At 45.8% G+C, this 57,671-nt stretch carries 58 protein-coding genes (1 of these 58 only partly in view); 33 read left to right on the top strand and 25 right to left on the bottom strand.

Annotated elements, in window-relative coordinates; genetic code table 11:
• Nucleotides 1–453 precede the first annotated feature (453 nt).
• The 4 genes from hutG to hutU form a co-directional block, all read right to left on the bottom strand.
• Nucleotides 454–1,293 (bottom strand): N-formylglutamate deformylase, encoded by an 840-nt coding sequence (gene hutG / locus ACUM5Y_RS09960; RefSeq protein WP_445976726.1) that lies wholly within the window; start codon nt 1,291–1,293, stop codon nt 454–456.
• Complete coding sequence (gene hutI, locus ACUM5Y_RS09955; protein ID WP_445976725.1) at nt 1,290–2,513, bottom strand: imidazolonepropionase; 1,224 nt, start codon at nt 2,511–2,513, stop codon at nt 1,290–1,292. Before hutI ends, hutG begins: the two co-directional genes overlap by 4 nt.
• A 4-nt stretch (nt 2,514–2,517) precedes the next feature.
• Nucleotides 2,518–4,056 (bottom strand): histidine ammonia-lyase, encoded by a 1,539-nt coding sequence (gene hutH / locus ACUM5Y_RS09950; protein ID WP_445976724.1) that lies wholly within the window; start codon nt 4,054–4,056, stop codon nt 2,518–2,520.
• Between the two features lie 62 nt (nt 4,057–4,118).
• Entirely contained in the window at nt 4,119–5,807 is a 1,689-nt protein-coding gene (gene hutU / locus ACUM5Y_RS09945; RefSeq protein ID WP_445976723.1) for a urocanate hydratase, read from the bottom strand.
• A gap of 303 nt (nt 5,808–6,110) precedes the next feature.
• On the opposite strand from hutU, the gene ACUM5Y_RS09940 reads away from it, so the two are divergent.
• Together ACUM5Y_RS09940 and ACUM5Y_RS09935 are read left to right on the top strand one after the other, a co-directional pair.
• Nucleotides 6,111–7,526, top strand: coding sequence for a formimidoylglutamate deiminase (locus tag ACUM5Y_RS09940; protein ID WP_445976722.1), 1,416 nt, complete (start codon nt 6,111–6,113; stop codon nt 7,524–7,526).
• Nucleotides 7,519–8,121, top strand: coding sequence for a HutD/Ves family protein (locus ACUM5Y_RS09935; protein WP_445976721.1), 603 nt, complete (start codon nt 7,519–7,521; stop codon nt 8,119–8,121). The genes ACUM5Y_RS09940 and ACUM5Y_RS09935 overlap by 8 nt, the downstream gene beginning before the upstream one ends.
• A 14-nt stretch (nt 8,122–8,135) precedes the next feature.
• Here the strand turns inward: ACUM5Y_RS09935 and hutC are convergent, their stop codons facing one another.
• On the bottom strand, nt 8,136–8,891 hold the full coding sequence (gene hutC / locus ACUM5Y_RS09930) for a histidine utilization transcriptional repressor HutC (RefSeq protein WP_445976720.1): 756 nt from the start codon (nt 8,889–8,891) through the stop codon (nt 8,136–8,138).
• A 167-nt stretch (nt 8,892–9,058) separates the two neighbouring features.
• Between hutC and pepQ the strand changes: the two genes are divergently transcribed.
• Both pepQ and ACUM5Y_RS09920 read left to right on the top strand, forming a co-directional pair.
• The gene (gene pepQ / locus ACUM5Y_RS09925; RefSeq protein WP_445976719.1) at nt 9,059–10,375 is read left to right on the top strand and encodes a Xaa-Pro dipeptidase; all 1,317 of its coding nucleotides are present in this window, start codon (nt 9,059–9,061) and stop codon (nt 10,373–10,375) included.
• A 188-nt stretch (nt 10,376–10,563) separates the two neighbouring features.
• Nucleotides 10,564–11,289 carry a sulfite exporter TauE/SafE family protein gene (locus ACUM5Y_RS09920; RefSeq protein WP_445976718.1) on the top strand — a complete coding sequence of 242 codons (726 nt, stop codon included), beginning with the start codon at nt 10,564–10,566 and terminating at the stop codon, nt 11,287–11,289.
• An 86-nt stretch (nt 11,290–11,375) separates the two neighbouring features.
• On the opposite strand, the gene aroQ is transcribed toward ACUM5Y_RS09920, so the two are convergent.
• Both aroQ and ACUM5Y_RS09910 read right to left on the bottom strand, forming a co-directional pair.
• Nucleotides 11,376–11,825, bottom strand: a complete 450-nt coding sequence (aroQ, locus tag ACUM5Y_RS09915) for a type II 3-dehydroquinate dehydratase (RefSeq protein ID WP_445976717.1) — start codon at nt 11,823–11,825, stop codon at nt 11,376–11,378.
• A 61-nt stretch (nt 11,826–11,886) separates the two neighbouring features.
• Nucleotides 11,887–12,831 carry an AEC family transporter gene (locus ACUM5Y_RS09910; RefSeq protein ID WP_445976716.1) on the bottom strand — a complete coding sequence of 315 codons (945 nt, stop codon included), beginning with the start codon at nt 12,829–12,831 and terminating at the stop codon, nt 11,887–11,889.
• A 225-nt stretch (nt 12,832–13,056) separates the two neighbouring features.
• Between ACUM5Y_RS09910 and ACUM5Y_RS09905 the strand changes: the two genes are divergently transcribed.
• Nucleotides 13,057–14,040: an aldo/keto reductase gene (locus ACUM5Y_RS09905; protein ID WP_445976715.1), complete on the top strand. Its 984-nt coding sequence runs from the start codon at nt 13,057–13,059 to the stop codon at nt 14,038–14,040.
• A gap of 213 nt (nt 14,041–14,253) precedes the next feature.
• Complete coding sequence (locus ACUM5Y_RS09900) at nt 14,254–15,555, top strand: methyl-accepting chemotaxis protein (RefSeq protein WP_445976714.1); 1,302 nt, start codon at nt 14,254–14,256, stop codon at nt 15,553–15,555.
• A 66-nt stretch (nt 15,556–15,621) separates the two neighbouring features.
• On the opposite strand, the gene ACUM5Y_RS09895 is transcribed toward ACUM5Y_RS09900, so the two are convergent.
• Nucleotides 15,622–16,101 carry a peroxiredoxin gene (locus tag ACUM5Y_RS09895; RefSeq protein WP_445976713.1) on the bottom strand — a complete coding sequence of 160 codons (480 nt, stop codon included), beginning with the start codon at nt 16,099–16,101 and terminating at the stop codon, nt 15,622–15,624.
• 83 nt (nt 16,102–16,184) lie between these two features.
• Entirely contained in the window at nt 16,185–18,191 is a 2,007-nt protein-coding gene (locus tag ACUM5Y_RS09890) for a methyl-accepting chemotaxis protein (protein ID WP_445976712.1), read from the bottom strand.
• Nucleotides 18,192–18,450: 259 nt separating this feature from the next.
• On the opposite strand from ACUM5Y_RS09890, the gene ACUM5Y_RS09885 reads away from it, so the two are divergent.
• From ACUM5Y_RS09885 to ACUM5Y_RS09875, 3 genes are all read left to right on the top strand, one after another.
• Nucleotides 18,451–19,860, top strand: a complete 1,410-nt coding sequence (locus ACUM5Y_RS09885) for an aminotransferase-like domain-containing protein (protein WP_445976711.1) — start codon at nt 18,451–18,453, stop codon at nt 19,858–19,860.
• 239 nt (nt 19,861–20,099) lie between these two features.
• Complete coding sequence (locus tag ACUM5Y_RS09880; protein WP_445976710.1) at nt 20,100–20,510, top strand: energy transducer TonB; 411 nt, start codon at nt 20,100–20,102, stop codon at nt 20,508–20,510.
• 18 nt (nt 20,511–20,528) lie between these two features.
• On the top strand, nt 20,529–21,044 hold the full coding sequence (locus ACUM5Y_RS09875) for a DUF501 domain-containing protein (protein WP_445976709.1): 516 nt from the start codon (nt 20,529–20,531) through the stop codon (nt 21,042–21,044).
• Nucleotides 21,045–21,091: 47 nt separating this feature from the next.
• On the opposite strand, the gene ACUM5Y_RS09870 is transcribed toward ACUM5Y_RS09875, so the two are convergent.
• Together ACUM5Y_RS09870 and glpK are read right to left on the bottom strand one after the other, a co-directional pair.
• Nucleotides 21,092–21,382, bottom strand: a complete 291-nt coding sequence (locus ACUM5Y_RS09870; RefSeq protein ID WP_445976708.1) for a hypothetical protein — start codon at nt 21,380–21,382, stop codon at nt 21,092–21,094.
• A 76-nt stretch (nt 21,383–21,458) separates the two neighbouring features.
• The gene (glpK, locus tag ACUM5Y_RS09865) at nt 21,459–22,943 is read right to left on the bottom strand and encodes a glycerol kinase GlpK (protein WP_445976707.1); all 1,485 of its coding nucleotides are present in this window, start codon (nt 22,941–22,943) and stop codon (nt 21,459–21,461) included.
• Between the two features lie 146 nt (nt 22,944–23,089).
• Here glpK and ACUM5Y_RS09860 point away from each other — a divergent pair, with 146 nt between their 5' ends.
• The 13 genes from ACUM5Y_RS09860 to ACUM5Y_RS09800 all read left to right on the top strand — a co-directional run bounded on the left by ACUM5Y_RS09860 (nt 23,090) and on the right by ACUM5Y_RS09800 (nt 35,599).
• On the top strand, nt 23,090–23,860 hold the full coding sequence (locus ACUM5Y_RS09860; RefSeq protein WP_445976706.1) for a DeoR/GlpR family transcriptional regulator: 771 nt from the start codon (nt 23,090–23,092) through the stop codon (nt 23,858–23,860).
• Between the two features lie 174 nt (nt 23,861–24,034).
• Nucleotides 24,035–25,522, top strand: a complete 1,488-nt coding sequence (glpD, locus tag ACUM5Y_RS09855) for a glycerol-3-phosphate dehydrogenase (RefSeq protein ID WP_445976705.1) — start codon at nt 24,035–24,037, stop codon at nt 25,520–25,522.
• Nucleotides 25,523–25,618: 96 nt separating this feature from the next.
• Nucleotides 25,619–26,389 (top strand): TSUP family transporter, encoded by a 771-nt coding sequence (locus ACUM5Y_RS09850; RefSeq protein ID WP_445976704.1) that lies wholly within the window; start codon nt 25,619–25,621, stop codon nt 26,387–26,389.
• Between the two features lie 141 nt (nt 26,390–26,530).
• Nucleotides 26,531–27,331 carry a DUF1338 domain-containing protein gene (locus tag ACUM5Y_RS09845; RefSeq protein WP_445976703.1) on the top strand — a complete coding sequence of 267 codons (801 nt, stop codon included), beginning with the start codon at nt 26,531–26,533 and terminating at the stop codon, nt 27,329–27,331.
• A gap of 234 nt (nt 27,332–27,565) precedes the next feature.
• A complete protein-coding gene (locus tag ACUM5Y_RS09840) occupies nt 27,566–27,985 on the top strand; it encodes a rhodanese-like domain-containing protein (protein WP_445976702.1) in 420 nt (139 codons plus the stop codon).
• Between the two features lie 17 nt (nt 27,986–28,002).
• The gene (gene grxC, locus ACUM5Y_RS09835) at nt 28,003–28,257 is read left to right on the top strand and encodes a glutaredoxin 3 (protein WP_445976701.1); all 255 of its coding nucleotides are present in this window, start codon (nt 28,003–28,005) and stop codon (nt 28,255–28,257) included.
• Nucleotides 28,258–28,317: 60 nt separating this feature from the next.
• Entirely contained in the window at nt 28,318–28,797 is a 480-nt protein-coding gene (gene secB, locus ACUM5Y_RS09830; protein ID WP_445976700.1) for a protein-export chaperone SecB, read from the top strand.
• A gap of 233 nt (nt 28,798–29,030) precedes the next feature.
• The gene (locus ACUM5Y_RS09825) at nt 29,031–30,707 is read left to right on the top strand and encodes a COG3014 family protein (RefSeq protein ID WP_445976699.1); all 1,677 of its coding nucleotides are present in this window, start codon (nt 29,031–29,033) and stop codon (nt 30,705–30,707) included.
• Nucleotides 30,708–30,769: 62 nt separating this feature from the next.
• Nucleotides 30,770–31,372: a penicillin-binding protein activator LpoB gene (locus ACUM5Y_RS09820; protein ID WP_445976884.1), complete on the top strand. Its 603-nt coding sequence runs from the start codon at nt 30,770–30,772 to the stop codon at nt 31,370–31,372.
• A 2-nt stretch (nt 31,373–31,374) separates the two neighbouring features.
• A complete protein-coding gene (locus tag ACUM5Y_RS09815; RefSeq protein WP_445976698.1) occupies nt 31,375–32,403 on the top strand; it encodes an LPP20 family lipoprotein in 1,029 nt (342 codons plus the stop codon).
• Nucleotides 32,404–32,546: 143 nt separating this feature from the next.
• Nucleotides 32,547–32,732, top strand: coding sequence for an RSP_7527 family protein (locus ACUM5Y_RS09810; protein ID WP_445976697.1), 186 nt, complete (start codon nt 32,547–32,549; stop codon nt 32,730–32,732).
• Between the two features lie 216 nt (nt 32,733–32,948).
• Nucleotides 32,949–34,715: a GGDEF domain-containing protein gene (locus ACUM5Y_RS09805; protein WP_445976696.1), complete on the top strand. Its 1,767-nt coding sequence runs from the start codon at nt 32,949–32,951 to the stop codon at nt 34,713–34,715.
• 80 nt (nt 34,716–34,795) lie between these two features.
• Complete coding sequence (locus ACUM5Y_RS09800) at nt 34,796–35,599, top strand: UDP-2,3-diacylglucosamine diphosphatase (protein ID WP_445976695.1); 804 nt, start codon at nt 34,796–34,798, stop codon at nt 35,597–35,599.
• A 6-nt stretch (nt 35,600–35,605) separates the two neighbouring features.
• Here the strand turns inward: ACUM5Y_RS09800 and ACUM5Y_RS09795 are convergent, their stop codons facing one another.
• A complete protein-coding gene (locus tag ACUM5Y_RS09795; RefSeq protein ID WP_445976694.1) occupies nt 35,606–36,268 on the bottom strand; it encodes a 3'-5' exonuclease in 663 nt (220 codons plus the stop codon).
• The gene (locus ACUM5Y_RS09790; protein WP_445976693.1) at nt 36,269–38,134 is read right to left on the bottom strand and encodes a DUF294 nucleotidyltransferase-like domain-containing protein; all 1,866 of its coding nucleotides are present in this window, start codon (nt 38,132–38,134) and stop codon (nt 36,269–36,271) included.
• A 259-nt stretch (nt 38,135–38,393) separates the two neighbouring features.
• Between ACUM5Y_RS09790 and ACUM5Y_RS09785 the strand changes: the two genes are divergently transcribed.
• The 6 genes from ACUM5Y_RS09785 to fecE all read left to right on the top strand — a co-directional run bounded on the left by ACUM5Y_RS09785 (nt 38,394) and on the right by fecE (nt 43,637).
• Complete coding sequence (locus ACUM5Y_RS09785; RefSeq protein WP_445976692.1) at nt 38,394–38,891, top strand: gluconokinase; 498 nt, start codon at nt 38,394–38,396, stop codon at nt 38,889–38,891.
• A 45-nt stretch (nt 38,892–38,936) separates the two neighbouring features.
• On the top strand, nt 38,937–39,932 hold the full coding sequence (gene gntR, locus ACUM5Y_RS09780; RefSeq protein WP_445976691.1) for a gluconate operon transcriptional repressor GntR: 996 nt from the start codon (nt 38,937–38,939) through the stop codon (nt 39,930–39,932).
• A gap of 87 nt (nt 39,933–40,019) precedes the next feature.
• Complete coding sequence (locus tag ACUM5Y_RS09775) at nt 40,020–40,913, top strand: Fe(3+) dicitrate ABC transporter substrate-binding protein (RefSeq protein WP_445976690.1); 894 nt, start codon at nt 40,020–40,022, stop codon at nt 40,911–40,913.
• Nucleotides 40,910–41,911, top strand: a complete 1,002-nt coding sequence (locus ACUM5Y_RS09770) for an iron chelate uptake ABC transporter family permease subunit (protein WP_445976689.1) — start codon at nt 40,910–40,912, stop codon at nt 41,909–41,911. Before ACUM5Y_RS09775 ends, ACUM5Y_RS09770 begins: the two co-directional genes overlap by 4 nt.
• On the top strand, nt 41,911–42,867 hold the full coding sequence (gene fecD, locus ACUM5Y_RS09765; RefSeq protein WP_445976688.1) for a Fe(3+) dicitrate ABC transporter permease subunit FecD: 957 nt from the start codon (nt 41,911–41,913) through the stop codon (nt 42,865–42,867). The genes ACUM5Y_RS09770 and fecD overlap by 1 nt, the downstream gene beginning before the upstream one ends.
• A gap of 2 nt (nt 42,868–42,869) precedes the next feature.
• Nucleotides 42,870–43,637 carry a Fe(3+) dicitrate ABC transporter ATP-binding protein FecE gene (gene fecE / locus ACUM5Y_RS09760; protein ID WP_445976687.1) on the top strand — a complete coding sequence of 256 codons (768 nt, stop codon included), beginning with the start codon at nt 42,870–42,872 and terminating at the stop codon, nt 43,635–43,637.
• A gap of 1 nt (nt 43,638) precedes the next feature.
• On the opposite strand, the gene ACUM5Y_RS09755 is transcribed toward fecE, so the two are convergent.
• A complete protein-coding gene (locus tag ACUM5Y_RS09755; RefSeq protein WP_445976686.1) occupies nt 43,639–44,199 on the bottom strand; it encodes a cysteine hydrolase family protein in 561 nt (186 codons plus the stop codon).
• Nucleotides 44,199–44,555, bottom strand: coding sequence for a hypothetical protein (locus ACUM5Y_RS09750; RefSeq protein WP_445976685.1), 357 nt, complete (start codon nt 44,553–44,555; stop codon nt 44,199–44,201). The genes ACUM5Y_RS09755 and ACUM5Y_RS09750 overlap by 1 nt, the downstream gene beginning before the upstream one ends.
• A gap of 111 nt (nt 44,556–44,666) precedes the next feature.
• Here ACUM5Y_RS09750 and ACUM5Y_RS09745 point away from each other — a divergent pair, with 111 nt between their 5' ends.
• Nucleotides 44,667–45,257, top strand: a complete 591-nt coding sequence (locus ACUM5Y_RS09745) for a LysE family translocator (protein WP_445976684.1) — start codon at nt 44,667–44,669, stop codon at nt 45,255–45,257.
• On the opposite strand, the gene ACUM5Y_RS09740 is transcribed toward ACUM5Y_RS09745, so the two are convergent.
• The 10 genes from ACUM5Y_RS09740 to ACUM5Y_RS09695 all read right to left on the bottom strand — a co-directional run bounded on the left by ACUM5Y_RS09740 (nt 45,258) and on the right by ACUM5Y_RS09695 (nt 54,622).
• Complete coding sequence (locus ACUM5Y_RS09740; protein WP_445976683.1) at nt 45,258–46,082, bottom strand: AraC family transcriptional regulator; 825 nt, start codon at nt 46,080–46,082, stop codon at nt 45,258–45,260.
• A 10-nt stretch (nt 46,083–46,092) separates the two neighbouring features.
• Entirely contained in the window at nt 46,093–46,734 is a 642-nt protein-coding gene (locus tag ACUM5Y_RS09735) for a response regulator transcription factor (protein ID WP_445976682.1), read from the bottom strand.
• A gap of 41 nt (nt 46,735–46,775) precedes the next feature.
• Nucleotides 46,776–48,122, bottom strand: coding sequence for a cache domain-containing protein (locus tag ACUM5Y_RS09730; RefSeq protein ID WP_445976681.1), 1,347 nt, complete (start codon nt 48,120–48,122; stop codon nt 46,776–46,778).
• A gap of 117 nt (nt 48,123–48,239) precedes the next feature.
• Nucleotides 48,240–49,529 (bottom strand): TRAP transporter large permease, encoded by a 1,290-nt coding sequence (locus tag ACUM5Y_RS09725; RefSeq protein ID WP_445976680.1) that lies wholly within the window; start codon nt 49,527–49,529, stop codon nt 48,240–48,242.
• Between the two features lie 33 nt (nt 49,530–49,562).
• Nucleotides 49,563–50,102: a TRAP transporter small permease subunit gene (locus ACUM5Y_RS09720; protein WP_445976679.1), complete on the bottom strand. Its 540-nt coding sequence runs from the start codon at nt 50,100–50,102 to the stop codon at nt 49,563–49,565.
• A 64-nt stretch (nt 50,103–50,166) separates the two neighbouring features.
• Nucleotides 50,167–51,252 (bottom strand): TRAP transporter substrate-binding protein, encoded by a 1,086-nt coding sequence (locus ACUM5Y_RS09715; RefSeq protein ID WP_445976678.1) that lies wholly within the window; start codon nt 51,250–51,252, stop codon nt 50,167–50,169.
• A 254-nt stretch (nt 51,253–51,506) separates the two neighbouring features.
• The gene (locus tag ACUM5Y_RS09710) at nt 51,507–52,169 is read right to left on the bottom strand and encodes a GDSL-type esterase/lipase family protein (protein WP_445976677.1); all 663 of its coding nucleotides are present in this window, start codon (nt 52,167–52,169) and stop codon (nt 51,507–51,509) included.
• A 134-nt stretch (nt 52,170–52,303) separates the two neighbouring features.
• On the bottom strand, nt 52,304–52,966 hold the full coding sequence (locus ACUM5Y_RS09705) for an anthranilate synthase component II (protein WP_445976676.1): 663 nt from the start codon (nt 52,964–52,966) through the stop codon (nt 52,304–52,306).
• A gap of 10 nt (nt 52,967–52,976) precedes the next feature.
• The gene (locus tag ACUM5Y_RS09700; protein ID WP_445976675.1) at nt 52,977–54,395 is read right to left on the bottom strand and encodes an anthranilate synthase component I family protein; all 1,419 of its coding nucleotides are present in this window, start codon (nt 54,393–54,395) and stop codon (nt 52,977–52,979) included.
• A complete protein-coding gene (locus tag ACUM5Y_RS09695) occupies nt 54,392–54,622 on the bottom strand; it encodes a Trp family transcriptional regulator (protein WP_445976674.1) in 231 nt (76 codons plus the stop codon). Before ACUM5Y_RS09695 ends, ACUM5Y_RS09700 begins: the two co-directional genes overlap by 4 nt.
• A gap of 365 nt (nt 54,623–54,987) precedes the next feature.
• Here ACUM5Y_RS09695 and ACUM5Y_RS09690 point away from each other — a divergent pair, with 365 nt between their 5' ends.
• The 4 genes from ACUM5Y_RS09690 to cysW all read left to right on the top strand — a co-directional run.
• Entirely contained in the window at nt 54,988–55,356 is a 369-nt protein-coding gene (locus tag ACUM5Y_RS09690) for a hypothetical protein (RefSeq protein ID WP_445976673.1), read from the top strand.
• A gap of 146 nt (nt 55,357–55,502) precedes the next feature.
• Nucleotides 55,503–56,516 (top strand): thiosulfate ABC transporter substrate-binding protein CysP, encoded by a 1,014-nt coding sequence (gene cysP / locus ACUM5Y_RS09685; protein ID WP_445976672.1) that lies wholly within the window; start codon nt 55,503–55,505, stop codon nt 56,514–56,516.
• A gap of 132 nt (nt 56,517–56,648) precedes the next feature.
• Nucleotides 56,649–57,509 carry a sulfate/thiosulfate ABC transporter permease CysT gene (gene cysT, locus ACUM5Y_RS09680; RefSeq protein WP_445976671.1) on the top strand — a complete coding sequence of 287 codons (861 nt, stop codon included), beginning with the start codon at nt 56,649–56,651 and terminating at the stop codon, nt 57,507–57,509.
• 9 nt (nt 57,510–57,518) lie between these two features.
• Nucleotides 57,519–57,671, top strand: partial view of a sulfate ABC transporter permease subunit CysW gene (cysW, locus tag ACUM5Y_RS09675; RefSeq protein WP_445976670.1) — the 5' end (the start) only. The gene runs 708 nt beyond the window's last position; the window shows 153 of its 861 coding nt (coding positions 1–153); the start codon lies at nt 57,519–57,521; its stop codon lies beyond the right edge, outside the window.

The following is a 57,671-nucleotide window of genomic DNA, read 5'->3' as shown; positions in this document are numbered from 1 at the left end:
TGACGCGTCGAGGCACGAGACAGGCGCAAGCAAATAGAGCATACCAAGCCGATTTGGGTGACCATGAGTTAATTCCTTGGAGTTGCGCAGGGTTTTAGATGGATGAAAGCCGTCTGTTTATCAGCTAAAGCAAAAACTAAATCAAGCCTTACGAAAGGCTTGAGTATCTTTATTTGCGCTGACGCGTCGAGGTACGAGACAGGCGCAAGCAAATAGAGCATACCAAGCCGATCAGGGTATCCATGAGTTAATCCCTTGAAGCTGCACTGAGTTTTAGATGGATGAAAGCCGTCCGAGATCTGCTAAAGCGAACCCCGCATTTTGTTCTTCATGAAAAGCTAAGAAATGGGCTTGAGTATCTTTATTTGCGCTGACGCGTCGAGGCACGAGACAGGCGCAAGCAAATAGAGCATACCAAGCCGATTTGGAGACTGAACAAGGGGAGAAAAAGGTTTAAGACGAAAATGAAAGGCTTAACAAAGCTTCTATCACATCTTTAAGCTGTTGCTTAATCGCAGACAGCTTAGCGTCATCCAGTTGATAACTCTGTTGCTGTGCTAGTTCATCCACCAAATACGTTGCTTGGGAGAGCTCTAGCTGAATAGCGTGGACATTAGCATCTGGGCGACCAAATTCACGAGTAATATACCCCCCTTTAAAGCGACCATTCACTACTTGCGAATAATTTGGATTAAGCACCTGAGTGACCACATGGGCTAGACTTTGATCACAAGATTTACCCTGATTCGTGCCCCAATTGAAATCTGGTAAAACCCCATCAAACAACATAGGAACTTGGGCTGCAATACTGTGGGCATCAAACAAAATAGCAAAGCCAAACTGCGCTTTAATACGCTCTAACTCTGCCTCAATAGTCTGATGATAAGGCTGCCAAATTTGTTCCTTACATAGCTGTTTATGGGCCTCATCTGGTTCACCAGTCGCTTTAAATACCGGGCAGTCCGCAAACAAGATATCCGGAAATAAACCGGTGGTTTTCGTCTCGTACAGAGGTTTGTCGTCATAAGGTCGATTCAAATCAATCACATAACGTGAATAATTAGCCTTAATGCAACCAACCCCTAAGCTTTCAAGAAAGTCGTACAACTCAGGGATATACCAATCCGTATCCGGTAATTTCTTTGCGGATTCGGTGAGCTCAGCGGCAACGGCAGGCGTAACAAACAGCCCAGAATGAGGCATGCTCACCAAGATAGGACTTTGTGAAGGACGAAATTCAAACGCCTGTTGAATCTTTCCCTCAAGCATTGCTTGCTCTATAAACGGACTCATGTCACCACACCTTGCTGTACTCTTTGTTTTACTAAATTACCGCCTAGCCAATAGCAAAGTTCACCCGGGCTCTCGACATCCCAACAAATGAAATCGGCGACTTTACCTAGCGCTAAACTACCATGAGTTTCGTCCATGCCCAAGGCCGTGGCCGCATGAATGGTTGCCCCAGCTAATGCTTCCTCTGGTGTCATGGAAAACAGAGTACAAGCCATGTTCATCATCAAACGCAAGGATAACGCAGGAGAAGTGCCCGGATTCGCATCAGTGGCAATGGCGATTTTCACCCCATACTCACGCAACAAATCCATTGGTGGCAGCTGGGTTTCCTTCAAGGTATAAAAAGCGCCCGGTAACAACACTGCAACCGTACCGGATTTGGCCATAGCGGCCACATCCGCTTCTTCCATAAACTCAAGATGATCCGCCGACAAAGCTTTGTAGGAAGCGGCTAAACGCGTCCCCCCCAAAGAAGACAACTGCTCAGCATGTAATTTAACAGGCAAGCCTAAAGACTGGGCGACTTTAAAATAGCGCTCCACCTGCTCGACACTAAAGGCAATGCCTTCACAGAATGCATCCACCGCATCTGCCATGCCCAAGGCCGCCACTTTTGGCAGCACCACATCACATAAATGATCAATGTAAGCGTCTTTATCGGCAAACTCAGGAGGCATAGCGTGGGCGGCTAGACAAGTACGCTTCACCGTAATGGGTAAAGTGTTTTCTAGCTCAGTCGCTACCCTAAGCATCTTTAATTCACTTTCTAACGACAGACCATAACCCGATTTGATTTCAACCGTGGTCACCCCATCCTGCATCAGACTCAATAAACGACGGCGGCTACTCGCCACCAATTCTGCTTCACTGGCTTCACGGGTAGCACGAACAGAAGCGGCGATACCACCCCCTTGTTGAGCAATCTGCTGATAACTTACACCATTTAAGCGTTGCTCAAACTCCCCCGCGCGATTACCACCAAACACCAAGTGCGTGTGGCAATCAATTAAACCCGGCGTGACCCAAGCCCCCTGCAAATCATGACTTTGTTCAGCTTGATATTCGGGTAACTGGGAAGCTTCCCCTAGCCAGGCAATACGGCCATTCTTCACACCAATAGCGGCATCATGAATGGCATGATATTGACCAGCTTCCATGGTCGCTACATGGCCACCCAACCAAATACTGTCAAACTGCACAGGGCTTTCGATCAATTCCATCGTCTTAAGCCACCAAGCTTGGCAACAAGCCTTTCGGCATGCTGTCATTGTGAGCCGCTTCTAAAAGCAACTCATTGGCTTTTTCGATGTCCGTCGCGAAGTAACGGTCTTTATCATAGAAAGGCACACGAGCACGTAAGGTTGCACGGGCTTGCTCTAGGCGCTCACTGGTTTTTAACGGTGCGCGGAAATCCAAGCCCTGTACCGCAGAAAGAATTTCTACCGCCAAAATGCCGCGAGTATTTTCCGCCATGTCTTTTAAGCGACGAGCAGCGAAAGTGGCCATGGACACATGGTCTTCTTGGTTCGCAGAAGTCGGCAAACTGTCTACAGAAGCTGGGTGAGCAAAAGTTTTGTTCTCACTTGCAAGAGCCGCCGCAGTGACCTGAGCGATCATGAAGCCAGAGTTAACACCGCCATTATCCACAAGGAAAGGCGGCAATTTACTTAAGTTGCTGTCGATCAACAACGCCATACGGCGCTCAGATAAGCTGCCAATTTCAGCAATGGCCAAGGCTAGGTTATCCGCTGCCATGGCAACCGGCTCAGCGTGGAAGTTGCCCCCTGAAATGATGTCACCTTGTTCAGCAAATACCAGCGGATTATCTGAAACAGAGTTGGCTTCTACACATAACACTTTCGCTGCGCTGCGAATTTGTTCTAAACACGCGCCCATAACTTGTGGCTGACAACGTAATGAATAAGGGTCTTGCACCTTTTCACAATCTTCGTGGGAATTGCCAAGGTCACTGGATTCACCCAACAAATGACGATAAGCCGCTGCCGCATCAATTTGTGTTTGGTGGCCACGTACCTGATGAATGCGATCATCGAAAGGACTACGGCTACCCAATGCCGCTTCGACAGACAAAGCACCACAGGTTACTGCAGAAGCAAACAAATCTTCCGCATGGAACAAGCCTTCCAAAGCAAATGCGGTAGAGGCTTGTGTACCGTTCAGCAGAGCTAAGCCTTCTTTAGGCGCCAGTGCAATCGGCTCAAGACCCGCAATCGATAGCGCTGCACCACCAGAGATGATTTCACCACGGTAACGCGCTTTACCTTCACCTAACAAGATAGTACTCATGTGCGCCAAAGGTGCTAGGTCACCGGATGCACCCACCGAACCTTTTTGTGGAATGCAAGGGTAAACCTCTTTGTTGATCAAGGTAATCAAGGCTTCGATAACTTTCAGACGAATACCAGAAAAGCCACGAGCCAAGCTGTTTACCTTAAGGGCCATAATCAGCTTCACAGTATTGTCGCTCATCAACTCACCAATACCGGCAGCGTGAGACAAGACGATGCTGCGCTGCAGCTCATCCAAATCCTCTGGGGCAATACGAGTATTGGCCAGTAGACCAAAGCCTGTATTGATGCCGTACACGGTACGGTTCTCAGCGATCACATCATCGACCACTTGGGTGCTGGCATGAATGCCAGCAAGGGCAGATTCGTCTAGGCTTAAGGCCACTTTTTGACGACTGATTTGACGCAAATCATGCAGGCTTAACTTGCCTGGCTGAATAGTTAATTCGAACATGGTATTCCTCTTTAATGTGCGTTGTAGTGCACTGTTTTATTGATCATGGCGAGTATCAAAAATTATTTGCCAGTGATCATAGGTAAATGTAAGTTTTGCTCTTTGGCACATTCAATAGCGATATCATAACCCGCATCCGCGTGACGCATAACACCTGTCGCTGGGTCATTCGTTAAGACGCGAGCAATACGCTCTGCGGCTTCATCACTACCATCACATACGATGACCATGCCAGAATGCTGAGAGAAGCCCATGCCTACACCGCCGCCATGGTGTAACGACACCCAAGTAGCGCCAGACGCAGTGTTCAACAAAGCATTTAGCAGAGGCCAATCGGATACAGCATCCGAACCATCTTGCATGCCTTCTGTTTCACGGTTAGGGCTGGAAACAGAGCCAGAATCTAGGTGGTCACGACCGATAACAATCGGCGCAGACAACTCACCACTACGAACCATCTCGTTAAAGGCTAGGCCTAGTTTTGCGCGCTGACCAAGACCTACCCAACAAATACGCGCTGGCAAACCTTGGAACTGAATACGCTCACGGGCCATATCTAACCAATGGTGTAAATGTGCGTCATCAGGGATGAGCTCTTTCACTTTAGCATCGGTTTTGTAAATATCTTGCGGGTCACCAGACAAAGCGGCCCAACGGAAAGGACCAATACCACGACAGAATAGCGGACGAATATAAGCCGGTACGAAACCTGGGAAGTCAAAGGCATTGTCGATCCCTTCTTCCATGGCCATTTGACGAATATTGTTGCCGTAGTCGAAAGTCGGGATACCCATTTTTTGGAAATCCAACATAGCTTGCACATGCACAGCCATAGACTGTTTAGCCGCTTTTACGATGGCTTTTGGCTCTGTTTGCGCTTTTTCACGGTACGTTTCCCAGCTCATACCAGCAGGCAAGTAACCATTTAAAGGATCGTGGGCAGAAGTTTGGTCTGTCACCATATCTGGGCGAATACCGCGTTTTACCATTTCAGGTAACACTTCGGCAGCATTGGCACACAATGCGATAGAAACCGCCTTGCCTTCTGCTGTGTATTTCTTAATACGCGCTAGGGCATCGTCCAAATCGGTCGCTTGCTCATCCACATAACGGGTTTTCAAACGGAAATCGATACGGCTTTGCTGACATTCAATGTTCAATGAACAGGCACCAGCAAGTGTTGCCGCAAGAGGCTGTGCGCCCCCCATACCGCCTAAACCTGCGGTCAATACCCAGCGTCCTGTCAAGTTACCATCGTAATGCTGACGGCCCGCTTCCACAAACGTCTCGTAAGTGCCTTGCACTATGCCTTGGCTACCAATATAGATCCAAGAGCCGGCGGTCATTTGACCGTACATCGCCAAACCTTTGGCATCCAATTCGTTAAAGTGCTCCCAGTTCGCCCAATGAGGCACTAGGTTAGAGTTCGCGATTAGCACTCGTGGTGCATTGGAATGAGTTTTGAAAACCCCCACAGGTTTTCCGGATTGCACCAATAAGGTTTCATCTTCTTCAAGGTTTTTAAGTGTCTCAACAATCTTGTCGTAGCATTCCCAATCACGTGCTGCACGCCCAATACCACCATAAACCACTAATTCTTCTGGATTTTCTGCTACTTCTGGGTCGAGGTTATTCATCAGCATGCGCATTGGTGCTTCAGTAAACCAAGACTTAGCAGTCAATTTATTACCAGTGGCGGCTTTCACTTCGCCGGCGCGAAAGCGTTTTTGAGCAAGAGTTTGTTGAGTCATTTTACTTACCTTTTCAAGAGGAGTTCAGGATGATCTGCACTCAATAAAATTTAAATGTATATACAACTTAACGAAAACATAATTTTAATCATTGCAAGATGCAAGTATTTTTTCTCGAAATTTCGCAGATAATCGAAAAATATCCTCTTCTATTGAAGAATTAAACGTATTAACTGCTGTCTATAGGAGGAGATTACGAGGTCAAAAATAGAATAGGCGCTGATAAAAAACTTAAACTTGTATATACATTGTAAATTCTATTACACTCAAACTTTATATCGTGGCTTATAGAAGGACATAATCGTGTCAACAACGAAAGCTTCTGCTCCCTTACAACACTACTTCGCTGAACGTGCTTTATTGCCTTCTGGTTGGGCTTCTAATGTGCGCTTAAGTGTCCAACAGGGACGCTTTACTCACGTCCAACCTGACAGCACCCTAGTTGAAAGCGACACTCTGCTTGATGGTCCAGTGCTACCCACCATAGGCAACTTACACTCCCACGCGTTTCAGCGCATCATGGCAGGTGCCGCAGAAGTCAGCTTGAATCCCAATGACAGCTTTTGGAGTTGGCGAGACCTGATGTATAAGGTGGTGCAAAAGCTTAGCCCAGAAGATGCACAGGTCATTGCGACCCAACTCTACATAGACATGCTTAAAGCGGGCTACAGCCAGGTTGCAGAATTTCATTACTTACATCATGCCCCCGGCGGACAAGCCTATTCCCAAGTGGAAGAAATGGCCTTACAACTTATGCAGGCTGCTCAAAACTCAGGCATAGGCTTAACCTTATTACCGGTACTTTATTCTTACGCTGGCTTTGGTGGACAAACCCCAAGTGCAGGGCAAGCACGCTTTATTAACAGTGCCGACGAGTATTTGGCCTTACACCAAGTCTCCAGTGAGGCCCTTAGCCAGCTCAATAAGCGCGACACAAATCACCAGCACAAACACCAAATGGGCATCTGTTTCCATTCCTTACGAGCAGTCACTCAGCCACAAATCGACACTGTACTCAGCCAATTGGACAGCGCATTGCCGATCCACATTCACATTGCTGAGCAGCAAAAAGAAGTCAATGATTGCAAGACGTGGAGCGGCCAACGGCCAGTGCAATGGCTAAACGATAACATAGGCTTAGACGACCGCTGGTGCTTGGTACACGCAACCCATTTAGACCAAAAAGAAATCACCGCCATCGCCAACAGCCAAGCGGTAGTGGGCTTATGTCCCACCACAGAAGCCAACCTTGGGGACGGAATTTTTCCGGGGGTAGACTTTAGCGCACAAAATGGCCGCTGGGGCATTGGCTCAGATAGCCATGTGAGCTTATCTCTGGTGGAAGAATTACGCACACTAGAATACAGCCAGCGCTTTCGTGACCAACAACGTAATCGTCTGCATAATGCTGGGCAAAATCATGTGGGCGATCACTTGTTTACTCAAGCCTTAGCTGGAGGCAATCAAGCCTGCGGTGTTGAACTCGGCCTTGCCCCCGGCCATCGTGCAGACTTTATGCAGCTCGATCCCGAGCACCCTTTCATGGCCGCCAGTGCACCGCAAGATCTGCTTAATCGTTGGTTATTTGCTTGCAATGAAAACCTTATAAAGGACGTCTTCGTCTGCGGACAACAGGTCATTAAAGATTTCCACCACCCATTAGAAGAGAGCAGCCGACGGGCATTTATTCAGGTGATTAAAAAGGTGATGTATGACTGATCAAGGCACTTATTTAGAAGACGACTTAGTACTGATTACAAAAGAGGCATTTACCCCCATGCCATGGAAAAATGGTTTGGGAGTCACCCAACAGATTTACCTACATGAAGATGCTGAAGGGGTGCGTTTTCGCATTAGCCAAGCGGCGGTGGTTAAGGACGGGATATTTTCAGACTTTACGGGGTTAGAACGTACCTTAGTGCTACTCTCCGATACTGGCATGACCCTAAGCCATCAGCATGATCAGCAACACTATAGCCACCAACTACAACGAGCGCTGGATACGGCGACTTTCTCAGGAGCGGATAACACCTTTGCCAAGCTTCACCAAGGGGCTATTGAAGATTTGAACATCATGGTGCGAGATAAAGACAGCCAAGCCCAAGTGAAGGCCTGTTACGGTCCCTGCGTTTTGCACCCGAGCACTTCATCCCCTGCCTTACTGCGCGCTTTTTATGCTCATCAAGACTGTGAACTGGCGACCAACAAAAAGACGCACCCCATCGCCCAAGGCAGTTTCGTGATCCTTCATGAGAGCATGGAGGTTTCCCTCATAACAGGGCAAGGTGTGGAGATAGGCATTTACGCCAAGTAACTTTCGGCAAATGCCTAGCGTCCAAAGTGTCCGAATAACTGAAAGCGGGAGCCCGGATGCAGGAGTCTAGCGGCGGTGACTATGTCTTCCCCAGACCAAGTACGGCGCTTGATTTGCAGGCAAGGTTCTTGGGAAGAAATTTGCAACCGCTGGCACTCCAATTCGCTCGGCAAGATGGCTTCCACTAGATGTTCACCCTCTGTCATCGGAGCAACACTCATTAAGTAAGCGTAGGAAGTCTGCTGAGTGAAGTCCTGTTTATCGTAATCTGGCGTGAGTTTGGCATTAACCACTCGCTCTTCAATCTGAATCGGTAACTCATTCTCAAAGTGCAACACCACGGAACGATAGATTTCGTGATTAGTCCGCACCCCTAGCATCATAGCCTCTTCCACCGACGCCTTAGCGCTCTCTAGCACCAATAGTTGCGCTCTGTGCTGATGACCACGAGCAGAAATTTCTTCCGCTATGTTATGAACTTCAAATAGCGCCGAGTGGGCTTTCTTTTCCGCAACGAAAGTTCCTAAGCCCTGATGACGAACTAACAAACCTTCCGCTGTTAATTCACGCAAAGCACGGTTCACCGTCATGCGGCTCATCCCCAGCGCGTTAACAACTTCCGCTTCAGAAGGCACACGCTGATTTGCCTGCCACTCTCCAGAAGATATCTTCAACGAAATCGCCTGCTTTAACTTGGCATAGATTGGTTGTGGGGTATCTGGCAGATCATCAAACAGATTGCTCAATAGTGTCGAAGTGGGTGCGGTCAAAAGAGGTTCCAAGTAGCCAAAAAATAGACAGATATTGTAGCCTGTATCAGCTTTTTTAAACAACACAAGCCGAGACAATAGCCATACTTTACCTGCCGCGCTAAACTGACTTTTTCCTTGCGTCGCCTACTCGACATCGTGGCGCTTTTTCTTCGAGGTATTCGTCTATGCAAACCGTCTCTACTACTCCATCACATGCTTTATATCAGGCGCATTTAAAGACATTGCAAGAAAGGTACGAGCGGGCCATGTACCACTTTGGCTTAGAAGCCATAGTATTGGCCAGTGGCGCCAAAAGTTATTACTTCCAAGACGATCACACCTTTCCCTACCACGCCTATTCAGGTGCCCAACAATGGCTACCTTTTAGCCTAGGGGCGGAAACCTACATTATTTTACGAGCAGGCAAAAAGCCGACGCTTATCTGGCCTGTGCGTGATGATTTCTGGCATGCACCAAATCCAGTGCCAGCAGGAGAATGGAGCCAAGAATGGCTGATTGTCTGTGCTCGCCAAGACGACAAGGTGTTTAGTCAACTCTCTCAAGACACTGCATGGCTAGGCCCTCAGCCCCAAGATTTCGCCAAACCTTGTGAAGGCCTAAAAGCATTTATTGATTACGACAAAGCTATAAAAACGGACTTTGAAATCGCTGCCATTAAGCAGGCTAACGAGCGCGCAGTGCTGGGCCATCTTGCTGCCAAACAAGCTTTTTTAGAAGGCGCGAGTGAATTAGACATTCACCTTGCCTATTTGCAGGCCAGCCGACAAACGGCCGACCAAGAGCCCTACCCTGGTATTGTCGGACTAGATCAGCACGCCGCAGTATTACATTACGAGCATAAAAGCCCACAAAGTAATCCTCAGTCACGCACCCTGCTGATTGACGCCGGTGCCAGTCAGCATGGTTACGCCAGTGATGTTACCCGCACCTTTACCCGCTATGCTGATGAGTTCAGCGCATTAGTGGAAAGTATGGATGCTTTAGAGCAGCAGATCGCCAACCAAGCTCAGGCTGGGGTGGACTACCCAGATCTTCATCAGCAGACCTTAATCGCCATTGCAGAGTGTTTGAAAAACCATGGTATTTGCCAATTGAGTGTGGAAGAACAGCTTGCCAAAAAAATCCCACAGGTATTCTTCCCTCATGGGGTCGGCCACCTGCTCGGCCTACAAGTACATGACGTAGGTGGCTTCCAGCAGGACCGAGCAGGTAACACACGTAAAGTTGAGCAAGCCCCCTTCCTACGACTCACCCGCAGCCTAGAAGAAAACATGGTCGTGACCATCGAACCCGGCTTGTACTTTATCCCTATGTTGCTGGAGAAAATGCAGGATGACATTAAAGACCATGGTTGTGATTTAGAAAAAATCAAACGCTTGCTGCCTTATGGCGGCATTCGCATTGAAGACAATGTGGTGGTGAAAAAAGAGCTGGCCCTTAATTTAACCCGCGAAGCCTTTTTGCAAGCCTCTGCTCACTAAAATCTAGGTGGCCTTTGCCCCCTCAAAGGCCACCTCCAAAGCCTGTATTCGTGGCCGTTATAGTCGCTATCCTAGCGCGCTTAACTGGTGAAAAATCACCCAAAAAAGCGTAGAATAATAGCCTAGCTCACACCACTTAGTCACAAGCCGAGTGGACTTCAGTCAGCGTTTGAAACAGGACACATATAATGGATACAACCCTTCTTTTTTTACTGCTCGCAGGCCTACTCTCAGGCTTTTCTAAATTTTCAATCGGTGGCATGGGATTGCTTGTTCTACCGCTTCTTATGGTGGTTTTTCCAGGCCCAGAGGTTCTGAGTATTTTAATACCCATTAACCTCCTGATCGATATACTTGCCATCATCAGCTACCGCAAAGGCATTAGCTGGTCGGTATTAGCCAAAGTCATTCCTCTGGCTCTGGTCGGTGTAGTGCTCGGCACCTACTTACTGTCTTTTATTAATGCCGAATCCTTTAATACTATTCTTGGGGTAATAATCGCGGGGATGCTTTTACTGGGGCTTTGGCTCGACACCCACGATACAAGCTTTATGCAGAACAAAACCACTGGTGGTGTTTTAGGTGCCTTCGCGGGATTCATCAGCATGGTTTCCAATGCCGCTGGCCCTCTATTCAGCCTCTACCTCATGGCGCAAAAGCTACCTAAAGAGCACTATATCTCGACCCGTGCTTGGTGCATCTTCTTTATCAATATTTTTAAACTGCCTATGTTCTATAGCCTAGGGCTGCTTACAACAGATAGCCTAAGCTACAGCGTACAAGCGCTACCCGGTTTACTGGTGGGTTGTTTAATTGGTTACTGGACAGTAAATAAACTGAAATTTAGCCAAGTGAAATGGTTGATACGCATCATGACCACCATCGCTGCGGTACGCCTGTTTAGTAGCCACTAGGCTGGTCTTTCGGTTGACTGAGTGTCATTGGGAAAGCGAATCCTCATAAAGCCAGTGCTTATCGCTTTATGAGGAATTAAGAGGTATTAACGAGTTTTGTGAATAAGACCTTGGATACCAAGCACATAGCCCTGTATGCCCATGCCCACCACAATGCCTGCTGCCACAGGCGAAATATAAGAATGATGACGAAATGCTTCACGGGTATGTACGTTTGAAATATGCACTTCGATCACAGGTACTTCCGCCCCTTTTATCGCGTCATGTAGCGCTACTGAGGTGTGAGTGTAAGCACCTGGGTTAAAGACAACACCGAGCATTTCACCCGCTTTGATACGCTGCCCAGCTTCGTGTATTGCGTCGATCAATACGCCCTCATGGTTTGACTGACGGCACTCTACTTCATGACCGTAGCGTTGCGCTTCTACAGCACACATGGCTTCTACATCGGCTAAGGTTTCGTGGCCATATTGCTCCGGCTCTCGACTCCCTAGTAGATTAAGGTTAGGGCCGTTTAGCACCATGATCTTCGACATTCAACACTCCTCAATTGCTTTGCACTGTCCCATCTGGGCGTAATGATATTGACCCGATAGTCTATACCAAAAAGCTTAACAATACGCTCAGGGTAAAAAATGACAACACTGTTGTCACCAGTAAGGCACTGGCACAGAAGCCTTTCTCTCCATACTCACCAAAAATAATTGGGTAGGAAGTGAACATAGGCATAGCCGCCAATATCACCACCGCAAGTTTTAAATCTTGGTCCATGTTCGGAGTGAATATCAACAAGCATGATGCGATGAGCGGAAACAGCATGAGTTTCACCATGGCCACCAAACCAATTTGGCTTAACTGCCCACGAATGGAGACACCCACCAAAGAGCCACCTATAACAACCAGTGCCGTAGACGCTGCCGCGCCACCTAATAAAGTAAAACTCTGCTGCATGAAGTCTGGTAACTGTAGGCCTAGCAAAGAGAAAACCAATCCGCTTACCACAGACAAGAGTAATGGGTTTGTCACTAGTCGTTTCGCCACGACTATCATGACACCAGCGCCAGAACTTTGGCCATTCGCTTGGCTTTGTCCTTTCATGGTTTCCACAAAAAATAGAAAGATAGGTAAAAACACCACATTCTCGACAATCAAAGCCATGGCAAAGGCTTGAGTTGGAGTATGTTCAAAAGACTGAATAAGAACCGGTAAGCCAATAAAGGCGCTGTTTGGCATACTCCCACCTACACCTCGCACACCAGATAAATCCCAAGGCTGACGAAAGACAAAGCGTGCCGTTAAAATAGTGATACTAAAGGCCAACAGTCCACCCACGGCATATACAAAGATATAATCTAGATCGATCAGATCACGGATGTTCATGCTGGAGAGCTTGGTAAAAATTAGCGCAGGCAAGGCCAAATACAGAATAAAGCGGCTTAAAGATGGCAAGGCTTCGGATGCTAAGAAACCATGACGTACGGCTAAAAACCCTAACAATATTAAAAAGAATATTGGGGCAGTAATGGTTAACATAGCTTCCATGGAAGAATATCCTTGCTAAAAAGCACTATACAATTGAGACGAATTTTTAACTGAAAATAGTTACTAGAAATAAGATCCTTGATAAAGAAGAATCAAGAATACGAATAACCTATTTTGTCATACTAAAAGAAACTTAAATAAGACTCAATCTTAACCAAACATTGCTAAGTGTTTAATTCATCAATATTTTTACATGGGCCTTATTAATTAAAGGAAGTGCACAAGATGCCACAAGATAATCTATCCCAGCGACCATTCATAGGTTTAGGATGCATGAATGTATCCCATGCTTACGGAGAACCATTAGCCGATACACAAGCCATAGCGCTTATTCAACGAGCAGTAGATATGGGCTATCAACATTTTGATACCGCCACTCTTTATGGTGCTGGAAATAATGAAAAAATTGTCGGCAAAGCCCTAAAGTCCAGTCGAGACTCGGTTTTCTTAGCCAGTAAATGCGGTATGGAAAACATCAATGGCAAAAGGCAGATTAATGGCCGCCCCGAAAACTTGCGGCGCCAGTGTGAGGACAGTTTAAAGCGCCTACAAACAGACCATATTGATCTTTATTATCTTCATCGTATGGACAGAGATGTTCCAATTGAAGAGAGTGTCGGCGCTCTGGGTGACTTAGTAAAAGAAGGCAAAATCGGTGCGGTGGGATTATCCGAAGTGTCCGCCACAACACTTACCAAAGCACACAGAGAATTTACCATCAGTGCACTACAGTCTGAGTATTCACTATGGACTCGAAACCCTGAGATAGCAGCACTTGATGCATGCCAGCAACTTGGGGTTATGTTTGTTGCTTTTAGTCCAATAGGGCGAGGATTTTTAAGCAACCAATTGAAAGATATAAATCAATTAGATCGCTCGGATATGCGTCACTCCATGCCTAGATTTTCCCCAGAAAATTTTGAGCAGAACCTACCTTTATTAAATACTTTGCAATCCATGTCCGCTGAACTGGCCTGCACACCGGCTCAGCTGGCTTTAGCTTGGCTAAGCTCAAAAGGTGAACATATTCGCGCCATTCCAGGCAGCCGATCTTTACAGCACATGGAAGAAAATCTGGCTGCGACAAGCATTTCCCTATCATCCCAGCAACTAGATTTACTAGACAATGATATAAATCAAAATAATGTTTACGGGGCACGGTACAATCAAGAACAGCAGCAAGATATTGATACAGAAGAATTTAATTGATACTTAAAAACACCTATTTGTTGCATTAGATAAATATAAATTTAATATATTAGCAGCGGCCCTATCATTCCTTATTTTATGAACATTTATGATAAAAACCTGCCAAATCAGTTACATAAACTTACATCATTAATCTTTGTTTACATCTATATTATCTAGATTAAAATGTAAGGATATTCCTACAACAGCTTCACCATTATTAGAAGGTTGACTATGTTCTTTAGAAAACGTCCAGAGTTAGATGCAGAAACAAAAAATGATACGTTTCTAGAAGATAGCGCTTTTATACAAGCAATGAATAAGTTTTGTGCCACCATCAGCTTCTTGCCCGATGGCACCATACTTGAAGCCAATGAACACTTTCTTAAAGCCTCCGGATATACCCTTGCTGAAATACAAGGTAAAAAACATGTCATTTTCTGCCCAGAAGAAGTGGCACAAAGCACAGAATATAAAAACTTCTGGCCGCAACTAGCCGCAGGTAAAAGCCATCAAGGCACTTTCCAACGCGAGCGCAAAGATGGTTCAGACTTATGGTTGGAAGCTACTTACTTCCCAGTGGAAAGAGATGGCAAAATCGTCAAAGTGGTTAAGATTGCGGCGGATGTTACACAAGCTAAAGAAATGTCCGATCGACAACAAGCTGTTTATTCAGCCATTGACCGCTCTTCTGCAACCATCGAGTTTTTCCCAGACGGCACAATCATTACAGCCAATGAAAATTTCCTTGATACCATGGGCTACGCCCTAAAGGATATAGTCGGACAGCATCACCGTAAGTTCTGTACGGAAGAGTTCTATCAAGAGAATCCAGATTTTTGGAAGCATCTTGAGGAAGGGCATTTTGTTGCGGGCCAATTCGAACGTATAAACAAGCACGGTCGTAGAATTTGGCTGGAAGCCAGCTATAACCCTGTTTTCCATGAAGGCAAAGTGGTCAAAATACTGAAAGTGGCCTCGGATATCAGTAAACGCATTGAAGAGAAGCATGCGATTCAAGACGCGGCAGAAGTTGCTCACTCCACCTCTCTTAAAACCGCTCAAGTATCTGAGAGCGGTGCAGAAATTTTGCGTAGAACGGTTGCGACATCAGATCAAATCGTTGCAGACGTTAGCTCATCTACACACTTGATCGAGCAGTTGCATCAGCAATCAGAAAACATTGCCAAAATTGTTACCACCATTGGCTCTATTGCAGACCAGACGAACCTTCTTGCTCTTAACGCTGCGATTGAAGCGGCCAGAGCGGGTGAGCATGGTCGTGGTTTTGCAGTCGTCGCAGACGAAGTTCGTACTCTAGCGGCGCGCACCAGTACCTCGACCGTTGAAATTGAAGATATGGTGGCTCAGAACAGCGAACTGACTCGTAAGGCGAAAGCCAGTATGGATAAAGTTAGTGAACGATCCAGTGAAAATGCCCAATTAATCAATGAGGCTTCTGGCTTGATCGATGAGATCCTACAGGGCGCTGAGCATGTGACATCAACTGTCACTAAGCTGCTACACAATAAATAACTTCTTTGTCTCACAAAAAAGGCGCTCTAATAAAATTAGAGCGCCTTTTTTTACAAGCTTAAAAGTCTACAACTGAGACAATACATATTCAGCAGAGCTGACTTTGTATTCACCGGGCTCATCTAACCATAACTGTTGCACAATGCCGTTATTAACAAGCATGGCGTATCTAAGGCTACGGATGCCCATTTTTGCGGCTGAAATATCTAATTCAAGGCCAAGAGAGCAAGTAAGTTCTGCTAATCCGTCTGCTGCCATAACTAGGTGTTCAGCATTGTGTGCCTGACCCCATGCATGAACCACAAACACATCATTGACTGTGAGACAGACAATTTCATCAACCCCTTTCTCTTTGATCGCATCATAATGCACCACATAACCTGGTAAGTGGCTGGCACTACAGGTAGGGGTAAATGCGCCTGGCACGGCAAACATAAGCACTGTTTTGCCGTTAAAAAACTCAGTGACATCAAGGGTTTCAGGACCTTCTTCACCCATGATTTGAAACTGCCCATTTGGCAACATATCACCGATTTGAATCGACATTTTTATCTCCTAGCAACTAAGTTGCGCCTATATTACAACAAAGTTAGCGCTAAGGTTGAATGCTTTTAATAGCCTATCCCTTTCTAAACAGTAAATTGTTGCAGCAATGCCTTTTGACGGTCTGCTAATGAGGAAAGCTCTGTACTCCCCGTTTCACTTTGCGCCGCACTCTGAGACACTTGCTCCGACATATCAGCGATGTCATGTATGCTGCGATTAATTTCTTGAGCCACCGCAGACTGTTGACCTGCCGCCGTTGAAATTTGGGTACTTAAGTGGCGAATCTCTTCCATGCACACTTGTAGCTCAGTTAATGACTCACCAACCGAACGAGCATCTTCCACACTGCTGTGGGCGCTTTCACAACTAGTTTGCATACTGAATACGGTTTCTTTAACCCCTTTTTGCAGCTGTGTGATGACACCCTGAATTTCTTCGGTTGAATCATGAGTACGATTTGCCAAAGTTCTCACTTCATCGGCAACTACGGCAAAGCCTCGGCCTTGCTCCCCCGCCCGTGCAGCCTCTATTGCCGCATTCAAGGCCAGCAAATTCGTCTGCTCAGCTATGCCTTGGATCACTTCTAAAATCCGACCAATGCTTTGTGAATATTCATCCAACTGATTAACGACTTGGGTAGATTGCTCAATGTTTTTCACTAAGCTTTCGACTTCAGCAATGTTGCGTTGCATTTTTTGTCGGTTATCCGTTGCTCTTTGGTCAAGATCTTGTATCTGATGGAAGGTAATTTCGGTGTTTTTTTCTACTTCTTGCACCGTCGCCACCATCTCTGTCATTGCCGAAGCAACACTGGTGGTCTGGTCATTTTGCAATGACATCTTGTGCTTAGAATCCGCTGCTAAATTGAGGTTTGATTGTGCCGCATTGGACACATCATTAGCCGCTTGATCTATGTTCTTAATGACTTCTTGTAGGTTATTCACCAACTGATTGACCCAGCGCGACAGTTCACCAAACTCATCTTTACTGGTTACTTCACTACGGCGAGTAAAGTTGCCTTTTGAAATATCGCCTAGTACTGACATGATCTCTGCCAAAGGCTTACGTATGCTTTTACTTACCCATAACGCCACTAACACAGCGATTAAAATAGAGACAACAGAGACAATCCCCATACTTGTCATAGAAAGCCTTGCAACATCTTTCGCTTGCTCTTTCGCTTGGTTGCGCATCACGGTCGTTTCAGCCAGCAATAAAGCTGTGTTATCTACGACCACTTGCATACTACTCGCTAAGCTTTGCGCCAATACTTCAGCGCTAGCAGCCAGGCTAATGTATTCATAGTATTCAGCAACAACGCCTTCCGGGGAAACAACACCATGTTCAACTTCAGCAATAAGTTCGTTTATATTGTCATCGTCTGCGTATGCTTGTTTGGATTTAATACTAGTGATGGTCGAGGCCATTTGTGAGCGGAAGGATTCCAAAGATTCCAACTCATTCTGGTCAAAATAGTCATTCACTGTGACCGCGAGGCTTTCCATTTGACTAAGCATGTAGGAGGCGGCAAATTGGATTTCAGAAGTATCCCCTCCTTCCACAAGAAACCCTAAATCCTCTACCGAGAAGTTTAACGAGTCTTTTAAGTCTAATTTTTCACTTACAATTTTGTTTTGTAATTCCAGCATTCTTTTATGATTAACAAAGGCAACTGCGCTGCTCTCAAAAAAAGCGTTTGCTTGACTGTTAATGTTCGTAAGAGAGTTCAGCATCTCCGGCTGTTCTTGCACTAGCGACATTAGGGTCTTAAAGGCATTCTCATACTCATTACGGTGATGGGTGAAATCCTCTTCCAAACTCGCTAAAGAGTCAGGGGATTTACTCAATAAGTATTGCATCATTGAGGTATTGAGAAAGGCCAACTCATCGCTTACATAATTACTTGTGCTGACAATATCTGTGACTTCTCCCGTAACGACATCAAGTCGAGACTCAAGTTTCGCAATACCTGAAAAACCAGACGCCGCAAGCACTAGCAAAAGTAGCAAAAGCACGCCAAAACCCAGAACAATTCGCTGTATAACAGACAATGACATAATCAATAAGCCTTTAGAAAAAGTTTTCTGCACGGACACCAAGCCACCACCATACAAACCCTGTATTAAAAAATAGTGTCAGTGCAGATAATATAAAAACTAAGGAGCTCTCCGAATGCCCTCAATTTTTAGCTAGCGGCCTACTTGTAAGGGCTATTTGCACGAAATTCATGCACACCCTCTTAATTTCGACCATTTGGTTAACCATGTAAGCACAAAGCATACCGATTTCATTCGAAGGGTCAATCTGGTAAATTAATCATCAACACTTTTGAGCTCGATGATGAAAAATATGGACGCACCCCTTTACGAGAAAATCGCCAACACAATTGAACAGCAAGTTCAGGAAGGCATTTTCCCCGCGGGCGCGAAAATCCCTTCAGTTCGAAAATCCAGTAAGCAAATGGAAGTCAGCGTTGCTACAGTTTTACAGGCCTACAGTTTGCTTGAGGACCGCGGAATTATTAAGGCGCGGCCTCAAAAGGGCTATTTCGTCCAAGAACACTGCCTGACAAAATCCCCTACCATTCCAGACAGCAGCAAAAAAGACACCAGTACCCACGCCCTACTCAGTCGCTTGCTACACGCTTCTCAGGATGAAGACATCATCCAGTTTGGCGCAGCGATTCCTAACAGCCAATTCCTACCAATCCGCCAGCTACAACGTTCCGTAGGGCGGTTAATGCGTTTAGAGCCAGAGATTTGTGCTGCGTATGAGTTTACACCCGGGTCATTAAGCTTGCGTCGACAAATTGCCATTCGCATGCTCGATGCCGGCTGTCAGCTACAACCTGATGATATTGTCATTACCCTTGGTTGTCAGAATGCTTTAATTCTTGCATTACAGGCGGTTGTTCAAGCGGGTGATACTATTGCCATTGAGAGCCCAACCTACCACGGCATCTTGCAAGCAGTGGAAGTGCTTAACCTGAACGTGATTGAAATACCTTGTGACAGTGTGCATGGAATAGACTTAGAGCGATTAAATGATGCTGTTCACAATCAATCTATTAAAGCCTGCATAGTGACGCCCAATAATCAGAACCCGACAGGAGCTACCCTTTCTTCAACTAATCGCAAACGCTTACTAGAATGTGCTGACCAGCATAATTTCATGATCATTGAAGATGATGTTTACGGTGAGCTTGGCTATTTTGCTAAACGTGAAAGAGCGTTAAAAGCTGATGATAAACTCGGAAAAGTTATCTATTGCAGCTCTTTTTCGAAAAGTATTGCGCCAGGATTTCGCATTGGCTGGATCATTGGTGGCAGTTTGCACGCTAAAATCAATCATCTCGCCTATGCCCAATCTCTAGCGATCCCGACTCTTACTCAAACCGCCATCGCAAACTTTTTAGAAAATGGAGCGTACGATAGGCACTTGCGCAAAACTCGGCAAACCTACCAAGAAAACTTACAACACTGCCAACAACTCATTCAGCAGCATTTCCCTGAGGGCACAGAGTTCTCTAGTCCCAAAGGCGGTTTCTTACTTTGGGTAACACTGCCTAAAGAAATAGATGCCATGCAGGTGCACGCCCAAGCCTTAGAAAACAACATTGGCATATTACCCGGCCTAGCCTTCAGCTTGAGTGCAGAGTTCAAGCATCACTTCCGACTGAATTACGCATTGAACTGGGATAACTACTCTGACGCCGCCTTGCGTTTGCTCGGCAAACTTTGTTACCAACAGCTTAAATAAGCCCTAGTATTAGGATAAATCCGTTTTATGGTCTTTATTTTGGACAATTTTGGCGTTTTATTAGTAATACAATTAAAGGCCGTGCACTATATAAGCGAAATCTATAAAAATCATGACGGCTAGGTCAATTTTCATCTGTACAGGCAGAACAAAAAGCGTACAATCGCTCATTCTTTTTTAAACCTTGTGCCGTACTGGCCGATAAATTAATTGTCTAGAATAAAAATTGGCTTGTTTCGATGGAATTTGTTGCACACCCAAATGAACTTCCTTTAAAGCTCACCGCCATTGAGGATCAACACTTTCCTCCGTGTAATAGTGAACGAACTGGATTTGCAGGCATTACCTATTTAACCTCATGTGCTTTTGACAGTGGCGCTTGTGTTGAAGTTACTCTAGAAGAGATTGATCCTAACTTCTGTGTCTGTGGTCGCGTTGCCTGGTGTAATAAAGAAGAAGGCGGTTATCTCATTGCCATCGAATTCCCTACCCAAGAAGCCTGTTATTCCGTACGCATGGTAGAGCAGCTATCCCAGATAGAGCACTATCGACGTCGAGCTAAAAATGAAGGCCGTCGTCTTAATTATAATGAAGCCGCCGCCGAGTGGATTCAAAAGTTCGCCGCACAGTTCCCCGCATTCACCCTATAAAAAGTACACAATTCCCCCATGACTCAAACAATTTCTCAAGGTGATATTGATATCATCACGTCACAGCTTGGCCGAACACCAAGTGGTATCAGCGCTATTGCACATTACTCACCTAATGGCGTTCCTCAAGTCCTAGAAATGGAAACTTGGGTCTTTAATCAGCCCTTCCCAACGTTATATTGGCTATCCAGCAAAGCCATTGATAAAGCACTGGCTAAGATTGAAAGCCAAGGTGTTGTGAAGGAGCTAGAACAGCGCATTAAAGACGATGCAGATTTAAGAGAGGCGCACCACAACTCCCATCGCGACTATATCGCGCGCCGCTGGGATGTTATGCAACCAGAGCACAAGGCAATTATTGAAGAGAAAGGCTTTAAGCCTTTGTTTGAAAAGTTAGGCATCGGCGGCATTGCTAACTGGGATCAAGTACGTTGCTTACACATGCAATATGCTCATCACCTTGCTGGCGATAATGTCATTGGTCGCATTCTAGATGAAGAGTATGGCATACGTGCCATTGCCGACGCAGAGTAACAATTGAAATAGAAAGACGGGGCAGAATTTCTAGTACACCTGTCTTTCTATTTTGTTTTTTCTAGGTAAGCGCGCAATGTTTCGGGTTTTTTAACCTTATGAAGAACCAAGCGGATTTTATTAAAAGCAGCTTGAGCCACTTCTGGTCGCTGTGCGTATGTGGTCAGTGCACCACCCGTCCAGCCCGCTAGTTTAACCATTTCATTTTTGTAGTTATTTCCATTAACTCCGTGACCGCCTAAAGCCATCAAGGCATCTTCAATTTCTAAATAGCTGGGGCGTTCGCCACCAAATTTCATAAAATCTTCTTGTTGTACTTCTGCAAACTGTTTGGACATTAATCGAGCCTTCTAAGAATCAATGGGCAAATGAAGTAAACTTCATTTAAACCCATTAAGCCTTCATGAATCAATACTAGTTACGAGTTCTTACACGCTCTACTGCGTTTTGCCAGCCTTGATATAATCGCTCGCTGGTCGCACTATCAATCTCTGGCTCGAAGGTTTTGTTGGCCTTCCAGAAGTCAGCAACTTCGTCTAGAGACTGGTAAATACCGCACTTTAGTCCCGCTAAGAAAGCCACGCCAAGAGCGGTAGTTTCCGTAATTTCAGGGCGTTCTACGCGAATATCGAGAATATCACTTAAGAACTGCACCACGAGATTGTTCACTACCATGCCGCCATCTACCCGCAACGAATGGAAAACAGCGCCGTCTTGTTGCATCGCTCCCACCAAATCTTTACTTTGATAACAAACAGAGCGTAATCCGGCACTAACAATGTCTTCCACACTGGTATCTCGCGTTAAGCCTATCATGGCACCGCGAGCATCTGGGTCCCAATAAGGCGCTCCAAGTCCAGTAAAAGCGGGCACCAAGTATACTGAGGCATCATTCTTCGCTTGCTGAGCAAGGCGTTGCGTTTCTTTGGCATCCGTAAAGAGTTTTAAACCGTCTCTTAGCCATTGAATGGCAGCCCCCGCCACAAAGATACTGCCCTCAAGCGCATAAGTGACTTCACCATTAATACGGTAGCCAACTGTGGTCAGCAGTTTATGCTGAGAAGTAATAGCCTTGTTACCCGTATTTAAGATCATAAAGCAGCCTGTACCATAGGTGCTTTTGATCATACCGGGCGTAAAGCAAGCTTGGCCCACCAATGCAGCTTGCTGATCCCCAGCGATACCATTGACGGGGATTTCTGCTCCCAGCCATTGAGCATCGATTACGCCAAAATCATCACTACAGTCCATGACTTCTGGCCACTGAACTTCACCAATTCCTAAAACATCAATGAGTTGCTGATCCCATTCTTGGGTATGGATATTGAAAGCCATGGTGCGAGCAGCGTTTGTAGCATCCGTTTTAAAAGACTGCCCATTCGTTAAACGCCATAGTAAAAAGGTATCAACAGTGCCAAATGCCAGACGCCCCGCTTGAGCTTTCTCTTTCGCCCCAGCCACATTGTCTAGCACCCAACGTATCTTGGTGGCAGAAAAGTAAGGGTCAATTAACAGCCCTGTTTTTTCTTGCACCATGCCTGAGTAACCTTGGTCATGCAAAGACTGACAGAATTCACTGGTTCTTCGGTCTTGCCACACAATCGCATTGTAAATGGCTTCGCCTGTTTCTGTGTCCCACAAGATGGTTGTTTCACGCTGGTTAGTGATACCGATACTGGCTACCGATTTGGCATCAATACCTGTATCCTCTAATACTGAACGACACACAGCAATGGTAGAAGACCAGATGTCTTCTGGGTTATGTTCAACCCAACCATCATTAGGAAATATTTGCGGAAATTCTTGCTGGGATTGCCCTATTCGAGCGCCTTTTTCATCGAATAAAATAGCCCGTGAACTGGTCGTTCCTTGATCTATTGCAAGAATATATTGAGTCATGTGGAATTCTCTTTGATGTTGATGGCACTCGAAAACGAGTTGCCTATTATTATTTTTGAACTTCAATATTCAAAATCGAATGTTCCATATTAAAAACCAATGCCTACACCTTTAGCAAGCATAAACATTTTGGAGACGAAAAACCTATGGGACAACTAACTCGCCAAGAGCAAATAGTCATCCTTGTTAAGAACACAGGTTATATTAGTATTGACCAACTTGCTGAGCACTTTGCGGTGACACCACAAACCATACGCCGTGACATAAATGTGTTGGCCAAAGCAAACAAGATTCGTCGACATCATGGGGGGGCCAGCTACGACTCCAGCACAACCAATGTCTCCTACGCTACCCGTCAGATTTTACAACTTTCCGCCAAGCAACAAATCGCCAAGCGCATTGCCGAGCAGATCCCGAATAATGCCTCGCTATTCATCAATATAGGTACCACCACAGAGACAGTAGCCAGAGCGTTATTAAACCACCAGGGCCTCCAAGTCATCACCAACAACCTCAATGTAGCCACCATTTTAAGCGGTAAAGAAGACTTTAACGTGATTATCGCCGGTGGCGCTGTGCGCTCTCGTGATGGCGGTATTATGGGAGAAGCCACCATTGATTTTATCAACCAATTTCGCGTCGACTACGGCATCATTGGCATTAGTGGCATCGACCCAAATGATGGCTCTTTGTTGGACTACGACTACCAAGAAGTGCGTGTTGCTCAAAGCATTATTTCCAATTCCCGTACGGTTTTCTTAGCCGCTGACAGTGAAAAGTTTGGCCGCAATGCAGTGGTGCGTTTAGGTAACCTCACTCAGGTAGATCGCCTTTTCACCGACCTAACGCCCCCTAAAGCCATTATCAACCTTATGTCTGAGCATCAGGTTCACCTAGAGCTCTGTAAAACCAAATAGTTCTTTTCTCCCCTACTTCTCCCTCCAGATGGCAAGCTTTGATCTGGAGGGTTTGCATAGTTTTTCAACAATTTTTCAGGCCCTCTAGGTTGCCAGCAGCATTTTATAAGTTTAATATCGAACAATAATGTTCACTTTCGAACATATCAATATTCATTACTTATGGGGAACGGCATGGCAAACTCGCATTTTGATCTATTTGTTGTCGGTGGCGGCATTAATGGCACAGGTATCGCTGCCGATGCCGCAGGACGCGGATTGCATGTAGGCCTGTGTGAAATGGGAGACTTAGCTCAAGCAACGTCTTCTTCCAGCAGTAAGTTGATTCATGGTGGTCTACGCTACCTAGAGCATTATGAGTTCCGCCTAGTGAAAGAGGCCTTAACAGAACGTGAAGTGCTGTTGAAAGTAGCCCCCCATTTGGTAACGCCAATGCGCTTTCAAATGCCCCATCGCCCACACTTACGTCCTGCTTGGTTAATTCGTATTGGGCTTTTCCTTTACGACAACCTAGGTAAGCGCGACACGCTATTGGGCTCCCATAAGGTTAAATACGGTGCCGATAGCCCTTTAAAATCCGACATTACTCAAGGCTTTGAATATTCAGATTGTTGGGTGGATGACGCTCGCTTAGTGGTCACGAATGCCCTGAGTGCACAGCAAAACAAGGCTCAAATTTACGCTCGTACTCGCTGTACTGGAGCTAAGCGTGTTGATGGCCAATGGCAAATCACTCTAGAAGATCAAATCAGCCAAGAAACCACTACCATTACAGCGAAAGCGCTGGTGAATGCTGCGGGCCCTTGGGTGTCTTCATTCATCGAAACCAAGCTTGAGAAAAAAGCGCCTTATGGCATTCGTATGATTAAGGGTAGCCATATTGTGGTGCCAAGAATTCATCAGTTCTCTAATGCCTTTATCATGCAAAACACGGATAAGCGTATCGTTTTTGCCATTCCTTACCGTGATAACTACACCCTACTTGGCACGACCGATGTGGAGTACAAAGGCAACCCTAGCGATGTAAAAATCTCTGATGAAGAAACCAACTACATTCTCAATGTTGCCAACGATCACTTTAAAAAGGACCTCACCACAGACGACGTGATTTGGCACTATTCAGGTGTCCGTCCGCTGTTAGAAGATGAGTCAAATGACCCATCGGCTGTAACCCGTGATTACACCCTGCATTTGGAAGACGACAACAGCCAAGCGCCATTGCTAAGTATTTTTGGCGGCAAGATCACTACGTATCGCAAGTTAGCCCTATCGGCAATGCGTAAGTTAACCCCTTACTTTGACCAGCTTGGGCCTGAGTGGACCCATAGCCAGCCTTTACCTGGTGGTAAGTTGGACATGTCACTGGAAGCCTTTACCTTATCGCTTCAGCAGAGCTATCCATTTATCGGCTCACATTTAGCGAAGCGTTTTGCCAACAGTTATGGGGACCGCAGCCACCTAATTTTGGAAGGCAAAACAGACCTTACAGAACTTGGTGAGCACTTTGGCGCAGACCTTTACCAAGCCGAAGTGGATTACCTGCTTGAGAAAGAGTGGGCTTACACCAGTGAAGATATTTTATGGCGCCGCAGTAAACTTGGACTGGAGTTCAATCCAGACCAGGTGACACGACTCAGCGATTATATCGCCGCCGCTCAATAAACGAATCTCTACTCCCGCCTAGCCCACTTAAGACATTGTCTAAGTGGGCTTTTTTTGATCTACTAAGGCATTAAAGACGCTTCTGCCGAGATCAAAATGGACTTTTTGTTTGCTGACATTTCCCTCTGGGTTTACCTAGCCTTATTCTGTGTTGCCCTAGTCGCCGGCATTATTGACGCCATCGCTGGCGGCGGTGGTTTAATAACCGTTCCCGCGCTGCTTGCAGCAGGTTTGTCACCCGCAGAAGCCTTAGCGACCAATAAACTGCAAGGTTGTGCTGGCACCTTATCGGCTTCCTATCACTTTGTGCGCAAAGGCCAAGTCAAACTATCCGACATGATATTGCCTATCACCATGACCGCCATTGGTAGTGTATTGGGCACAATCTTAGTGTCTTACATTGACAGCCGATTACTGCTAAAAGCCGTGCCCATTATCCTCATCGGGGTAGCCATATTCTTTTTGTTTTTACCAAAGGTTCAGCCTTACATCGCCAGTAAGGTTGTGCTGTCTAACACCCAATTCGCTCTCATTATTGGCACCAGCATTGGCTTTTACGATGGTCTGATTGGCCCAGGTACGGGTGCTTTTTTCTCCACTGCGTATTTATGTTTTATGGGCTTATCCATTATTTCTGCAACAGCCCATACCAAGGTTCTAAACGCCACCAGCAACCTAGCCTCTCTTATTATGTTCACCTTTACCGGCCACATTGTTTGGATGCTAGGGATCGCCATGGGCATAGGCCAGTGGATCGGTGCTCAAATCGGCTCACAATTAGTGATCACCAAGGGTTCTAAATTGATTCGCCCTCTGGTGATTTTTATGTGCTTAGCCATGTCCATAAAACTCTTGATGGACGCCTAACACGCGTTTATTAGCACCTAGTACAAACATTTTTTCGCACGAGTTTTGCGCATAACCATGTGCGTTTTCATCCTTTGTAAAAGCCCTAGTATCTGTACTAGAGTGGTGCTTATCGCTCATTGACCTAATTTGGAAAGTCCTATGCATCAGACAGAATTTTTTTCGGCTTTATGGCAGCAATACACCCAAGTCACGCCACAAGCCCAGCGCATTCAAACTCTATTTGAACAGCAGGGAGAGTCTGTCTTAAATGACCATGTTGCCTTTCGTACCTTTAATCAGTCGCCTATTTCCTTGGAAGTACTGGAAGGCCAACTGATCGCATTAGGCTATATTGCCTACGGTGCTTTCCGTTTTGAAACCAAGCACTTGCGTGCTCGTTGTTATAAACATCAAACCGATAACAAAGCCCCTAAGGTTTTCCTTTCAGAACTTTTAGTCGAAGAATTACCTCAAGATTGCCAAGACATCATTCAAAACCTAATCGCACAGATCCCTAAAGATGTGGTCAAAACACCGGCGATTTTCTGGGCGGGATTGTTGTGGGAGAAGCTTTCTGAGCAAGACTACTTAACGCTAACCGAGCACTCCGAATATGCAGCTTGGTTATCCACCATGGGATTACAAGCCAACCACTTCACCGTCAGCATTAACCACCTAAAGAATTTCACAAGCATTCAACAAGTGAACCAATTGTTGTTAGATGAAGGCTATGTGCTTAATCAGGTAGGAGGCTTAATTAAGGGTTCTCCAGAGTCCTGCTTAGAACAATCGTCTACCTTGGCCGATAAAATACATTACGTGTTTGGTGACGGCCAAAGCCGAGAAATCCCTAGCTGTTTTTATGAATTTGCTCGTCGTCACCCTCAAGCGGATGGCAGCCTATTCGACAGCTTCATCGAAGGTAATGCAGACAAAATCTTCGATTCAACAAACTCCTAAGTAAAGGACGACACAGAGCCTCTTTTTAAAGTGTGCTCTGTGTTTTAAATACTATTCCTTACGCTCACTCCGTTTTTGTAACCCATTGGAACCCCTTCACTATTGCCGCTGGCGAGGAAGTTAAAACTCCCTCTTCAGAAACCTGTTATAAGTGCTTTGAACGCCTTCTGAACTATGTACCGATTCCGTTCGGCGTGTATAATGCTGGCAGTTTTAATACAGGTCTTAACTATTATGATGAATCAATTTCTTGAATTTTCGATGAACCACTGGGAAATGGTGGCGGTTTTTTTCGCTATCCTAGCCACTTTACTATTTGTTGAGAGCAAAGGCGGCGCTCAAGGTGTTAGCCCATCGACAGCAACCACCATGATCAATAATGACGATGCCATTGTGGTCGATATTCGTCCTGAAAAAGAGTTTAAAACAGGGCATATTACTGGCGCGAAAAATGTTCCAGCAACAAAAATGAAAGATCAATTATCTAGCCTTGAAAGTTACAAAGACACCCCCATCATTTTAACTTGTAAGACTGGTATCAATGCTGGTACCAGTGCAAAAGAAATGAAAAAAGCGGGTTTCAATAAAGTATTCAAACTACAGGGCGGCATTGCTGAATGGCAATCTTCTAACATGCCTCTTGTAAAATCTTAAGAGGGTTAGATTTCGCCATGGCAAATGTCACAATTTATTCAAGTAATTACTGCCCTTTCTGCATTAGAGCAAAACAGCTTTTGAGTTCGAAAAAAGTGAAGTTTCACGAAATTAATGTAGATGGTAAGCCTTCCGCACGTGCAGAAATGACTCAAAAAAGTGGCCGTACTTCCGTTCCACAAATCTGGATCGACAACCTGCATGTTGGCGGCTGTGATGATTTGTATGCGCTTCAACATGCTAACAAACTGGATGATTTACTGGCCAAGTAATTGCTCTAATGAGTGCTTGGCGTAAGATCGAATTATTTATATAACACTATAGGATGAATCATGTCTGACACGACGACTGCAGCAACAGAAACACAAGAACAGCAAGCGCCACAACTGTCTTTACAGCGTGTGTTCTTAAAAGATATCTCTTTTGAATCACCACGTTCTCCAATGATCTTCCAAGAAGAGTGGAAACCTGAAGTTGGCTTAGAACTAAATACAAAGAGCCGTCAGGTTGGTGAAAACGTTTATGAAGTCGTCCTAGAGATTACTGTTAACGTTAAAAACGGCGACGAGCCAGCTTACCTAGTAGAAGTACAACAAGGTGGTTTGTTTGTCATTGCCGGTCTTGATGACCAACAACTACACCACGCGCTAGGTGCTTTCTGCCCAGCGACACTTTTCCCATACGCTCGTGAAAACATCGATGCGGTAGTGGTTAAAGGTAGTTTCCCTGCAGTATTGCTAGCGCCAATCAACTTCGACGCCTTGTACCTAGAAAGCTTACAAAAGCAGCAAGCCGCTCAAACTGAGCAGTAATACGCAGCCAATAGCTTGATATAAAATCCAAAAGGGGGCTTTGTAAGTCCCCTTTTTCATTGCTGCACATATGGGGTACAGTGTGTAAAGCTAGGTTAAGGAAAGGCCCATGAAAAAACGAAAAAAAACCTGCTCCTATTGCCTTAAAGTAAGATGGTTCGTACTCTATCTGGCTTGCATAGCTCTGATTGGGCTATTGGTTGCAAATCGATTTTTAAGCTAAGGAAGCGGACGTGAAGCAGGCGGCACTTTGGATTCTTATACTTTTCCTGACAGGTTGTTCAACCTATCAGCAAGACATAGAAAAAGGCCTAACGTTAGCCAAAGAAGGCGACTGGCAAGAGGCAGAAAGTCGCCTAGATTCCGTCCTGAGCAATTCCCAAGATCAACTCCTCTACTATTTAGAAATTGGTGCCTTGGCACAAAACCAAGGCGACTACGAAAGAAGTAACACGCTTTTGGAAGAGGCAGAAAAACTCAGCGACACCTTCTTCCAAGAAAACTACAGCAATCGGGCCTGGGCACTGCTGACCAACCCAAGACAAAGTGACTATCGCGGCACGGGCTTAGAGCGCGTGTATATTAGTTACTTAAAATCCCTCAATTATATCGCCCTTGCAAAACAAGCGAAAACTTCATCTCAAGCCTTAGTCTTACAAGATGCCGCTCTTGTCGAAGTACGTCGTATTGAACTAAAACTCAATGAAATCAAAGCTCAAACCCCGAGTTATCAAGATTTAGACGATGCAGAAAATCAAGCCTTTTACCTCAAAGCACTTAGCTGGTTAGGGGACTTTTATAAAGGCGGACGTAATACCGATAAATACCTTTACCGTGATGATGCCTGGGCTCGTTATATGGAAGGCCTACAATATGAATTGCAAGCAGAATACGACGATGCACGCATTAGTTATCAAGCGGCGGCTAACCTCTATGAAGCGGGTTATGCCCAGCAATATAGCCTCTCGGATTTAACCACTGAAAGAGCTTGGCTAGACACCATTCGGATGATGCAAAAAACAGGCTGGAGTAGCGATGAGGTACAACGTCTAATCGATAGCAAGCTCTCAGCGAGTATGCAGCAAAAGCTCAATAGTTACCAAGTCGACACCGCCGAAATGGTCGTACTTGAGCATCAAGGCTTTATCGAAGATAAAAGTGAAATGACCTTGTTGCTCAGTGCTGACCCACGCAGCTACTCTTTAGTATTACAACCGCTACACGGTGGTAATAACATTGAGCAAAACGACTCATTTCGTTGGTTTACCATGGCTTATGCGGACATTAGCCCGTTGAACCTTATCGCCAACTATAAAACTGGCGGCGCTTGGGGCAGCTTTACTGGTCTATTTACCAAACGAGTTATTTTGGGCAGCGGTATCTGGCGACAACTGCAAGACATACATATAGAAAGCTTACTATTCCAGTACCCTGTGCGAGTCACCGTACCCTTTTATCGCCGTTTCCAACTAGACAACCACCAACCTAGCTTACGTTTAACAGGAACTCTTTCGAATAAAGAAGCATCAAATACTTCCACAATAAGAATGACCTCTTTGTCTGATATCGCCTTACAAGAGCAACTGGCCTACGCCCAAAGGGATATTTATGAGGGCCTATTGCGAGAGCTCATCCGAAGCTGGCTAGCTTATCGCCTTGCCAATAGCGTTCAGGACAGCACCGCAAGCTTATTATTAAGCCTTGCAGGGCAAGTGGCGGTTTTTGCATCCTCTGCTGCAGATACCCGTAATTGGCTGACCTTGCCAGCGCAAATTCGCTTAACCCGTACGCCTGTGTCTGCAGGGGATTACAATCCAGAATATAGTGTGAACGGTAAACAATTTTCCCTAGGTGATCTTCACCTTAAAGAAAATCAAATTGAAGTTTGGAACTTGCGAAATCCTAATTAAGCTTTCAAAATTAACCGCCTTCTTTAGGCATAACGAATAAGGAAATAGACATGAGTATCCCAATGTTTAGTAAGTCACAATGGAAAGGCCTACTTGTTATGGCCCTTGCGACTGTATTAGTCGCCTGTTCAAGCGGTGGTGTTAAGCGACTGGATAACAATGAAGAAGTCGCCCTTTCGGATCGCTGGAACGATACCGACTCGCGCTTAGTCTCTGAAGAGATGATGGGCGACATGCTCACGTTCCCATGGTTCCGTGACTACAACTTTAGTCAAAAAGGTAACCCTACGGTTATCATTCAAACCATTCGCAACAAGACCTCAGAACACATTCCTGTTGATACCTTCATCAATGATATAAAACGTAGCCTACTGCGCGCCGGTAAAGTGGACTTTGTTGTCTCTGGTGAAGAGCGCGAAGAAATCCGCAATGAGCGTGAAGAACAAGAATTGAATGCCGCACCAGATACGGTTGCAAAATTCGGCTTAGAGCAAGGTGCTGGGTTCGCACTATCGGGCAGCATTAACTCCATTGTTGATTCAAATGGCGATCAACGTGTGAGCTTCTATCAAGTCGATTTAAAACTGATTGATATGACCACTAACCGCGAAGTATGGAATGGTCAGAAGAAAATCAAAAAACTGGCTGATAAAGGATTCTTTTAAGCATGAACACCTACAACCACCAGATCCCCATGTTTAAATCTTTGTCGGTCATTGCTTTAGCTATGGGTCTGGCAGGTTGTTTTGGCACAAATAGCCAATCAGGCAATAACACTAGCGCCGAAGAAACCCCAGACTGGGTGACATCACCGCCAAAAAGCAACACCTATCTTTACGGTGTAGGCAGCGCCTCACGCATCGAGAACCTTGCGCTAGCGTTTACGCAAGCGGAACAAAATGGCAATGCTCAAATCGCTCAACAGCTACGTACCCAAGTAAGCCAGGTGAATACCCAAGACATACAGGTCAATTCATCTGGTAGTGGCACAGAATATGTGAGGAAGACCCATACAGCTTATACCCGTGTCAGCACAGCTCCTATTGAGTTAGAGCAAGCGGTGAATGAACAAAGGTTTGCTGGAGAGCAATATGTGTATGCCCTCCAGTCGGTTGATCGCTCGCGTATTGAGTCCCGCCTAAAGCAAAAAATCATCGAGCAGGACACACTAATTCGCCAACAAGCCAACCGTCTGAATCCTGGTATTCAAACCCAAGACTGGTCTAATTACATGGGGCTGATCCCGCTTTTCGCGCAGCGCACATCCTATCAAAGTGAGCTCAACCTTTACTCCACTAGCCATGCTCTTCAAGGACAGGCCCCCGCAGATATTCGAGATATTGAAGCCCAGCTCAATGACGCTTTACTGAGCTTTGGTTTCGATGTTTCAAACAGTGAACAATCAAGTACCTTAGCAAGTGCCCTGTCTAGTTTTGGCTTTACGCCCAAAGCAAATGGCGCCTTCCAACTGCACAGCAAGACTCAACAACATAGTGAAATCCAGAACGGTCGTTATTATGTGTTTGAAGAAGGAACTCTCGATCTTACTGGCCCAACAGGTGAACATTTGGCCTCCTGGACCGTCAGTTCTCGAGGCATTGGCAAGAACCAGTTACGAGCGACGGAGCAAGCGTCAACCGCTTGGTCGACCCAAGCCGTAGAAGCCATGTTTCTGTGGTTAACACGCTTAGATTAGTTAGATAAGTCGTTTTCAAGGGAATAAAGCAAAAGGGTGAATTTTTCTCACCATTCGATTGAATATTGATCGTTTGTGGTTTTTATAGACAACTCTTAACATTAACCACATAGACAATACTTAACCGAAACAGGAGATACACCATGAACAACGATTTAAAATATGACGATTTTGGCAACTTAGACACTGACTACTATGTAGAGCAAGCTTACGCGATGCGCAACGCTTACTATGCTGAAGCAATCAAATCTGCCGTTAGCCGCGCAAAAGCATTCTTTTCTAGCCTTGCGAACATTCGTTTCACTCAAACCCCAGTACACTCTAAATAATTATTAGTCTTTCTCCTTTCTGGAGAGAACTAAGATAGCACTCGTCACCGCAGATCTAAGGTTAAAATAACAATACAGATCCGGTTACGGGCTAGCCATTTAAAACCAACCCTATCCTCTAGCTTTACATTCCAATCCTTGACCTGCCATCAAATTGTCACAAATACGAAATAAACTGGTTACCTCTTAGCCTTAACTAGTCGTATATGAGACATTATGAACCAAGAAAGCCAATTAGATCTGCTGAATCGCATTCTTAAGGATGGGTTAGTTACCCCATACTTTCAGCCTATTTATGATCTAACCAGTGGCAAAATTCACGGTCATGAAGCCTTATCTCGCGGCCCAAAAAATTCGTCTCTGTTCTCACCAGAGCCATTGTTTAGCCTAGCGTTAAAGGAAGGTAAATTACACGAGCTAGAAATACTGTGCCGTAAAAAAGCCATTACCAAGTTTTCGACTCTGGCCTTAGAGGGGTTGTTATTTTTAAATGTCAGCGCTTCCTTGCTGTCCTCCCCAGACCATCAATCAGGCATGACGCTCGCTATCTTAAATCAGCTGGGTCTTGATCATAAAAAGATAGTCATTGAGCTGTCCGAGCAACACCCCTATGACCACAACGGTTTGTCTAGTAATAGTGTTGATCACTATCGTGAAATGGGCTTCCAAGTGGCCATTGATGATCTTGGGGTTGGTTACTCCGGCTTACAACTCTGGTCAACCTTACAACCCGACATAGTGAAAGTTGATAAGCACTTTATTAAAGATATCGACAAAGATGATGTGAAACGGGAGTTTGTCCGCTCCATCGTAACAATCGCCCAGCGCCTAGATTGCACCTTGATTGCAGAGGGCATTGAGACACAGCAAGAGCTCGATCAGCTGCTCGAAATTGGCGTTAAATATGGACAAGGTTATTTATTGGGTCGCCCTTGTGAGCACCCAGACTTCCATGAAAACAGCTACCTTGCTAAGCAAGCCCAACGCCGCACACATTTCCAAGAAGATTTTGGTGAGTCGGTGCAGTCTCTATGTAAAACAACGCCCGCGATTACTCTAGACAGTGAACTCATCGATGCTTCCCGATACTTCAAACAACATAACGATTTATTTGCGATTCCTGTGTTGTCAGAAGGCAGCCCTGTGGGCGTGATTCGCCGCCATCAATTGCATGAGCTCTTTTCGACACCTTATGGCCGCTCTCTCTATGAAAACAAACCTGTCACCTATTTGTTGAGTGATGAAATACTCATTGTTGAAAGTGACACAAGCCTTTCAAGTGTTTCTGCGTTACTGACCAATCAAGAAGCCGATACCATCAGCCACGAAATTATTGTGGTGAACAATGGCCAGTATGTGGGCACGGGGCATTTAAAAGATCTGCTGAAACGCATTACCGAATTAAAAATTCAGACCGCAACCTATTCCAACCCATTAACCTTGCTACCAGGCAATGTGCCCATCCATAAGGATGTAAGCCGTCGCCTACTGGCCCACGAACACTTTCATGTGGCTTATTTTGACTTGAACGATTTTAAGCCCTTCAATGATTTTTTTGGTTACGCGAAAGGCGACATGGTTATTCAGCTGCTAGGTTCCTTAATTAAAGACATTGTCAGCTTAGAGCGTAACTTTATCGGCCACATTGGCGGTGATGATTTTGTGGTGATTTTTGACTCTGCCGATTGGCGCCAGCAATGTGAAGAAATTTTGCGACAATTCTGCCAGCGCATCCGAGAGTTCTACCCAAAAGAAAATCTCAAAGAAGGAGGTGTGTGGAGTAAAAACCGCCAAGGGGATATCGTCTTCCACCCGATTCTCAGCTTGGCTATTGGCGTAGTAAACCCAGACCCAAGCCTCTATAAAAACCACCATGATGTTGCGGAACTTGCGGCGCTAGCCAAAAAGTCTGCTAAGCAAAATGGGGGTAATTATCTGTATCTACACAAAGAAAACACCAGCACAAATCAACTCAGCGCCTAGTGTTATAGAACTGTCACAAAGCCCACACCTGATTGTCATATTTGCCCCTTAGCCTAAGGCTATAAACTTAGGAGGCAAGTATGCAAACGACCTTTAGATCTGTGTTTATTTCTGATGTTCACCTTGGCACAAAAGCCTGCCAAGCCACCCATTTATTGGATTTCCTACAAAACATTCAGACCGACACATTGTATCTGGTTGGTGACATTATTGACCTTCAAGAAATGCGTCACAAAGCCTATTTTGTGGAGTCCCACAACAAGATAGTCGAGCAGATTTTAGCCATGGCGAAATCAGGCACCAAGGTAATTTATATTCCTGGAAATCATGATGCCTTCTTCCGAAAGTTTGCCGGGCAAACCTTATCTGGGGTAGATATTCGACTTAACGCTCGCCACCAAACCGCGAATGGTCGCACCTTCTATGTCAGCCATGGTGATGAGTTTGATCAGATGGTGAAAATCAGCCCACTGATGCTGGCCATAGGTGATCGTGCCCATGGGCTTATGTTGTCGCTGAATCAATGGATCAATGGCGTAAGACGTTTTATCGGTTTGCCATACTGGTCTCTAGCAGGCTACCTAAAAAGCCACATTAGCAAAGCCAAAGAGTTTATCGAACGTTTTGAAACTGCAGCGTTAAAGTCGGCTAAAAACCAGCAGGTAGACGGATACATCTGCGGCCACATCCACTTTGCTTCTTTTCGCATGAAAGACGAAACCTTGTATTGCAACGACGGTGACTGGGTAGAGCATTGCACAGCACTAACAGAATCCAAGGCGGGCGAGTTAAGCTTATTACATTGGTCAGAGCAGCCAAAGATCATTGCCACCGAACCTGCACCAGAGAGCTGGGGCTTTCAACCTGTCCCCAACCGCGGCTAATCCCTTTTAGGTGGCGGTCAGCTTAGTTTGACCGCCACCTAATTGATTCAAGTCTTGCAGTTGACAGTCTTTGCCCTGATAAGCCACTTGCGCTAATAAAAGCTCTGCCGTCGCCAAGGCATCGGTCAAGGCATCATGACCTTGATAGTCCGGCAGTCCATAACGCTCTCGGCATTTTCCGAGGCGGAACCCACCTTCTTGAATCGGTTGTTGGGCCCGATGTGATTTGTGCCGCTCTATGGCTAGGGTATCCAGCCATACCAAGGGAAATGGTGCTAAGTTTTCTGTCTTCCAGCCCTGTTTCAAGAAACTTAACTCTAAAGGGGCATGGTGCATAACTAAAATTTTTCCCCGCAGTAAATGTCGTAAGTACCTCAACACACTGAGTTGTTTTTTACCTTGGGACTCTATGTCTTCATCCGTAATAAGATGAATGCCTATCTGACTAGACACATCTGCTGCTTCCAAAAGAATATGACGGGCGCTGTCTAGATCAATCCGACCATTGCGAATACACACCCAACCCACACTGACAATATGCCCTTGCTTGGCATCCAGATGGCTGGTTTCCATATCCAGCACGAGATAATCCCACTCGGACCAATTCTTCTTAGCCGATTGCCAATAGTGGTATTTTTGTTGAAGTGTTTGCCAAACGTAGCCCAACATCTAGCTGTAACCTCGTAGAAAGTGCTGCTGAGCCACTTCTTGCGCATCGCTAATGATGCTAAAGGTGGTCTTCAGATGCTTACGTTCCAAGGAGCTAAGGGCTTTCGGGTCAAGATAACCACTGGCACTGCCGCTTTCTTGCCAAGAGCGACGTTGCGCGTCCAAACGCAGATGGTTTAACTCGTTCCATGCGTCCATCAAGCTACGAGCCACCTCTTGGCTTAAATGCTTCTCCCGCATGGCTTGCGCAATACGCTCTAGGGTTGAAGTACGGTAGGTCGCACAGGACAAGCCATAGAGTCGGCCCAGATCGTTAACCAGTGCCAAGCCTTGGTGTTTTAAATCTAACTGATTTTTATGCTCCCCCGAAGACTCCAGAACGAAGTGGCGGAAAAAACCCAGCGGAGGCTTAGCAACTAAAGCGCTGCGGGTCAGGGTTGCCAAAAACAAGCTGTTTTTGGCAACTTCTCGTTGCATCTCTGCCACCAATTCTGCCACATGACGTTCATCCCCATAAATGCAACGTATATCGAAAAAGATACTGGCGTGTAGCAAAGCGCTGGGGGCACTGCTGGTTATCCATTGACGAAATGTTTGCTGCCATTGGTCTTTAGACATTCTCCACTTGGGATTAGACGCCATAATATTCCCAGGGCAAGTGCGTATGCCACAGGCAGCCAAGCCCTCACATACAAATTGCCCTAAGGCACTAAAATACTCAGCTTCTTTTTCGCTAGGGGTGCGCTCAAGCATCAAGCCATTATCTTGATCACTGCCCAGAGACTGATCTTTACGCGCTTGGGAACCAAATACCAAAAACTGAAACCCCATGGGAGCTGGGCCTAGCTGGTCGATTGCCAGCTCTATCAGGCGCTTAGTAAGGTTATCGCTCAAGGTTGCTAACACCTTGCCAATATCCGCAGGCTTCATATCCGTGACAATCAAGTTAACCAGTAACGTTGGCCATTGCTGACAGACCCTCGCCAAGTTCTGCACATCGGTCTGACGGTTGATCTGATTGATTAGCAGTAGTGGGCTCAATTCCTGATGACGCAATAAATCGGCTGCCGTCAGCAGGCCAATAGCACGCTGCTGGGCATCGATAATAGGTAAGTGATGCACGTTTTGCTCACTCATGAGAATTTGTGCCTGCATCACCAGGGCCCCACTGGGCAAACAAGTAGGCTGAGTGGTCATAATGGTTTTAACCGGTTGCAGCGCATCGCCTGCCAACGCCAGCACTCGGGATCTTAAATCTCTATCTGTCACTATGCCGAGTAAGCGTTCATCTTCGATCACCAAAATCGAGCTTACCCTAGCTTGGGTCATTTGCTGAGCAACGCACTGGATGGACGCCTCTGGCCCAGTCTGTACCAATTGGCGCGTCATAATATGATCAACCGCAATGGAGAGTTGTAATGTTGGTGAGGTGAGGTTGGTTTTTAGACTGCGGGAGAGTTTTCGCAGACGATTATGGCGGGTATGTTCAAAGAAAATCGCAAAGGCTTCATTCTTTTCCAATGTCTCAGTAAAACGCGTCTTATCTAGGCGGTACACCAGGCTGTCTTCTAGGGCCACAACGTGAAGATTATCAGGGTTCTGAGCCATCGCACTGGATACCCCAAAGCATTCGCCATCTGCAATTTGATCCACCAGCACGCCTTTGGCAGTGCGAATTTCACAAGCTCCTCGACGAATTAAATGCACCGTGGCGTCCTCGCCTTGCAAGGATACCAGCTGACCTTGGCGCACATAAGTCATCGAGACAGCGCGCAATAAATGACTGCATTCGGGCGCCGACAAACTGGAAAAAGGCGGAATTGTCGTTATAAATTTTTGCACTTCAGGAATGTCTAACGCAGCCATATTTTTACCCTATCTTCTTATTGTTATTCAGTGTGCACTTTTATCCAACAGAACAAAATGCTCTTTAGACTAAGGTCTAGCAAGTGGCTGAAAAAAGAACACTATAAATATCAACCAACTAGAGAAACATAACCCTAATTCGATTTTAAGAAGCTTGACGAACAAGAAAAGTTACCAGTAACATGGCGCTTAGTTACCGGTAACACATAAGCTCACCCATTCGTTTTTCCCTGCCGGATCATTAAAGGACACTGCCAAAATGACCAAAAAAATTGTCGTACTCGGAGTCTCAGGCTCAGGTAAATCTTCCATCGGCCAACGTATCGCTGAAAACCTTGGCCTGGCATTTTTTGATGGTGACGATTACCACAGCCAAGCCAATATCGACAAAATGAGCAACGGTACACCTCTCAATGACGATGACCGCAAAGATTGGCTAATTACCCTAAACCAATTACTTAAAGACAACGATACGGCGGTTGTGGCTTGCTCTGGGCTAAAGCCTGAATATCGTGCGGCTTTACGTGACGGCATTGATGAACTCGTCATGGTGTATCTAAAAGGCAGTATTGAAACCATTTGGCAGCGCCATCAGCAAAGAAACAGCCATTATTTTACTGGCCGTGAGATGCTGGAAAGCCAGTTTGCAACGCTTATCGAGCCAACCGAGGGCGAAGCCATTGCCATTGATATTGCTCAGCCTCCCGAGGCGGTATTGCAAGATGCTCTGCAGCGCTTAGCAGAGCTACAAAAGTAAAAACGTTCACCTTGGTCGTAACCTCTCTAGGAGTTAGATTGTTTTATGAAAAATAAACGCCCTACATTACAAGACGTTGCGGACCTAGTTGGGGTCACTAAAATGACGGTGAGCCGCTTTATACGAAACCCGGATCAAGTCTCGGGACGGTTACAAAGCAGTATTGCCAGCGCCCTTGATGAACTAGGCTATATTCCTAACCGAGCCCCCGATATCTTGTCTAAATCCAAGAGTCGCTCAATTGGCGTCTTGCTCCCTTCTCTAGCCAATCAGGTATTTTCCGATGTCATTCATGGTGTTGAATCTGTCTTAGAACCCGCTGGCTACCAAACCATGCTGGCTCACTATGGTTATAGCAAAGAAGCGGAAGAAGCCCAGATTACGACCCTACTTTCTTACAATGTGGATGGATTGATTATTTCAGAGAGCTACCACACAGAGCGTGTGCGTAAAATGCTAAAGGTCGCGGGTATCCCAGTGATTGAGATAATGGACTCAGCTTCCCCAGCCATTGAACAAGCCATTGGCATTGATAACCAAGCCGCCGCCTATGCCATGACAAAACGCATGATACAAAAAGGTCACGACAAAATTGTCTATTTTGCTGCTAGGATGGATCAGAGAACGCTTTTGAAGGTCGCGGGCTATGAAGCCGCCATGCAGGATCACGGACTTAAACCTTTATGCATGTCCACTGGCAGCGCGTCTTCCTTCTCTCTCGGGGAGCGTTTTATGGAAGAAACACTCGAACAACACCCTGACACTAATGGTGTTTTTTGTACCAATGATGACTTAGCAATTGGCGCTATTTATGCCTGCCAAAAAGCGGGGGTAACAATCCCCGAGCAAATGGGCATTGCGGGCTTTCATGGCCACGACATCGCCAAGGTAATGACCCCACGACTGGCCACAGTCATCACTCCCAGAGAGGAAATCGGAAGGCTCGCCGCCGAGCACCTACTGGCCCGTTTAGATGGGGCCGCAGTGACCGAACAGAGCGTTGATCTAGACTTTAAAATTGAGGAAGGGGAAAGCATCTAAATTTACGCTTTCCCCTTGGCTAGGCGCTTCAATTAAACTTGATAAGTGTTATCATTCGCGTTTCTTATGGATTTACAGGAATCGATTTTGTTAACACGTTCCCTACACGGCCTGCTGCTTATTCTCGCTCTTTTTACGCCCTTCAGTGTCCACGCCATAAGCCTTCAAGATGCTAGAGGAAATTTCCAGTTAGATTACCTGCCCAAGCGCGTTGTGGCCTTAGAGTATTCCTTTGTCGATGCCCTCGCCATTGTAGGTGTCAACCCTATTGGCATCGCCGACGATAAAGACCCTAGCCGAATCCAGCCAGAAGTTCGTGAACTCATCTCAACTTGGACTTCTGTGGGCACGCGCTCTCAGCCTAGCCTTGAAATGATTGCTTCGTTAAAGCCAGACCTAATCATCGCTGACATTAACCGCCACAGCGGGGTTTATCACGACTTACAAAAAATCGCCCCAACCTTGATGCTCAAATCTCGCCATGACACCTATGAGGGCCACTTAGACGCCGCGCGCATTATCGGCAAAGTAGTCGGCAAAGAGGCACAAATGGAAGCAAGGATTCAGCAACATAAAATCACCATGGCGAAGTTTGCGAAACAATTACCCCAAGGCATTGAAGTGCAATTTGGCATCGCCCTAGATAATCATTTGGGATTACACCCTGGCAAATCCTATGTGGGCACCTTGTTAAGAACCCTTGGCTTTAAAACCCCTAGTTTTATCAAAGACCAAACTAATACGGTACATACTGGACTAGAACAACTGTTAGCAAACAACCCTGAATATCTCATCATTGCTCATTATTCCGACCAAGACATCATTTATAAATGGCAACAATCGCCCCTTTGGAAAGTGTTAAAAGCGGTGCGTAACAAGCACGTATATCATATTGATAATCCAAGTATATGGTCTCGCAGCCGTGGCATTCTGGCCGCAGAAGCCATAGCCGAAAAGTTGGTTGATTTACTGGCTCCATGAAGATTTCACTGCCCACTTACCTAGCCTATTGCCTTACTTTTAGTCTGCTCCTGCTGGCCATTATTTTGGTCAGCTTATTTGTCTGGTCGAGCTTCCCCCTCTCCATCAAAGACGCCATTGGCGCTTTAACAGCGTTTCAAGACGATTCCATTGCCCAGCAAATCATCTACGACATACGCCTGCCAAGAAGCTTAATTGCCGCCACGGTGGGTGCTTGCCTAGCGGCCGCTGGGGTCATTATGCAAGGCTTAACTCAAAACCCTTTAGCCTCGCCATCCGTGCTAGGTGTTAATGCGGGAGCCGCCCTTGGTATGGCAGCTGTCTCTACGATTGCGCCATGGTTTGGCTTGTTGGGCACGTCTATAGCGGCAATGTTAGGAGGCGGTATCGCTTGGTGTCTTGTCATGATGATGGCCAACGCTTGGCGACTCGGTAACGAAAACGGCCGCTTAGTCCTGGCGGGGGTGGCCATTTCGGCTCTGTGTGCCGCACTAACCAAAGCTCTTGTGATCATGGAAGAAGACCAAGCCTCAGCAGTACTAACTTGGTTGGCAGGAAGCTTTGCCAATGGCAGCTGGGAACGCTGGTCAATGTTCTGGCCCGTTGCTTTATTAGGGCTGCTCGCCAGTCAGTTACTTACCCCTAAGTTGAACTTATTACAGCTTGGCGAGGAAAATGCGACCAACCTAGGCCTCTCATTATTGGGCGTTAAATTAGGCGGCAGCTTATTAGTACTCTTGCTGGTCGGTAGCGCAATCAGTGTTTCCGGCAGCATAGGTTTTGTTGGCCTACTGGTGCCGCATATGGCAAGAGTAATTTGTGGACAAGATCATCGACGCTTTCTACCGATCGCTATGCTACTGGGTGCTGTGCTGGTGGTGCTTGCTGACACCTTAAGCCGAGCCATTGTATTTCCTTTAGAAACACCAGCAGGGGCTATCTTAGCGTTAGTTGGTGCGCCCTTCTTTCTTTACCTAGTGAATAAAAGGACGCGCTAATGGCTAACAAAGCACTTCCTCTACTGCTGATTTCAACTCTTGGACTGGTGCTGGCCAACCTTATGTTTGGGGCGGTTGCTGTGCCCTTTGCTGAGTTAATCTCAGGTTTTCAAAGTGGTAGCGATCACTATTTTACTCTGCACGAATATCGCCTACCGCGTACTATTATCGCCATGCTGGTCGGGGCTATGATGGCGTTGGCGGGCAGTTTAGTACAAGGGGTTATACGTAATCCTTTGGCCTCACCTGATGTATTAGGGGTCAGCCATGGCGCAGGCTTAGCGGCAGTGGCGTATATGACGCTATTACCTGAAGCTGACATCAGTTGGTTACCTGCCGTTGCCCTCATTGGTGGTTTAACCGCCGCCTTGATCCTCTGGAGCCTATGTGGACAACACAGCAGCGCCATTCGCCTTGCCATTACTGGGGTTGCTTTAGGGGCACTTTACGCCAGTTGTATCGACTTCCTTATGTTGGTCAAACCGCTCGAAATCAATAACGCCCTATTGTGGTTAACTGGCAGTTTGTGGGGGCGAGGCTGGTCGCAACTAGTGATTTTATTGCCTTGGCTGGTGCTTATTCCTTTTGCACTATGGTTGGCCAAACCATTGAATCTAATTGTTTTAGGGGATGACAGCGCCATCAGCCTAGGGGTAAATGCCAACTCCCTTCGTATTATTGCTTTGGCTACGGCGGTTGGCCTCACGGCTTCTTGTGTGGCGATTTGTGGTCCTATCGGATTTTTAGGGTTAGTCGCCCCTCACTTAACCCGTAAGCTGGTGGGGGGGCGACATCAAATCTTGCTGCCTTGTTCCATGTTAGTCGGTGCCATTTTGTTGTTATTAGCCGATCTTGTGGCACGCACCATTGACCCACCTATAGAACTATCCGCTGGCATTATGACGGCAATTATCGGCGCCCCTTACTTTCTTTGGCTACTTTTTCGGACCAAATAGTTATGTCTCTTAGTACCCACCAGCTACAAGTTGGCTATCAAGATAAAACCATCATCAAAGATATTTCTCTGACCATTCCTGACGGCAAAGTCGTCGCTTTGTTAGGGCCAAATGGTTGTGGTAAATCGACTTTACTAAAAGCCATGGCAAGGATTCTGACGCCTAAGAGCGGTGAGGTGCTTTGGCAAGAAGAAAACCTTCACAAACTCCCTTCTCGCTGGCTGGCGAAGCACCTTGCTTTACTGCCTCAGACGCAACCGATTCCAGAAGGAGTAACAGTAAAAGATTTGGTGGCTTACGGTCGTAGCCCTTATACCGGCTTTTGGGGACGCTTAAGTCGCCATGACCACGAACTAATCACACAGGCGATGCAACAAGTCGGCGTGGAGGCGTTAGCAGAGCAAAGAGTAAGCGAGCTTTCTGGAGGGCAACGACAGCGTGTTTGGCTGGCCATGACACTCGCTCAAGACACACCTTATTTACTGCTGGACGAGCCCACAACCTATATGGACCTTAGTCATCAGGTTGAGCTGATGCAGCTACTAAGACAGCTTAATAACGCTGGCAAAACCGTTATTACCGTGCTGCACGACATTAACCAAGCCGCTCGATACTGTGATCACCTTATTGTCATGCAAGCGGGGGCTATCGTCACACAGGGTACACCCGAAGAAGTGCTCACCACTGAGCTATTAAGTACAGTTTTCAATGTGGACACCCAGATACACAAAGACCCGATCTCCAATACCCCTATGTGTATCGTTAAGTAGCCTAAGACGCCTTGATAGCAAGGTGTTTTAACGCTTGTTTTTTATGGATGACCTCGGCATATTCGCCCTGTAAATTGGCCAATGACATAGCGTGAACCTCCTCGGCACTGCGCAACACGCCATTGAAATCCATTTTATCGAAAGTGAAACAAGCACTTGCTACAACATAGACATTAAAGCCTAAATTCCCCGCACTACGCACGCTGGCTTCTACCGAATTATTGGTGCTGACGCCCACCACAACAAGATCCATAATCGCTTGCTCGTGTAACCACAGTTCAAGACCAGAATGGGTAAAGGCATCGGGCACAGATTTCTTCATCACCTTTTCGTTTTCCAACGGCGCTAGGGCTGGCTGAAATAGCACACCTTCTTGCTCAGGCCAAAATAATGACTGGGGGTCACGGGAGTGATGGCAAACATGGAGGATAGGCGCTTGTTGCTGGCGCCAATGGCTAAGTAATTCTGCTATGTCATGCTCGGCATTAGGGTTATTGCGCTTCCCCGCCTGCGGCCAAGACATACCTTGTTGCATATCAATGATCATGAGTAGAGGTTGCATCAGCTCGACTCCTCGGTGGAATCCTTGAGTTTGTTGAGGGCTTTTTGCGTGTTCCACAATTGATAAGCAACAACAACTAATGCCACCAGCATGATAAAAACAAAGCAGATGAGAAAACTGACTTTATCTTGCAAAGAACGATTCTCTGCAACTTGTTCCGCTAAGCTTTGGTAGTCGCTTAAACGTGCGGTAGAAAGCTGTAATATGGCCAAACTGCGTTCAAGCTCAAAAACCTTTTCCGCCAACGCTTCTGGCTTTTCTTCTATTGCACTTGTCGAAGGCTCGTTACTATCCGCCTGAGCGGGAACACTCAGTACTGCCATCCATAGAATGCCGATAAGGCAACGAAATAACATAGGCAGCTCCTCAAATTAGTTTGCCGTAACACGCAGTTGGTCAGTTTTGTTCAATAGAATTCACCTCAAAGCCATCACACTATAACTTACTTTATTCTTTGGACGAACCACATGACTTTACCCACCCTACTTTCTATGGCGATGTTTGCACTCGCCGCATCCATATCACCTGGCCCAGTCAATCTACTTTCACTCAGCAGTAGCGCTCGCTATGGCGTTGCCACTGGACTACGCCTTGTGACGGGCGCCAGCCTAGGCTTTATTATGCTGTTTTTATTGATAGGTTTTAGCCTGGAATACACCCTAGCAATGCTGCCTTGGTTGATCGAAATACTACAGTGGCTTGGGGCCGCCTTTTTGCTTTGGTTAAGCTTTCAGCTTATTAAAGACAATGGGCAGATAGAGATAACAGACCAACAGCAAGCGCCTAGTTTTATGACTGGAGCAATCATGCAATGGCTCAATCCGAAAGCATGGCTGGCCTCAATTTCTGGCATCGCTGCTTATACAGATCAAGCTGTCGCGATAGAAATCCTAATATTCGCAAGTCTCTACCTACCCATTTGTTGGCTGTCGTTAAGTGCGTGGGTGTGGGCGGGTGTCTTACTGGGGAAACGTCTTAATAATCCCTCTAAAGTACGTATGCTTAACCGCTGTTTGGCGTTTTTGCTGATCACCAGCTGCCTGCTCATTATCCAATAATCATTTCTGACGATATTGATGGGGAGTGGCCGCGACTCTTTGCTTAAAGGTGCGTTGAAAGTGTGCTTGATCACTAAAGCCTAGGGCCTGTGCGACATCCGCGATGGTCTCACCTTGCTTAATCGCTACTTGGCCGAGCTGAACTCGACGGTTCAAGCGGTATGCATGGGGCGTTAAGTTAAAGTGTCGCTTAAAAGCGCGAACTAAATAGCCCGAGCTATAAGAGAATTGAGCACTGATTTGCTCGATTGGTGTGTCTTCAAAACAATGCTGATCAAGGTAATCAGCCACATCGTATAAACGGTTTCGAGCCAAGGGCATTGATGTATTTGGCTGGTGTTCTTGAAGTCTAGAGAAGATAGCCACGAGATACGTTTCCAGCTGATGCTGCATCTCTTCTGTCCCATGCTTTCCGGCAAAGAAGCCCTCACATAATCGAACAAACTCAGTGTACAGGCGAGAGTCGCGCAAGACATCAAGCTGGGTTGGATGCCACTCATTAGAAGGAAGAAGCTTGGCGTGATGCAGTTGAGATGCTAACCAAGGGGTATCAAGGTGCATCATATAATAGGCCCAAGGAGAACCTTGCTGTGGATTACACGCATGAACCGCATCTGGGTTCATCAGTACTAAATCACCACGGGAAACTTGATTCTGTCGGCCTTCACAAAGGAAGTCACTCTTACCCTCAACAATGGCACCAATCGACCATTCTTTATGGGAGTGTGGCGAATAACATACATTACGACCATCTAGCACTTGCCGAATTTCAACAAAGGGCAAGTCTTGATGACGCCAAAACTGGGGATGAGTTAGAGGCGTCATCCACAGGGCCTTAGTCGATTAGCTGATGTTCGATGGCATACTTCACCAAACCGGCTGAAGTATGAATATCGAGTTTGTTCTTGATGTTCTGGCGATGGGTTTCAACCGTTCGCACACTAATGTCTAACGCTTGGGCGATTTCTTTATTAGACAGGCCCATGGCCACTTCGGTGAGTACTGAGACTTCACGCTTGGTGAGTTCTTCCGTTTGTTGATTCACTTCCGTTGGCGAGAACAGAGAAGCTGATGCGCCAGCACTAAAATAGGTGCCGCCCTGATGAACCGTGTTAATCGCCTGCACTAGCTCTTCCGAGGAAACATCTTTTAATACATAGCCATTGGCACCCGATTGAATAAGCGACAGTATGTATTCTTTGTCATTGTGCATACTGAGCATAAGAATTTTTACATTAGGCTGCTCAGCTTTAAACCGCTTAGTCGCTTCCAAGCCATTTAAGACTGGCATAGAAACATCCATCAAGATTAAATCTGGCGTTAATTCAGCAGATTTTTGCAAAGCTTCCAAGCCATTGTTAGCCGTGCCAATGATGTCAATATTGTCCTCAAGCTCAAGGCGAGCCTGCAAACCATCCAACACCAAGGTGTGATCATCTACCAATAACACTCTTAATCGAGAAGATGCCTTCGACATAATGAATACTCTATCGTTATTTTTAGGGCTATACCCTACCATCAAACCGGAAAGGCTGCATAAATTCTTGTACCCTGCCCTTTATGAGAGGAAACACTAAATTCACCACCAATCAATTCTAGACGTTCACGCATGTTGATAAAACCGATGCCGGGGGACGCTTTGCCCGTTTTATTTATGCCCACACCGTTGTCTTGGCAAGTAAATTCAAGCTGTTGATTTGTTTGAATAAAACTTAGCACCACCTGTGTTGCCTGAGCATGCTTCTCTATGTTGGTGAGTGCTTCTTGCGTCAGTCGATAGATGGAAGTTTCTACCTCGTCGGCCATATCAAAGGTGACTTGATAGTTGTAGTCCACCTGCATATTCGTTCGCTCAGTAAACTGATCAATGAGGGAGCGTAGTGCGGAATCTAACCCTAAATCATCCAAAATAGTCGGTCTCAGGTTATGAGAAATTTGCCTTACTTCACTGATGGTTTGGTTGATCAAGTCATTGGCTTTCTCAAGTTCTAATTGTACCGCTTCATCATCCACGGCTCGACGCAGTTTATTCCCCGCCAACTCCACCCGAAATTTACAACTCACCAATAACTGATTGATGCCATCATGCAATTCACGGGAAAAGCCACGACGCTCATTCACTTGCAAACGCATAAAACGTTGTGCCATTTCATTAAGGCGAGTGTCCGCGAGTTTATGCTCATGAAGGTTAATCGCCACCCCAAGTAGAATAACCAGAAGGACAGTAATTACTACGACAATCAGTACGCTGATGAAACTACGCTGAATATTATCATTCATGGTTTGCTTGGTTTTCGCCAGCTCATCATAGACATCATCTAGGTATAGCCCTGTGCCCATCATCCAATTCCAGCGATCAATTGACACCACGTAGCTGATTTTTTCCTCTTGAGTCATGAGAGGCGGTTTTTCCCAGATATATCGGTAATAGCCACCACCTGCTTGGGCAATACTAATCAGACCTTGAATAAGATGGTTGCCAGTACTGTCTTGGAAGCTCCACAGGTCCTGACCTACGAAGCCAGGAATAGTTGGATGCACTAGGTTGACCCCAGACATTTCGTAGGCAAAAAAGTAGCCGTCGTCGCTGTAGCGTAGGTTGGTAAGTATTTGTTTTACTTGCTGTTGTGCTTGAATATCCGTCAGGCTTTCATCATCTAGCACTTGCTGAATGGCGGTTAAAGCAATGTCTACATGACTAATAAGCGCTTCTTTCTTCGCGTTAACGAGATTGAATTCGTAAATTGACAGCTCTTCTTCGGCCAGCTCTCGTGCGGATTGCAAACTTAGAAACGTAATAATGGATGTGGCCATAATCAGCGGCACAAGTGCTAACAAGAAAACCTTACTCTTTAACCCCACCATTATTATCCTCTTAATGCTCTGCGCTAAGCGTCACTTTACTCTGTCTGTGTCAAAAAACAAAAAGCGGATCAAGATGATCCGCTTTAGCATTTCAGTACGATGTATCAGATCGGTTTGTTAACCCATGCCGTACCAGCTTGGGAAGATCATAATACTGGCCAGTACCGCTATTTGAATCAGGATAAACGGTGTTACCCCTTTATAAATATCGGTGGTGCGTATCGACTTAGGTGCCACCCCTTTGAGATAGAAGAGACTAAACCCAAAGGGCGGTGTTAAGAAGGATGTCTGTAGGTTCATGGCAATCAAGATCGCGAACCATACCATGTTCACCCCTAACGCTTCCGCTACTGGTGCCAAAATGGGTACTATGATGAAGGCAATTTCTACGAAATCGATGAAGAAGCCCAAGATCAAAATCGCGATCATAGCGAGAATAATGAAGCCCCATTTCTCACCCGGAAGGTTCAGCAAAACTTCTTCTACGATGTAATCACCACCAGTGTAACTGAAGGCCATAGAGAAGGCTGTCGCACCCATCAAGATAGCGAATACCATGGCGGTTACTTTCACTGTCTCGAGACCACTGTCGTAGATCATTTTCCAACTAAACTGACCGTAGATAAGCGCTAGAACAATCGCACCTACGCCACCTAGAGCAGACGATTCCGTTGGCGTTGCAACACCGGTGAAGATAGAACCTAATACAATCAGTACCAAGGCTAACGGTGGGATAATCGCTTTTAGTGCACTGCGGATTTGCTGCGCGCGAGTCTCGCTATCGTCATCATTTGGAATAGGTGGTGCCATTTCTGGATTCAAGTAAGTCAGAATCAAGATATAAACGATGTAACAACCAATCAATACCATGCCAGGTAGCAAAGCCGCTTGGAAAAGATCGCCGACTGGAATACCCAGTACATCACCAAGAATGATCAAGATGATCGACGGTGGAATGATCTGCCCCAGAGTACCAGAAGCACAGATGGTGCCGCAGGCTAATGACTTGTTGTATTTGTACTTCAACATTACTGGTAGTGAGATAAGACCCATGGCCACCACACTTGCCCCTACCACACCGGTAGAAGCCGCTAGCAATGCACCTACTAAGATAGTCGAGATGGCCAAACCACCACGTACACCACCAAACAATTTACCCATGGCTTCTAGCAACTGCTCAGCCAACTTGGTTTTTTGTAACACTATGCCCATGAATACAAACAGGGGCACCGCCATCATAACGGTATTTTCCATGTAGCTTTGTATGCGGAAGGGCATAAAAGCAAACATATCGAAGCCTTCGGCAAACACACCGAAGATCAATGCCACGCCGCCAAAGGTAAAGGCCACGGGGAAGCCTAGTAATAACAATACTAGGGCAACGAAAAACATAATAATGCCAATCATAAACAACCTACTCGCTGAAAATAAAAACTTGAATTAGTGCTGAATAGGGGGATGAGAGAAACCTTCTTCACTCACGCCTCGAATCACATTAATAGAGCGAATCATCATTCCTAAGCCACTGATCGTCATAGAGAAAAAGGCAAAAGGAATTACCGCTTTGATAATCCAGCGATAAGGTAATCCACCTGGGTCGCCACTGGTTTCACCAAGCGCGTAGGCTTCGTGGGCAAAGCCAATGCCGTAATAACCCACCAAAATGGTGAAAGGTAGTAAGAAAAACACACAACCAAATAAATCAATCCATGCTTTACCGCGAATGGATAAGTTTTCGTAAATCAAGTCTACCCGTACATGACCACCGTGCTGGATCCCATAAGGAATACCCAACAAGAAGATAGCGGCGTACAAATGCCATTCTAATTCTTGCATGGCAATGGACACATCATTAAACACATAGCGCATTAGAACATCGTAAAAAACGTTAAATAACAACACGATGAACAATACTGTGGAAATCACACCTAGTAGATTTGAAAAACGAGTGATACCTCGTTCTAGGTTAAGTAACACCATATAAAGCTCCTAGAAAAGTATAAAGCGAGCCACATGCTCTACATGGCTCGCTTTAAGTGAGGTTTTAGTCTGCTAGAGCGTCAACACTGTCTAAATACGCACGATCGGAGATATTTGTCCAAACACGCGCTTTTTCCATGTAAGCCGCTTGAGAATCAAGAATTTCTTTCGCTAGTGGGTCCGCTGCTGCTTTTTCATCTAGCAATTCTTGGTTAGCTTTTTCCATAGCTACTAGAACTTCATGAGGGAAGGTTTTTACCTGAACATTCGGGTACTCGGTCTTCATTGTTACCCAGTTTTCCGCACTTTCGTGGTAAGACTGAATGTACATGTCGTAAGACGCAAGTTTCATAGAAGTGTTCAAGATAGCACGAAGGTCATCTGGTAATTTCTTCCAAGTACGCTCATTTACTAAGAACTGAAGTTCTGTTGCAGGCTCATGCCAGCCTGTGTAGTAGTAAGGTGCGATTTTGTGGAAGCCCATACGTAGATCAAGAGAAGGACCTACCCACTCAAGTGCATCGATAGTACGACGCTCAAGGGCTGTGTATAGCTCACCAGAGGCAATGTTCGTTGGTTTAGCGCCCAATTTCGCCATAACTTCACCAGCGAAACCTGGAATACGCATTTTCAGACCTTGAAGATCCTCAAGAGAGTTGATTTCTTTTTGGAACCAACCGCCCATTTGGTTACCCGTGTTACCACCTGGGAAAGATAACAGACCGAATGGCTTGTAAACTTTTTGCATCAAGTCCATACCACCACCGTAGTAGAACCAGGCATATTGCTCAGGTGCCGTCATACCGAATGGCATAGTGGTGAAATACAAAGTATTTGGCACTTTACCTTTCCAGTAATAAGACGCTGAGTGACCCATGTCGTATTGACCAGAACGAACCATGTCAAAAACACCAAATGGCGCTTTATGCTTATTCGCTGAGTCGATAGTGATTTGTAAACGTCCGTTAGACATTTCTTCTGCGATACGAGCCATGTTACGTGGCGCATCACCGAAAATAGGGAAGTTAGAAGACCAAGTTTCGGCCATCTTAAGTTTGTATACGCGATCTGCAGAGAACGCTGGAAGAGAGAAAGTACTGATGGTCACTGCCGCAGCAGTGATTAGAGTCGTAAACTTTAAGGATTTCATTGTTTTTATCATCCTGTTATCAAATTAAGAAGTAGCCATTGCATCAAGTAACAGGAAAACAACAACAAATCAGGCAGGACAGCCGTACCTTAATCTGCTTTACCTATGCTTATGATGACGATGCACTTCGTTTATTTTTATTGAACGGTTAAAGCAGGATGGATCATGCCTTGCTTAGAAAGCGCAAACAATTAGTACGAATACCGAAAAGGGCGTAAAAACTACGCAGAATCCTAAGTATTAATACGTATAAATCATAGATGTTGTCGTAAGAAATCCTCAATCGCATTCGCCCACACTGGATACTGACTAGCATTTGGATGCAAATAATCCTCCATGACGTCACTGCTCAAGCAGCCGTCGCCATCCAAAAAGAGAGCTGATAAATCCCGATAAAAAATCGTTTCCTCATCAGCAAACTTCTCAACTAGGACATTCACCTCATCATTTAAACAACGCAATTGTTGCGTTGGTTTCGCGCTACGAGGGAAAACTGCAAGTAACAGAATTTTGGTGGTTGGGAGTTTTTCTTTCAGCTGCTCGAGAATGCATTTCACTCCAAGCGCAGTCTCTTCTGCTGGATCCTGACGATGGCCTGTATTATTCGTTCCGACCAAGAGCACCAGAACCTTAGGGGCAATACCATCCAACTCACCGTTGGCAATACGCCACAGTACATGCTCGGTACGATCCCCCGAAAACCCTAAGTTTAAGGCTCCTCGGGGCTGATAAAGCTCTTTCCAGACAGGCAGCCCTTTATCTTCCCAAGCATGAGTAATAGAGTCCCCAAGAAACACTAGATTGACGCTTTCCATGGCCGACTTTTCGAGCAACTTTTGCTGATGGCGCGGCAACCACCACTCTGCTTCCTGTGGACTGGCTTGTACGGCGAGCGGTGTGTTTTCAGGGTTGGACATAAACATTCCTTATTCTGTGTTTGGACTAATTCATTTCAAATTAACAAGGTTCAACAGCATTCTAAGAACGGGACAAATCTCTAGCTAAAAAGACCGCTTCGAAGAGCGGTCTTTTTATCGATATAAGAAGTAACTTAGGCTTGAAACAAGAAGTTCTTAATCAAGTCTTTGCCACCTTCGGTAGCAAAAGATTCTGGGTGAAATTGAATGCCTTGAATCGGGTATTCTTTATGACGAACCCCCATCAATTCAAACTCACCTCCCTGATGAATGGCTGCCAAGTTATTAAAATCGGCTGGCGCTAACTCTCCAACGGATGCGGTAACTTCCAACACATCAGGCAAACTTTCGGCTTGAGCAATTAATGAGTGATAACGCATGACTTCTAGCTGATCGGGAATATCAAAAAATATGCCTTCGCCGTTATGGCTGATCGGGCTGGTTTTACCATGCATAGGCAAAGGCGCTTTCACGACTTGGCCGCCAAATACATGACAGATGCCCTGCATGCCTAGACATACGCCCATTAACGGAATGGTTTTACCAAACTCTAATATCACCTCAGCACACACACCAAAGTATGCTTTATCGTCTGGTGAGCCAGGCCCCGGAGAAATGATAATCCTATCGGGTGCTGCTTGGCGGATATCTTCTAGGGTGACTTCGTCATTACGCTTTACGATCACTTCAAACTGACTCAACACGCCTTGGCTCACTTCCGTTTCCAGAACCTCACCAATAAACTGATAAAGGTTGTAAGTGAAGGAGTCGTAGTTATCGATAATATAAACTTTCATCTTGCCTTCCTTAAACCTTATCTTGTGTATTATCGGGTGCGAAGCTGTCTAACACTCGCTTGGTGCCCGCAAATTTACGCTGGATTTCTTCGTACTCATCTTCTGCATTGGAGTCATAAACATTGCCGCCGCAAGTTTGTACGTAGGCTTTGTTACCATTTGCAAACACAGTACGAATCGGAATGGCAAACATGCAATCGCCGTTAAATGAGAACTGACCGACCGCACCACCGTATGGCCCACGACCATCGTTTTCTAGATCATCAATGATCTTCATGGCTTCAATTTTTGGTGCGCCGGTCAGCGTACCAGCGGGGAAGTTACTCGCCAAAGCGGAGAACATGTCATGGTCTTCCGCCATAATGCCAACAATCTCACTGGAGATATGCTGTACGTGACTAAAGCGTTTAATGTCCATAAGTGAGCGCACTTTCACCGTACCAAAACGTGCCACACGGCCAATATCGTTACGGTGCAGATCTACAATCATATTATGCTCTGCGATCTCTTTCGGGTCATTCAGCAAAGCACGCGCCAAAGCGGTGTCTTCGGTGGCATCTTTACCACGTTTAGCTGTGCCCGCTAATGGGAAGGTTTCCATTTCACCTTGGCGAACACGGAACAGCAATTCAGGGCTGGCGCCAATTACTTTCTGTTCAGAGAACTTGATGTAATACATTTGCGGAGAAGGGTTAACTTCACGCAGCTGCTCGTACAAATTTATGGTGTCCCCTTCTAGGTCGAACCACTTTTTAAAGCCCACTTCACATTGGAAAATCTTACCGTCGATGATGTCTTGTTTCACCTTCGCCACTGCATCAGCATGATCCGTCTTAGTCATGGATTCCCCTACTGGACGAACCACAAACGGGCCATTTTCCGGGGTAGATTCCGCCATCATCTTATTCACTAATTCGACGCGGTTCTCATCGTAATAGAAGTAGAAAACTTCACCTGTCATCTTGTCGAGGATCAAACCGTCCTTATATAAACCAAAGCGGAAGGCATCGAACATTTCACTGGATTGTAAATCTAAACTTGGTTCGAAATAGTTCATGCTATCGTAACCAATATAACCTGTTAATCCACCAGCGAAACCACGAGACAAGATGTTTTGTGGCACGATATCTCGTAATAAATAGTACGGATTATCTGATTCATAAGCTTCTGTAGCCCCATCTCGCTCTTGAATAAACAGCTTTTTATCTTCTGCCCAAATCAGTTTTTCAGGGTCAAAACCTATGATGGAGTGACGAGAGATAAAACTCTCTTCCCCAAGAGACTCCAACATAAAGCAGTTGTCAAAACGCTTTTCCACCTTCTTAAACAAGGCAAAAAAGTCACAATCCGAACTGATGGTAATGTACTTAGGCTTTCTCGGTAGCGTAATACGCTCTGGTCTTTTTTGATAATAAGACTGGCTGCTCATGATTCTTTTAATTCCTTAAATGCTCGGGAGCCACGGGTCACCGTAGCAATTCCAACCCCTAGCTGTTTGGCTATTTCACGCTGGGGTACACCTTGCTCTAGCAAGGCAAAAATCTGTAAACGATGCTGAAGTTCACCCAGCTCGTTAGGGGTTAGTAAAGCTGTCAAACGCTTGGCCAACTCGCCATCATCGTTCGCGGCCTTTAGAAACTGAATTAGGTCCTGCATAAATTCGACTCTTGCATGGGGCTTTATTTACGCCTTATGTATTCACGTACTAGTACAATAATACATTTATTATCGTTAGGCAACGCATAAACAGCAAGAAGAGAAATAATATTTTGGTTATTCAAAGTTGAGATGCAATTGAAATGGGCATCCCTGTGGATTGGCCAATCCGACTTTGCACAACTTAAAAAATCCTACTCCTTGCTGAGGCGTCATTTCCCACATGGCGGCCTTATTCGGACAACCGCACTCGAACAATCTTGTAAATTTGTGTAAGAAACGTTCATTCCATTACGACTAACCGCTATTCTCAACCTTATCTGAACACTTTTTCACCACAGCGGGGCAATTTCATGGGTATTGTAATGACTGTTTTTATGGCTCTGGCATTACTGTTATCCGTGCCAAACCCTTTGCGCGCAAGGTTGAAAACTCAGCAAGATTGGTTATCCAGTCTCATTTTGCTCGCCGGTATTTGGAATCTCTTCTGGTACGGCAGTCAGCATTTAGGGGATTTTTGGGGAAATATGGCCTGCGTGTCTGGGGCATTAATGATACTGGCGAGTTTCCCAATGTTGCCGGCAAAACGTTGGCCTAACCCTATAAACAGTCTGCTGCAAAGCTTACAGGAAAAAGCCCGAGGGTTCCCACAAGGGTTATTTGAGCTCAGCTTAGCTGGCCTATTTTTATGCTTCTGTTTCTACGGTTACACCATTATCAGCCTTAACCTTTAAGGATTTGTTTTGGTGGTTTTCTGCTCATAATTTATCTCGACAACCATATTCCAAAAAAGTTCAATTCGATCGATTGTAATAACAAAATCTTTTAAGTAAAATCTCCCTCACAATTGAGAATGACTGTTATTTCCGCTGAGGGACCTATGAAATTGAAATCACGTTTTTACCAATCTATTGCTGGTGCTGTCTTGCTAACAGGTGCTGTTCAAGCCTCTGCGGCGGATCAGACTATCCTAAACACCTCATACGATATTGCGCGTGAGTTGTTCGCGACTTATAACCCTACTTTTGAAAAGCACTGGCAAGAAAAGACGGGGAAAACGATCGAAATCAAACAGTCCCACGCGGGCTCTTCTAAGCAAGCCAACGCTATCATGAACGGTCTACAAGCCGATGTGGTGACCTTTAACCAGGTAACAGACGTTCAAGTTTTGCATGATCGCGCGAAAATGATCCCAGCGGATTGGAAAAATGCTTTCCCTAATGCCAGCTCTCCTTATTACTCCACGACGGCTTTCTTGGTTCGCAAAGGCAACCCGAAGAATATTCAAAGCTGGGGTGATTTAGTTCGTGATGACGTCGCGCTAGTTTTCCCGAATCCGAAAACATCTGGTAATGGTCGCTACACGTATTTAGCCGCTTATGGCTATGCTCAGAAAACCTTTGGTAAAGACAAGGAAAACCAAATTGATGATTTCCTTGCCAGCTTCCTGAAAAACGTTGCGGTATTTGATACCGGTGGTCGTGGTGCGACGACAACATTTGTTGAGCGCGGCATTGGTGATGTTCTGATTACTTTCGAATCTGAAGTAAATAACATCCGTAACCAATACGGTGCTGACGAATACCAAGTTGTGGTACCAAAAACATCCATCTTGGCAGAATTTCCAGTGGCGGTTGTTAGCAAAAATGCTAAAAAACACGGTACAGAAGAAGTATCAACAGAGTACTTAAACTACCTATACAGCGAAGCATCTCAGCGTTTGTTAGCTGGCTTTAACTACCGCATTCACAACGAGGTTGTAAAAGCTGAATTTGCAGAGACTTTCCCTGAAGTAACACTGCTTACTGTTGAAGAAATCGCAGGTGGCTGGCCGAAAGCCACCAAAGAGATCTTTAACAACGGTGGCAAACTCGACAAATTACAACGTCGATAACAGTTACTGAACGACTAAGCCGGGTACGCATTGCGTGCCCGGCTTTTGTGCATTCTATTGGCAACGCTTTATGGCGCATTTCAACCACTCCATTAACGGCTTCTACTAAGCCCGATTAGCATAGGCAAATACATGGCAACAAATCTAAGCATGTCAGCAACACGCCCTAAACATAAACGCGTACTACCCGGCCTAGGTTTAAGTCTCGGGACTTCGTTATTGTTTATTAGCCTTGTCATGCTATTGCCCATGACAGGTTTAGTCATGCAGTCCGTTGACATGGGCTGGGATGAATACTGGTATGTGATCAGTGATGAACGAGTGGTTGCCAGCTATAAAGTCACTCTTTGGGCGGCGTTTATTGCTTCTATTTTCAATGGTTTCCTAGGCTTATTGCTGGCTTGGGTCCTAGTGCGTTATGAATTTCCAGGGCGCCGTATTCTTGATGCCCTTGTGGATTTACCCTTTGCTCTACCTACTGCTGTGGCGGGTATTACCCTTGCCACCTTGTATGCGCAAAATGGCTGGTACGGGCAAGTGCTCAGTAGCCTTGGCATTAAGGTCGCTTACACACCTGTTGGTATCGTACTGGCTATGGCTTTCACCAGTATTCCTTTTGTAGTGCGCACAGTACAACCTGTTTTAGAAGAGCTGTCCGCGGAAGAAGAAGAGGCAGGGATGACCCTTGGCGCTTCAGACTGGTCGGTCTTTCGTCGGGTTATCTTTCCGGCCCTCTGGCCAGCTCTAATGACAGGTGTGGCCTTGTCATTTACTCGCAGTCTTGGTGAATTTGGTGCGGTTATTTTTATTGCTGGCAACATGCCTTATGTGAGTGAAATTACCTCACTGATGATTTTTGTCAGCCTACAGGAATTTAACTTCCCTGCCGCCAGCGCCATCGCCTCGGTCGTTTTAATGGCTTCTTTGGTGTTGTTATTTGCCATCAACCTTTGGCAGGCTCGCTACTTGCGCCGCCTACACGGCCGTCGCTAGGAGATTATTATGAGTAAGCAAAAACACGCTTCACAATTACGCGTCGGCGATAGCCCTTGGGTAAAATGGTCTTTAATCGGGCTGACGCTTATCTTAACTATGCTGTTACTGGTCGTGCCGCTAATCAGTATTTTCCAGCAAGCCTTTGCACTGGGTGTATCT

It is taken from the genome of Marinomonas dokdonensis (assembly GCF_052747885.1).
Note: the sequence above shows the minus strand (reverse complement) of the source record. Positions and strands in the feature narration are given on the sequence as shown.

Coding starts and splice junctions, on each gene's coding strand:
- hutG (WP_445976726.1), bottom strand. CDS start 1,293: ATGAGTCCGTTTATAGAGCAAGCAATGCTTGAGGGAAAGATTCAACAG.
- hutI (WP_445976725.1), bottom strand. CDS start 2,513: ATGGAATTGATCGAAAGCCCTGTGCAGTTTGACAGTATTTGGTTGGGT.
- hutH (WP_445976724.1), bottom strand. CDS start 4,056: ATGTTCGAATTAACTATTCAGCCAGGCAAGTTAAGCCTGCATGATTTG.
- hutU (WP_445976723.1), bottom strand. CDS start 5,807: ATGACTCAACAAACTCTTGCTCAAAAACGCTTTCGCGCCGGCGAAGTG.
- ACUM5Y_RS09935 (WP_445976721.1), top strand. CDS start 7,519: ATGACTGATCAAGGCACTTATTTAGAAGACGACTTAGTACTGATTACA.
- pepQ (WP_445976719.1), top strand. CDS start 9,059: ATGCAAACCGTCTCTACTACTCCATCACATGCTTTATATCAGGCGCAT.
- ACUM5Y_RS09920 (WP_445976718.1), top strand. CDS start 10,564: ATGGATACAACCCTTCTTTTTTTACTGCTCGCAGGCCTACTCTCAGGC.
- aroQ (WP_445976717.1), bottom strand. CDS start 11,825: ATGTCGAAGATCATGGTGCTAAACGGCCCTAACCTTAATCTACTAGGG.
- ACUM5Y_RS09910 (WP_445976716.1), bottom strand. CDS start 12,831: ATGGAAGCTATGTTAACCATTACTGCCCCAATATTCTTTTTAATATTG.
- ACUM5Y_RS09905 (WP_445976715.1), top strand. CDS start 13,057: ATGCCACAAGATAATCTATCCCAGCGACCATTCATAGGTTTAGGATGC.
- ACUM5Y_RS09900 (WP_445976714.1), top strand. CDS start 14,254: ATGTTCTTTAGAAAACGTCCAGAGTTAGATGCAGAAACAAAAAATGAT.
- ACUM5Y_RS09895 (WP_445976713.1), bottom strand. CDS start 16,101: ATGTCGATTCAAATCGGTGATATGTTGCCAAATGGGCAGTTTCAAATC.
- ACUM5Y_RS09885 (WP_445976711.1), top strand. CDS start 18,451: ATGGACGCACCCCTTTACGAGAAAATCGCCAACACAATTGAACAGCAA.
- ACUM5Y_RS09880 (WP_445976710.1), top strand. CDS start 20,100: ATGGAATTTGTTGCACACCCAAATGAACTTCCTTTAAAGCTCACCGCC.
- ACUM5Y_RS09875 (WP_445976709.1), top strand. CDS start 20,529: ATGACTCAAACAATTTCTCAAGGTGATATTGATATCATCACGTCACAG.
- ACUM5Y_RS09870 (WP_445976708.1), bottom strand. CDS start 21,382: ATGTCCAAACAGTTTGCAGAAGTACAACAAGAAGATTTTATGAAATTT.
- glpK (WP_445976707.1), bottom strand. CDS start 22,943: ATGACTCAATATATTCTTGCAATAGATCAAGGAACGACCAGTTCACGG.
- ACUM5Y_RS09860 (WP_445976706.1), top strand. CDS start 23,090: ATGGGACAACTAACTCGCCAAGAGCAAATAGTCATCCTTGTTAAGAAC.
- glpD (WP_445976705.1), top strand. CDS start 24,035: ATGGCAAACTCGCATTTTGATCTATTTGTTGTCGGTGGCGGCATTAAT.
- ACUM5Y_RS09850 (WP_445976704.1), top strand. CDS start 25,619: ATGGACTTTTTGTTTGCTGACATTTCCCTCTGGGTTTACCTAGCCTTA.
- ACUM5Y_RS09845 (WP_445976703.1), top strand. CDS start 26,531: ATGCATCAGACAGAATTTTTTTCGGCTTTATGGCAGCAATACACCCAA.
- ACUM5Y_RS09840 (WP_445976702.1), top strand. CDS start 27,566: ATGATGAATCAATTTCTTGAATTTTCGATGAACCACTGGGAAATGGTG.
- grxC (WP_445976701.1), top strand. CDS start 28,003: ATGGCAAATGTCACAATTTATTCAAGTAATTACTGCCCTTTCTGCATT.
- secB (WP_445976700.1), top strand. CDS start 28,318: ATGTCTGACACGACGACTGCAGCAACAGAAACACAAGAACAGCAAGCG.
- ACUM5Y_RS09820 (WP_445976884.1), top strand. CDS start 30,770: ATGTTTAGTAAGTCACAATGGAAAGGCCTACTTGTTATGGCCCTTGCG.
- ACUM5Y_RS09815 (WP_445976698.1), top strand. CDS start 31,375: ATGAACACCTACAACCACCAGATCCCCATGTTTAAATCTTTGTCGGTC.
- ACUM5Y_RS09810 (WP_445976697.1), top strand. CDS start 32,547: ATGAACAACGATTTAAAATATGACGATTTTGGCAACTTAGACACTGAC.
- ACUM5Y_RS09805 (WP_445976696.1), top strand. CDS start 32,949: ATGAACCAAGAAAGCCAATTAGATCTGCTGAATCGCATTCTTAAGGAT.
- ACUM5Y_RS09800 (WP_445976695.1), top strand. CDS start 34,796: ATGCAAACGACCTTTAGATCTGTGTTTATTTCTGATGTTCACCTTGGC.
- ACUM5Y_RS09795 (WP_445976694.1), bottom strand. CDS start 36,268: ATGTTGGGCTACGTTTGGCAAACACTTCAACAAAAATACCACTATTGG.
- ACUM5Y_RS09790 (WP_445976693.1), bottom strand. CDS start 38,134: ATGGCTGCGTTAGACATTCCTGAAGTGCAAAAATTTATAACGACAATT.
- ACUM5Y_RS09785 (WP_445976692.1), top strand. CDS start 38,394: ATGACCAAAAAAATTGTCGTACTCGGAGTCTCAGGCTCAGGTAAATCT.
- gntR (WP_445976691.1), top strand. CDS start 38,937: ATGAAAAATAAACGCCCTACATTACAAGACGTTGCGGACCTAGTTGGG.
- ACUM5Y_RS09770 (WP_445976689.1), top strand. CDS start 40,910: ATGAAGATTTCACTGCCCACTTACCTAGCCTATTGCCTTACTTTTAGT.
- fecD (WP_445976688.1), top strand. CDS start 41,911: ATGGCTAACAAAGCACTTCCTCTACTGCTGATTTCAACTCTTGGACTG.
- fecE (WP_445976687.1), top strand. CDS start 42,870: ATGTCTCTTAGTACCCACCAGCTACAAGTTGGCTATCAAGATAAAACC.
- ACUM5Y_RS09755 (WP_445976686.1), bottom strand. CDS start 44,199: ATGCAACCTCTACTCATGATCATTGATATGCAACAAGGTATGTCTTGG.
- ACUM5Y_RS09750 (WP_445976685.1), bottom strand. CDS start 44,555: ATGTTATTTCGTTGCCTTATCGGCATTCTATGGATGGCAGTACTGAGT.
- ACUM5Y_RS09745 (WP_445976684.1), top strand. CDS start 44,667: ATGACTTTACCCACCCTACTTTCTATGGCGATGTTTGCACTCGCCGCA.
- ACUM5Y_RS09740 (WP_445976683.1), bottom strand. CDS start 46,082: ATGACGCCTCTAACTCATCCCCAGTTTTGGCGTCATCAAGACTTGCCC.
- ACUM5Y_RS09735 (WP_445976682.1), bottom strand. CDS start 46,734: ATGTCGAAGGCATCTTCTCGATTAAGAGTGTTATTGGTAGATGATCAC.
- ACUM5Y_RS09730 (WP_445976681.1), bottom strand. CDS start 48,122: ATGGTGGGGTTAAAGAGTAAGGTTTTCTTGTTAGCACTTGTGCCGCTG.
- ACUM5Y_RS09725 (WP_445976680.1), bottom strand. CDS start 49,529: ATGATTGGCATTATTATGTTTTTCGTTGCCCTAGTATTGTTATTACTA.
- ACUM5Y_RS09720 (WP_445976679.1), bottom strand. CDS start 50,102: ATGGTGTTACTTAACCTAGAACGAGGTATCACTCGTTTTTCAAATCTA.
- ACUM5Y_RS09715 (WP_445976678.1), bottom strand. CDS start 51,252: ATGAAATCCTTAAAGTTTACGACTCTAATCACTGCTGCGGCAGTGACC.
- ACUM5Y_RS09710 (WP_445976677.1), bottom strand. CDS start 52,169: ATGTCCAACCCTGAAAACACACCGCTCGCCGTACAAGCCAGTCCACAG.
- ACUM5Y_RS09705 (WP_445976676.1), bottom strand. CDS start 52,966: ATGAAAGTTTATATTATCGATAACTACGACTCCTTCACTTACAACCTT.
- ACUM5Y_RS09700 (WP_445976675.1), bottom strand. CDS start 54,395: ATGAGCAGCCAGTCTTATTATCAAAAAAGACCAGAGCGTATTACGCTA.
- ACUM5Y_RS09695 (WP_445976674.1), bottom strand. CDS start 54,622: ATGCAGGACCTAATTCAGTTTCTAAAGGCCGCGAACGATGATGGCGAG.
- ACUM5Y_RS09690 (WP_445976673.1), top strand. CDS start 54,988: ATGACTGTTTTTATGGCTCTGGCATTACTGTTATCCGTGCCAAACCCT.
- cysP (WP_445976672.1), top strand. CDS start 55,503: ATGAAATTGAAATCACGTTTTTACCAATCTATTGCTGGTGCTGTCTTG.
- cysT (WP_445976671.1), top strand. CDS start 56,649: ATGGCAACAAATCTAAGCATGTCAGCAACACGCCCTAAACATAAACGC.